The following is a 44,863-nucleotide window of genomic DNA, read 5'->3' as shown; positions in this document are numbered from 1 at the left end:
GGGCCAAACCACCCCCACCCTTGATCCCTCCCCACAAGGGGGAGGGTGGCGCCGGTGCGATCGCCGGCCGGCCTTGCGCCCAACCACCAATCAACCAACAGGAGAATCGCCGATGCGCGACATGATGCAACTCGTCCCTATGGTCGTCGAACAAACCACCCGGGGCGAACGCTCCTTCGACATCTATTCCCGGCTGCTGCGCGAGCGGATCATCTTCGTCAATGGCGAGGTCGAGGACGCCATGGCGTCGCTGGTCTGCGCCCAGTTGCTGTTCCTCGAGGCGGAAAACCCGAAGAAGGAAATCTACCTCTATATCAACTCGCCCGGGGGCGTCGTGACCTCGGCCATGGCCATGTATGATACGATGCAGTTCATCAAGGCGCCGGTGGGCACGCTGTGCATGGGCATGGCCATGTCGGCCGGCTCATTCCTGCTGATGGCGGGCGAGCCGGGCATGCGCATCTGCCTGCCCAATGCCTCGATCATGCTGCACCAGCCCAGTGGCGGCTTCCAGGGCAAGGTCACCGACATCATGCTGCATGCCGAGGAAAGCCTGCGGCTGAAGCGCCGCATGCATAACCTCTACGCCAAGCATTGCGGGCGGACCTATGAAGAGGTCGAAAAGGCGCTCGAGCGCGACAACTTCATGACGCCCGAACAGGCCCGCGACTGGGGCCTGGTCGACCACGTCTATCACGACCGCGGCCAGATCGAGGGGGCGGCGTCTTCACCTCTCCCTTAGGGGAGAAGTCGGCCGAAGGCCGGGTGAGGGGGCCCTTACTGGAGCAGGTGTGCGGGGCAGGCCCCCTCACCCGACCCGAAGAGGGGTCCCCTCTCCCGCAAGGGGAGAGGGGAGAGAGCCTCAGTGCCCCGCGTCGGCTACTGCCACTGTCTCCGACGATGCGCGCGCATACTGCTCGCCCAGCCCGAAAAGGCGACCCTTTTCCGCCACAAGAATGCACACCAGCGCCAGTGCGCCGAATCCCAGGTAGCCGAGCGCCGCCGGCACAGTGGTGCCATCGAACTGCTGGCCGACATAACTGCCCAGCACTGCACCGCCCACCGTCTGGACGAAGCCGAAAACGGAAGCCGCCGTGCCAGCGACCGCCCCGAGCGGCTCCATGGAGAGCGAGTTCATATTGGACGAGCACCAGCCGAAGCTGAACATGATGATCGCCAGCAGGCTGAAGAACAGCCAGAGCGGCAGGAAACCCACCATGGCCAGGATGAGCCAGACGGCGGAAAAGCCGGCAAAGCTCAGGACGGCGCCATGCGACAGCCGGCGCATGCCGATGCGGCGCACGATGCGCGAATTGGTGAAGGACGACACGGCCATCAACCCGGCCATGGCGGCGAAGGCCACCGGGAAATAGACGCCCAGGCCATAGATATCGACATAGATCTGCTGGGACGAACTGATGAAGCCGAACAGCGCGCCAAACAGGAACATGCCGGCCAGGCCATAGGAAAAGGCCACCCGGTTGGTGAAGACGATGAGGAAGCCGTCCACGACTGCCTTGAAGCTGAGCGGACGGCGAGCGGCCACCGGCAGGGTTTCCGGCAGGCGAATGTAGGTCCACAGCCAGAAGACAGCGGCTAGCAGCCCCATGAAAATGAAGATGTTGTGCCACTCACCCATCAGCAGGATAACCTGGCCGATGCCCGGCGCGATGATGGGGATGGCCATGAAAACCATGAAGGTCAGCGACATGACCTCGGCCATTTCGCGGCCCGAATAGCGGTCGCGGACGACGGCGGTGGCGATCACGCGCACGCTGGCGGCGCCCATGCCCTGGATGAAGCGCAGCACCAGCAGCACGGTGAAGCTGGGTGCGAAGATGGCGGCGACGGCGGCCACGATGTAGATGCCCATGCCCACGAGCAGGGGCGCACGACGGCCGAAGCGGTCGGTCAGCGGGCCAAAGCCGAGCACGGCAATGCCCATGCCGAGCATATAGGCGGTAATGACATACTGGCGCTCGTTCTCGCTGGTGACGCCCAGCGCTTCGCCCATATAGGGCAGGGCCGGCAGCATCACGTCGATGGCCAGGGCGTTGATGGCCATCAGGGCGGCCATCAGCGCAATGAATTCAGGGCGCGAGAGAACCCGCGTGAAATGATCGGACATGGAATTGATCTCGGAATAGTCGCCAGAGAATGCCGGCGCCGGAAATATGGCGCGGACCATGAACTTCGGAGCCGGCTTTGGCAAGCATTGATCGGCAGGAAGCGATGCTTCCTGCCGGATGGGAACGGTCAGGCCGGCTTGAGCGCGAAGCTGGGGGCGCTGCGCTCGTTGATCGGGATATGCACCGCCGCCGAAGCCAGGCCCAGCGCGATGCCCATATACCAGACCAGGCTATAGGAGCCGGTCTGGTCATAGACGAAACCGCCCAGCCAGACGCCGACGAATGAGCCGATCTGGTGGCTGAGGAAGGCCACGCCATAGAGCATGCCCATATAGCGGGCGCCGAAGAACAGGCTGACCAGCCCGGCCGTCAGCGGCACGGTGGAGAGCCACAGCAGCCCCATGGCCGCGGCAAAGGCATAGGCCGTCACCTCGCTGACCGGGATCAGCAGGAACAGGCCGATCGCCACGGCGCGCAGGAAGTAAATGGTCGCCAGCAGCATCTGCTTGGGCAGCCGGCCGCCGAGATAGCCGGCCAGGAGCGAACCGACAATGTTGAACAGGCCAATGACGGCGATGGTCCAGGAGCCCACTTCTGGCGACAGCCCGCATTGCACCAGATAGGCCGGCATGTGGACGTTGATGAAGGCGAGGTGGAAGCCGCAGACGAAAAAGCCGATGACCAGCAGGCGATAGGAGCCATGGCCCCAGGCCTTTGCCAAGGCCTCCATGAAGGGCAGGTCGGCGTGGCCCGATGTGTTCTCGGTGCGGCCGCGCAGGGCGTAGCTCAGCGGAATGATCAGCAGCAGGGCCATGGCCAGGTAAAGCAGGGCCGATTGCCAGCCGAAGGCGTTGATGAAGCCCTGGCTGATCGGCGCGAAGGCGAACTGGCCGAAGGACGAGGCGGCGGTGGCGACGCCGAAGATCAGGGAGCGCTTCTCCATAGGCACCGAGCGGCCGAAGGCGGCCATCACCACCGAGAAGGAACAGACGGCAATGCCGACGCCGGTGATGACACCGGCCGTCAGGGTGATCAGCCCCGCATCGGGCGAAAAGGCCATGCCCAGCACGCCCAGCCCATAGAGCGCAGCGCCCGCCGCCACGGTCCGGCCGGTGCCGATACGGTCGGCGAATGCGCCGGCGAAGGGCTGCGCAATGCCCCAGGCCAGGTTCTGGATGGCCATGGCCATGCCCCATTGCTCACGCGTGAGGCCGAGATCGGCCGTCATGGGCAGGGTGAACAGCCCGAAGCTGGTTCGGACGCCATTGCCGATGGCGGCGATAATGCAGCCGGCAATGATCAACACGAGCAGGGGGACTGCGGGGCGAAGCGTGGACGTGTTCATGGGGGAATATCCGCGAGGTGGATATTCTATCTACGCCCGCGATTTCATCACGGAAAGCGATATTGCTGAATGACAGGCATCAAATCCCGTGATGCCTCAGGCCTTCGGCATAGGGGCCTGACAAACAGCAACGCCGGGCACGAGGCCCGGCGAAACACAAGAAATCTGCAAGAAATCAGGCGGTCTGCTTGACCGGGATGCCGGCATTCTGCAGGTGCGACTGCAGTTCGCCGGCCTGGAACATCTCGCGCACGATATCGGCGCCGCCGATGAATTCGCCCTTCACATAGAGCTGCGGGATGGTCGGCCAGTTGGTGTAAGCCTTGATGCCATCACGCAATTCGGCGCTCTCGAGCACATTGGCGCTGCCATATTCGAGGCCCAGGTAGTTCAGGATCTGCACGACCTGCCCGGAGAAGCCACACTGCGGAAAGTCCGGCGACCCCTTCATGAAAAGGAACACGTCGTTGTTCTTCACCTTGTCGTCGATGAACGCATTGATGTCGGTCATGGCAAAAACCTTTCGATAGGCGGGGTCAAGGGCCGCTTGCTGTTGCCCTTAAATAGGACAGGAGTCGGGCGCTGTCGAGGCCACCATCGGCGATAGCCGATCATTCCTGCGTCAGCGGGTGGTCACGCCAGGCGCTCAGCGATCCAGGGATGGTTTGTGCAGTCCTCGACGCTATCGAATTGCACCGCTTCCCAGCCATGACGGCGCGCGCCGTCGACGACCTTGGGCGAGTCATCGAAGAACAGCGGCGGCTCGTCCTGTTTGCCGATGCGGTGCTCGATGAAATCGAAGAATCTGGGGTCCGGCTTCTGTGCACCGATGCGAGCGGCGTAGAAGATATCCTCGAACAGCTCGGACAGGCCCATATGGCTCCAGAGCCTATTGGCCCGGAGATGCTCCTGATTGGTGGCGATAAAGAGCTTGAGATCGCTGCGGCCCTTGAGGCGCCGAATGACGGCGAGCAGGTCCTGGTTGAGCACGCTGTCCTGGGTCAGCCAGTAATGGGCGAAGGCCATGGGCGAACCCCTGTAGCCCAGTGACGGCAGGCGGCGCTCCAAGGCGTCGATCAGTGCCGTCTCGCCGATGATGACCTTTTTCACAAAGATGTCGAAGATGAATTCCTGCCGGAAGCGCTCAGGATCGACGCCGGTATCGGCCAGCAGGTTGGCGTCCCAGGCCCGGACGCGAGCCGGGTTGGCGTGGTAGCCATGCACGAGCACGCCATCGACATCGAAGAATACGGCGCGGGTCATGCGTTTGCGGCCCATGACTGCGTCCGCAGCACCCGGCGGATGCCGACGCCCTCATTCGGCTCGCCCCTGAAGCGGGGAATGACGTGCAGATGGGCATGAAAGTCGTGCTGGCCTGCGACGGCTCCCACATTCCAGCCTAGCGTAAATCCGTCGGGCTTCCTGGCCGCAAAATGTGCCTTGGCTGCCGCCAGGGCATTGCCGAAATCGGCCCATTCGACAGGCGACAGGCCGAACGGGTCGTCGCTGTGCCGCTTGGGGATGAGCATGCCGGCCACCGGCACCATCGGATCAATGCTACCCAGCATATAGAAGTGCTCGGTATCGAGGATGGGCGTGTCCACCAGCAGCGCATTGGCAAGGCAGAAGCGACAGCCGGGTTCCACGTCCATCATCTATTTCCGCCTGGCCGTCATTGCGCCAAGGCCGACAAGCACTTCGCGGGGAATGCTCAGTTCCTGAATCACGTCGTTATGCCTGCGGAAGCCGACCAGTTCGCGCTGTACGAAATATTCCCAGACCACCTTGCGCGCCTCGCTCAGGCGGTCATCCCGATCGTTCTCTGCTGCCGCGAGCGCCGCGACGGCCCTGACCACGCGCTGCTCGGCGGCTCCGAGCGAAGACGCCCGCTCGGCCATGATCTCGTGTTCGAGGGCGGCGGTGCCGGCGTCCGGACGGACCGTGCGGATCAGGTCGAGCGAGTCGCGCAGGGACATCAATCAGTCCGGGGTGACCGTTTGCAGCGCCAGTGCGTGAAGGGCGCCGCCCATGTCGCCCTGCAGGGCGTCATAGACCAGCTTGTGCTGCTGCACGCGGGTCTTGCCGCGGAACTGCTCGGATTTCACCGTGGCGGCCCAGTGGTCGCCGTCCCCGGCAAGGTCGCGAATCTCGATATCGGCATCAGGGATAGCCGCCTTGATCCGGCGCTCGATTTCGCTGGCATCCATGGGCATGAGGCGACTCCTTGCTAAGGCCGGCGAACTGCCGACCACAGCAATGATATGGCATGGGGGTAGGGAGCCTTCAATATCGCAGGCACCCGATCAGGGCGTCACGACCGGCTGGGCGTCCTGCTCGGTGGAGAAATTGGCGATGATGGAATCGACAATCGGCCGGGCCTCGGCCGCCATTTCGGTCGCGTAGAAGCAATCGAGGGTGTAGCCGTTGCCGGCATTGACGGTCTCGGTATGGACGAGCGTGATGGGGCCGCCCTGATCGGAGCCGGTGCTGGTCCCCTCATATTGCAGCGCCGGATTGCTCTGATAGCTGGTGACGCTGCTCGCGCCGAGCGTGAAGCCTGGAAACGTATCGCTCCAACCGGTGGCGACTGCGGCCGCATCGAGCGCCGCCAGGGCGCCTTCGGCGGTCCAGCCGCTGTCGTCGACGGGCACCACGGTCAATACGCATTGCAGCGGCAGAGTCGGGTGGTTGATCGTCAACGGGCCGCCCGGCTCGCCTGACGTGACCATCACGTCCGGATAGAACAGGGTATAGGGCTGGTCAGGGAGTGGAGAGCCGCTGACGCCAGCTTCCTGGGCCAGCACAGCCATGGGCAGCAAGCTGAGTGAAAGGGCCAGTATGCCGACGGTGGCCGGTCCAAGTCTCATGATAGTCTCCACAAAATGACGCCGCCCTTGGGGGCCAGAACACTCCAAAGAGCGGCGATCATAAGGCAGATGGATCGATTATGCAGCCTTGCCGTCCATGTAGTTGGGGAACCAGCCCTCATGGGCGGCCTTGAGTGCGGCCACCGGGATGGCTCGTGCTTCGCCCAGAACCAGGTCGCTGCCGCCGGTGGTGCCGATCCAGGGGGCGAAAATCCCAAGGGCCTCGGCATCGCGCCACAGTGCCGTCAGTTCTTCGCCCTGCGGGTCCAGATTGAGTGTCACCAGGTAACGGCCCTGGTCTTCCCCAAAATATTGCAGGATTGGATCGTGGTCGTTGATGTCGACGACGGTGGCGCCAATGCCCGAGGCAACGGCCATCTCTGCCAGGCCGACGGCGAGGCCCCCATCGGACAGATCGTGGCAGGCGGTAACGACGCCAGAGCGGATCAGCTTGCGCACAAAATCGCCGGTACGCCGCTCATGGGCAAGGTCAACATGGGGGGCCGGACCATCCTTGCGGCCGAAGAGGTCGCGCAGGTAGATCGATTGGCCAAGATGGGTGCCGCGTGCGGGTGGAGCCCCGACCAGCAGGATAACCTGGCCGGCGGCGGCGAAGCCGATACGGGCCATCTGGCTCCAGTCAGGCAGCAGGCCGACGCCGCCAATGGTCGGGGTCGGCAGGATGCCGCGGCCATTGGTTTCGTTGTAGAGCGAGACATTGCCCGAGACGATGGGGAAATCCAGTGCCAGGCAGGCCTCGCCGATGCCCCTGATGGCATGGACGAGTTGGCCCATGATTTCGGGGCGTTCGGGGTTGCCGAAATTGAGGTTGTCGGTGGCGGCCAGTGGTTCGGCACCGGTAGCCGTCAGGTTACGCCAGCATTCCGCCACCGCCTGCTTGCCGCCCTCATAGGGGTCGGCTTCGCAATAGCGTGGCGTGACGTCGGACGAGAAGGCGAGCCCCTTGGTCGGATGCCCTTCGACGCGGATAACGCCGGCATCGCCACCGGGACGCTGCAGCGAATTGCCCTGGATCAGCGTGTCATACTGCTCGTAGACCCAGCGGCGCGACGACACCTGGTGGCCGCCCATGAGCTTGAGCAGGGCATCGGCCACGTCCATCTGCGGTATATCGTCGGCGGCAAGGGGGGTGGGCACTTTCGGCTCGACCCAGGGGCGATCGTATTCGGGCGCTTCGTCCCCGAGTTCCTTGATGGGCAGGTTGGCGACTTCGTCGCCCTGCCAGAGTACGCGGAAGCGCAGGTCGTCAGTCGTCACGCCGACGGTGGCGAAATCGAGTTCCCACTTCTCGAACACGGCGCGAGCGGCGGCTTCCTTTTCGGGATGCAGCACCATGAGCATGCGCTCCTGGCTTTCGCTCAGCATCATCTCATAGGGCGTCATGCGCTCCTCGCGCACCGGCACCTTGTCGAGGTCGAGCTCGATGCCGAGGTCACCCTTGGCGCCCATTTCGACGGCCGAGCAGGTGAGGCCAGCCGCACCCATATCCTGGATGGCGATGACGGCGCCCGTCTGCATCAGCTCGAGGCAGGCCTCGAGCAGGCGCTTCTCGGTGAAGGGGTCGCCGACCTGCACGGTGGGGCGCTTCTCCTCGATATCGTCGCCGAACTCGGCCGAGGCCATGGTGGCGCCGCCCACGCCATCACGGCCGGTCTTGGCGCCGAGATAGACCACGGGAAGACCAACACCTTCGGCCTTGGAGTAGAAAATCTTGTCGGTATCGGCGAGGCCGGCGGCAAAGGCGTTGACCAGGATATTGCCGTTATAGCGCTCGTCGAACTCGACTTCGCCGCCCACGGTGGGCACGCCAAAAGCATTGCCATAGCCGCCGACGCCGGCCACGACGCCGGAGACCAGGTGGCGGGTCTTTTCATGGTCGGGTGAACCGAAGCGCAGCGCATTCATCGCCGCTACCGGCCGCGCGCCCATGGTGAAGACGTCGCGCAGGATGCCGCCGACGCCGGTCGCCGCACCCTGATAGGGTTCGATGAAGCTTGGATGGTTATGCGACTCCATCTTGAAGACCACGGCCTGGCCGTCACCGATATCAACCACGCCGGCATTTTCGCCCGGGCCCTGGATGACCCGCGGTCCCGTTGTGGGCAGGGTCTTGAGCCACTTCTTGGACGACTTGTACGAGCAATGCTCGTTCCACATCGCCGAGAAGATACCCAGCTCGGTATAGGTCGGCTCGCGCCCGATCAAATCGAGAATCTTCTGGTATTCGTCCGGCTTGAGGCCATGGTCGGCAACCAGCTCGGGGGTGATGCGGATGTCGTTGGGGATGGTCATCATATTGTCCGGAATTGGCGGGCCAGCAGCCCGTCGAGCGCGATAACGATGGCGCAGAGAGCACCCAGCCCGGCGGCCATATAGACCGCATTGAGCAGGACTTGCGGATAGCCGAGCTCCACCGCATTGAGGGTGGGATAGGGGTACTGCTGCACCCAGACACCGCGCGCCATGATGTAGATAAAATAGACCAGCGTGGGCAGCAGCATGGCGGGCAGGTCGACCCAGCGCAGGGTGCCGCGCGGCTGGGCCACCAGCCACCACAGCAGATAGAGCGTGGGGCACAGATAGTGCAGGATCGTATCGGCCAGCTGGTTGAGGCCTTCCAGCGCATTGAGATGGCGCAGCACGAAATAGACGTAGAGCGCGACGAGCGCAATATTGGCCACCATCATGCCGCGCACGACCGGGCGCCGGAACAGCGCCAGGCGGGGCGTGGGCAGCACTTCGGAGAGGTAGATCAGCACCAGGATGACGTTGCTGAGGATGGTGTAGAAGGCGAAGAAATGGCCGAGAAAGCCCGGCCAGTCGCGGCCATTGGCAAAGGCCAGCTGCATCGAGAGCCAGAATTGCAGCACGAGTCCGGCGGCGCCGAAGAACAGCCCAAGCCAGGTGAGCAGCTTGCGTGGGTCAACGGGCGCGCGCGCGCTCATCAGGCGGCATTGCCCAGAAGGCCGGTGAACAGCGCCCGCCCGTCATCGCCGCCATGGGCGGCTTCGATCAGGTTTTCGGGATGAGGCATCAGGCCGAGGACGTTTTTCTGCTCGTTGAAGATGCCGGCAATGTCGTTGATCGAGCCGTTGGGATTGGTGCCCTCGGCGTAGCGGAAAGCCACCTGGCCGTTGCCCTCGAGCCGCGCGATGGTCTCGGCATCGGCGAAATAGTTGCCGTCATGATGGGCCACGGGGCAGCGGATGATCTGGCCCTTGCTGTAGCCGCGGGTGAAGTCGGTATCGGCGTTGACGACTTCGAGCTTGACCTCGCGGCAGACGAATTTGAGGCTCATGTTGCGCATCAGCGCGCCGGGCAGCAGGCCTGCCTCGATGAGGATCTGGAAGCCGTTGCAGACACCGAGCACCTTGCCGCCGCGGGCGGCATGGGCGCGGACCTTGTCCATGATCGGCGAACGTGCCGCGATGGCGCCGCAGCGCAGGTAATCGCCATAGGAAAAGCCGCCCGGGATGACGGCGAGATCGACATCGGGCAGGTCGGCATCCTGATGCCAGACGATAGCCGGGGCGGTACCGGAAACCTTGGTCAGCGCCGCGATCATGTCGCGGTCGCGATTGAGTCCGGGGAAGACGATGACTGCGGATTTCATCGGCTGGTCCTCGCTATGGGGGGTGCGAGGCCCTTGTGATGAGTCTTGGCGGAAAAGGCAAGGGCCGGGATTGCATATCCCGGCCCAGGCAAGCGAGTTTCGCGACTATTCGGCCGGCGTTGCGACCGCCCGTGCCGGCGATTTCGCCGTGCCGGGCAGGTGGGCCCAGGCCGGGCGCTCGAACAGGAAGTGGCCAAAGCCGGTGCGCAGCACGATCCAGTAGAGCACCAGCGGCGACATGATGGAGATCGCCATGATGGCAAGGCTGAGCACGGTGGGGTCGTCCACGCCCAGCCTGATCAGCAGCGTGCGGGAAACGCCCATGGGCAGCACGAAAGCCACATAGATGATCAGCGACTTGCTTCCCAGCCAGCGCAGCCAGTTCATGAAGGTCAGGCGGGTGAGCAAGGCGGCGATGACGCAGAGCGCTGCAGTACCTGCCAGCGCCAGGACCAGGTGGATCCCCGGCCAGCCCGCATAGCCCATGACCGGATGGATCGGGTGCATGGCAAAGCCGGGCGAGAAAACCAGGGCCGCGTTGAGTATAGCCCAGATCAGCAGCCCAACCCCTGCCAGCGCGACGTTGTCGCCGGCCCAGTCGGCCAGTCGGAACAGCACCGGCGCCATAATGTAGCCGGCGTAGAAGAACACCAAATACTCGGCAAACTGATCGATCAGGTAGCTGCCGGTGTGAATGGGTGCCATTTGGAGGATGGCGGCGACGCCAAACACTGCCCAGACGGGCGCGCGCAGGCTGTGCAGTAGCTTGGTCACCGTGCCGACCACCGCCAGCATGTAGATGAACCAGAGCACGCCATAGGGCTGGATCACCGCCCAGACGATCTGCTCGAGCGCGCCGACCGGATCGGTCGCCAGCAGGCCGACCTTGAAGGTGATGTGGATCAGCGCCCACAGTACGTAGAAATAGAGATAGTGCACGATGCGGCGATCGGCGTAGGCGCGCCAGGGGCGGTCGATCACCTGCGACAGGAACAGGCCCGAAATCAGGAAGAATTCAGGCATGCGGAAGGGCGTGGCAAAGGCGATGGCCCAGTGCAGGGCGCCCACGCCGCCGGTGTCCTCGCCCACGCTCGAGGCCGCATACATCATGACCACGAGAAAGATGGACAGGCCCTTGGCCATATCCACCCATCCAAGACGCCCGCCCGATCCCACCATGTCCCGCACTCCCAGTTTGGGGCGAGCATACAATGGACGGCGCTGGCGGGTGCCTAACGGGGCCCCGCCGGCGGCGGGAAATTGCCTGAGCGGTAAGTAATTGGATAACGGGCCTGTTCGATCCGGTAGGCAGAGAACTTGCCGTTGTCGATATTGACCTTGTGGGCGAGCAGAGCAGAGGTGAACCCGTGGTCGCCCAGATAGGCCACGATATGGCTGCAGCTCTTGCCGCAGATCAGCCAATAGGGCGTCTCGCGGTCGGCCAGGGCCGGGTCGATGGCGCGGGGCTTGCTCACGCGCCAGTTGATCGGACCGAGCAGGGATCCATCATTGCCGCTGACGAGGGTTATGTCTTCTTTGGCCGCAATCGCGATGCCGGTGAGGTCGGGCCAGGCCACCAGTTGCCGGGCAGGGTCAAAGTCGGCGCCGGCATCGTCTACGATCGCCGCATAGAGGTCCGGCGCACTCCAGACCGGCTTGGACAGGCGCTGCGTGGCGCCGGCAACCCCTATCGCCACCTGCGGCAGCAACAGCACGAACAGTAGCCAGCGCCGTCCCTTGAGGCCCACGACCATGACGGCCATGAAGCAAAGCATGGTCATGAAGGCGGAGTGCCACGGGGCCTTGCCATAGATTGCGGCCGTGGCAATGGAAAATGCCAGCAGCAGCGCGAGCACTGTGCCCAGGATCAGCGGCTCCCGGCGAAAGGCGATGATGATGGCCGTCAGTGTCGCCACGGCGAGCACGGGTCCGCGCAGTGGCCCGATCATGCCGATCCAGGAGAGATTGTGCACGATGCCGACGAACAGGTCGGGGGTGGAGGGACCAATTGTGGTGTTGCCCAGGCCCGACAGCACGGCCGATGCGCCGAAGGCCAGGGCCAGCAGGGACGGGGCCAGCAGCGCCAGCAGGGCAGTGCCCTTGCTGCGCTGATAGACCAGCCAGAAGGCGAACAGCAGGCCCGAGAAGAAATGGAAGCCGCAGGCCAGCGCCAGCAGCCAGGTCGCCGCAACGCCCTTGCCTTCGCGATCAAGCAGCAGGGCGCCCAGAATGCAGGAAAAGACGATGTTATAGGGGCGGAAGTGGTAGCCCCAGAACTGCAGCAGCACGAAACTGGCCAGCATGACGAACAGGATGGTGGCGTCACGGCCGATCAGGCGCCACAGCAGGAAGGCATTGGCGATGGAGATCGCCAGGCCGATCGTGCGGGCCTGGTTGAAGTCGAGGAAGAACGACAGCAGGCGCAGCAGCCAGTACCACAGTGGGGGATGGCCCTCGCTCGGGATGATGAGGAAATCGATGGGGCTCGAGATGGTGGTGGCCCAAAGCCAGGCCTGCCCCTCGTCCAGCCACGGGTCGTGAGCGGCGAACAGCACGATCTGCAGCGCGGTATAGGCCAGCACGACGGCGAGCGATGCCATCGTCTCCGCGCGCATGGTGGTCCCCTCGGCGGGCAGGGCCTCAGGCGACGCGGCGGGGAACAAGGCGCTCTTCGATCTTGTCGACACCAGCTTCGCCGCCTTCGTGATACTCGGCGTCTTCATTGACGGTCCACACGTCGAAGGCGCGTGTCCCAGCGATGATGTTCTTGGCAGTCAGGATGCCGGTCATCATGGCGTGGTCCTGATTGTTATATTTGTGCATGCCGTTGCGGCCGGCGAGGTGGAGGTTCGAGAACTGCTCCTCAAGGCCCTCGGTGATGGTATCGACATTGATCTTGTAGGTGTCGTCATAGACCGGGTAGGCCTTGGGCTGCCGGACGACGGAGCCGTCGATAATGTCTTCGGGCCGGGCCAGGCCCAGCTTGCCGATCTCGAATTTGGCGCGCGCGATCAGGTCGGCGTCGGCCATGTCCCAGGTGTCGTCGCCAGCATTACAGAAATATTCCATGCCGTAGCAGGCCGTGTCGGGGTCAGGCACCATATCGGGCGACCACGACTTGAAATTCTGGATGCGGCCGACTTTGACGCTGGGATCGTGGATGTAGATCCAGTTGTCATCAAAGCTCTCCTTGCCGCGGGTGATCAGCCCGATGATCAGGAAATCGCGATAGCGCAGGCCTGCGGTGGCCGCCGCGACGGCCCGGTCCTTGTCGGCGCCCAGCATGCGCACGAGCTCGTTTATAGCGGCGGTCGAGACCAGGTGGTCGGCGGTGACCTTGGTTTCCCTGCCGTTGGCATCGGTGACGATGGCGATCCACTTGCCGCTCTCAGCATGCTGGCTGATTGCTGTGACGGTGGACCCCATCATCATGGTGCCGCCTTGAGCGACGACCTTGTCGCGGGCGCGCTCCCACATCTGGCCGGGGCCGAGACGGGGATAGCGGAAGCTGTTGATCAGCGTCTTGATGACGCCGCCATCCCTGGGCTTGCTGCCGATGCCGAAGCTCGAGATGATGGCCTGGTAGAGATTGAGACCCTTGATGCGCTGGGCAGCCCAGTCGGCCGAGATCTCCGAGCAATCCATGCCCCACACTTTTTCGGTGTAGGTCTTGAAGAAGATTTCGAACAGCCGGCGACCGAAATTGTTGACCACCCACTGCTCGAAGCTGACGACCTTGCGATAGGGCCGGGCCTGGGCCCAGCCATAGGAGATGACGCAGCGCAGGGCCTCGACTGGGCCGAGCTTGGCCAGTGCGTCGCCGGCGCGAAGCGGGTAATCGAACAGCTTGCCATTGTAGTAGATGCGGCTCGAGCGCGGGCGCTGCAGCATCTCGTCGCCCATGATCTCGGTCCACCAGGCCTCGACCTCGGCGCTCTTGGAAAAGAAGCGGTGGCCGCCAATGTCGAAGCGGTAGCCCTTGTAGTTCACGGTGCGCGAAATGCCGCCGACATAGACGGGATCGCGCTCGACGATGGCGACGCTGCGGCCGGCCTTGGTGAGCTCGTAGGCGGTCGTCAGGCCTGCGGGGCCTGCACCGATGATGAGAGTTTCGACATGCATCAGGGGACCACCGTGCTGCGGCTGGAAAGCCGGGAGAGAAAGCCGCCCGCAAACGACACATGCTTGTGGGCAAGGAACGAATAGACCGTGACGAGGCCCACGGCGCCCAGATGGGCGAGACGTTCGGCCGGCGCATCGATGGGGAGGGCGCCAATCCAGGCCATGAATGGCAGGGCGAACAGCGCCATGAGCGCATAGGCAACGCACAGACGAAGCGCCAGGGTGGTCACCGAAACCAGGACAAAACTGGCGAACTGCCGGTGGGCAGGGCGCATATCGAGCGTGAACACGAAGCGACGGGAGAGCGCGAAGTTGACGCTCATTCCGGCAAAGGCGCCCATGGCGACGGTCAGTGTGAAGAAGACCGGTTGCTGCAGCAGCGCAAACGATAGCAGGGTTTGCACAATAGCCACGTCGACGAATGTGGCCGTTCCGGCGGTCAGCAGGTATCGCGCAAATGAAACCAAGAGAACCGCCGGGAGATTCGAGAAGGAACTGTTCTTCCAGACGAATCTAGCCCGCAACGGCTTAACAAATGGTCATTTTCGATTGTCGGGCGAGCGCGGAAAACCGTGCTGCCGAATGCCAGTTCTAGCTAGACCGGGACCGAGGCATAGGCCGCGAAGAGCAGGCCGAGCGTGGCGAAGAACATGACCGAGAGCGAGATGGTTTTGAGCATGGCAAAATGGTCCTGCGCCAAGGTACGGCGCGATGCAGGTTATAGCCGCAAGGCGTTAATTTGAGATTTCGACCGCGTAGTTTTCGATCACGGTATTGGCCAGCAACTTCTCACACATGCTGGTGAGGGCTGAACGTGCGGTTGCCTCATCGGTTCCGTCCAGGACAAGGTCGAAGACCTTGCCCTGTCGCACGGATGCAACACCGGAAAAACCGAGGCTCTTGAGCGAGCCTTCGATCGCCTGACCCTGGGGATCGAGAACGCCGTTCTTGAGGGTGACGGTGACGCGCGCCTTCATTGTGCCGCTCCTGACAACGCTTACTGGACCAGACGCGGACCGGTGGTCAGCGCATTGTCGGTTTCGACCAGGATGCCAAGCCGCTGTGCGACTTCGCGGTAGTTCTCGATCAGCCCGCCAAGGTTTTCGCGGAAGCGGTCCTTGTCCATCTTGTTGCGGGTCTTGATGTCCCACAGCCGGCAGCTGTCGGGGCTGATTTCGTCGGCCAGCACGATGCGCATCAGGTCGCCTTCATAGAGGCGGCCGCATTCGATCTTGAAATCGACGAGCTGGATGCCGACACCCATGAAGAGGCCGGTCAGGAAGTCGTTGACGCGGATGGCCAGGCTCATGATGTCGTCGAGCTCGGCCGGGGTGGCCCAGCCAAAGGCGGTAATGTGCTCTTCGCTGACCATGGGGTCATGCAGAGCATCGTCCTTGTAGCAGAACTCGATGATCGAGCGCGGCAACTGCGTGCCCGGCTCGAGGCCGAGGCGCTTCACCAGCGAACCGGCTGCGTAGTTGCGCACGATGATCTCGAGCGGGATGATCTCGACTTCCTTGATCAGCTGTTCGCGCATGTTGATGCGGCGAATGAAGTGAGTCGGGATGCCCAGGCCGTTGAGTTTGGTGAACACGAACTCGGAAATCCGGTTGTTCAGCACGCCCTTGCCATCGATGATTTCGTGGCGGGCGCCATCACCGGCGGTGGTGTCGTCCTTGAAATACTGAACCAGAGTGCCCGGCTCAGGACCTTCGAACAGGATCTTGGCCTTGCCCTCGTAGATTTTGCGACGACGGTTCATTGGGAATCCGGGACCGTTGGAAGGAGGGAGAATTTGGCCGCTTCATGCGCCAGAACCGAGCAAAAATGCAAGCTCTTTCGCATGAGCCGGCCCGATGGCGATGCGCTGCGTCGTGCATAAGGTCGCAGCGCGCCTGCGCCCGTTGCTTTGGCGTGGCGAACCGCCTATGTCGATTGGCAAGCGCCGGAGAGGCGGTAAGATAGGAAGCCAAGCGGGAGAGTTGCATGAGCCAGTTCGAGGATCGGCAGAAGGGCCAGGAGGCCAAGTTTGCCTTCGATGCGGAGAAAAAGTTCAAGGCGGAAGCCCGCCGCAACAAGCTCGTGGGCATCTGGGCGGCCGAACTGATGAGCCTGACCGGCGATGAAGCCAAGGCCTATGCCGCCGAGGTTGTGGCCGCCGACTTCGAGGAAGCCGGCGACGAGGACGTCTTCCGCAAGGTTTCCGGCGACCTCAAGGCCAAGGGCCTCAGCATCGGCGACGACGTGATTCGCCAGAAGATGGCGCAGCTGGTGAATGTCGCCAACGAGCAGATCGCCGCCGAGGGCTGATCGCGTCAGTATGGGAATATTGAGGGGCGTCGGCCACAGGCCGGCGCCCTCTACTTTCGCCTGATCAGCCGACCCAGAGCGCCATGCCAATGGAGGCGGGCATGACCGGCTCGAAGCCGAACTTGGCGTAAAGATGCCTGGCATCTCCATCGGCGATGAGGCTGACATAGGCGCTGGCGGGGGCGTTGGTCCGCAGGTGGTCGACCAGCGCAGTCATGATCCGCTTGCCCAGGCCCTGGCCCTGATGCTCGGGTTCCACAGCGATGTCGACGATCTGGAAGGCCGTGCCGCCATCGCCAATGATGCGGCCCATGCCGACAGTGCGTCCCTCGTGCCTGATGGTCACGGCAAACCAGCTGTTGGGCAGGCCGGCTTCTGCTGCGGCCTGTGTCTTTTCGCTGAGGCCGCTCACCTTCCGCAGCCGCCGGTAGTCATCGATGCCGGGCGTGGCTGTTATCAGTTCGTATTCGCTCACCTGAGCCTCTGCATCAGCCGCGTGAACATCAGCAGCCCCTCGGGCCAGGGCCCGTGGCCCGAGGCGGTGTTGATATGGCCGGCTTCACCTGCCTGGTGGAAATCCGAACCCCAACAGGTGGCGTATTCGACGGCGCGGTCGATGGTGCAGAGCGGGTCATTGCTCGATGCCACCAGCATCGAGGGAAAGGGCAGGGGGTCGCGCGGGATCGGCCGAAAGCCGAAGGTCTCCTCGGGCGCCTCAGGGCTCAGTTCGAGGTCCGGCACGGAAACGAGGAAGGCGCCGCGCACATTGTCGGGCAGGCGCGGCGCCGCATGGGCAACGGCAATAGTCGACAGCGAATGCGCGACCAGCACGACCGGCCTGGTGGTCAGACGGCAGGCCTGGTCGATGGTCTGGACCCAGTCATCCAGGTCGGGCTCGTCCCAGTCGGCTTGCTCGACGATGGCGGCGCTGGACATGCGTTCGGCCCAGCGCACCTGCCAGTGGCCGGGACCTGAATTGCCGAGCCCGGGCAGGATCAGGATGTCACATTCGGAAATCTTCACGTGCGATGCGTCCTGTCGCGATAGAAGGCGGCACTGGTCTGGGTCAGGCCGATCTTCTGGTAGAAGCCTTCGGCGCCGGGCAAAGCGAGCAGCGTAATGGTGACGCCGGGCCCCACGACCTCAGCCGCCTTGTCCATCAGCAGGGCGCCGATTCCCTGGCCCTGATGGCTTTCCACCACCGCCATATCGGCGCAGTAGCAGATCCAGCTCCAGTCCGTCATGCCGCGGAACAGGCCGACCAGCGTCCCGCCCGCATCGCGCGCCGTGACGACGATGTTGGAATTGTCGAGATAGGCCTGCACCCGTTCGGTATTGCTCAGCGGCCGGGTGGGGCCGAGCGCCGATTGACCGACGCAGGCGATGTACTCTTCGGCCGTGAGGCCGGTTTCCTGGGCGCAGATAATGCTCATCACGCCTCGCCAAACACGCGCTTGAAGATCGTGTCGACATGTTTGAGGTGATAGGCGTCATCGAACATGGCGTCGATTTGCGCATCGCTCAGAGTCACTTCCGGGTCTTCTTTAAGGTTCCGGGCGAACTGCCCGGCACGGTCGCCGCGCATTTCCCAGACCTTCATGGCGTTGCGCTGCACGGCGGCGTAGCTGTCCTCCCGGGAGTAGCCGGCCTGGGTCAGCGCAAGCAACACGCGCTGCGAATTGTGCAGCCCGCCGAGAAGGTCCAGATTCTTGCGCATGTTCTCGGGATAGACCACCAGCTTGTCGATGACGCCGGTGAGGCGGGCCAGCGCGAAATCGAGCGTCACCGTGGCGTCGGGGCCGATCATGCGCTCCACCGAGGAGTGCGAGATATCGCGCTCGTGCCAGAGGGCGACATTTTCCAGCGCCGGGGTCACCATGCCGCGCACGAGTCGGGCGAGGCCAGTAAGGTTTTCGGTCAGCACCGGATTGCGCTTGTGCGGCATGGCCGAAGAGCCCTTCTGGCCGGGGGAGAAGAACTCCTCGGCTTCGAGCACTTCGGTGCGCTGCAGGTGACGGATTTCGATGGCGACACGCTCGATGGAACTGGCGACCACGCCCAGCGTGGCGAAGAACATGGCGTGGCGATCGCGCGGGATCACCTGGGTCGAAACCGGCTCGACGCTCAGGCCTAGCTTTTCGGCCACGTATTCTTCGACCTGTGGGTCGATATTAGCAAAGCTGCCGATGGCGCCGGAAATGGCGGCCGTGGCGATTTCGGCGCGCGCCGCGACGAGGCGCGCCCGGTTGCGCGTGAACTCGGCATAGGCCTCGGCCAGCTTGACGCCGAACGTGGTTGGCTCGGCATGAATGCCATGGCTGCGGCCGATGGTGATGGTGTGCTTGTGCTCGAAGGCGCGGCGCTTGAGCGCTGCGAGCAGGGCATCGACGTCAGCGATGAGAAGGTCAGCGGCACGGGCCAGCTGCACCGACAGCGTGGTGTCGAGGATGTCCGAGCTGGTCATGCCCTGATGCACGAAGCGGGCGTCGGGGCCGACGATTTCGGAGAGATGGGTCAGGAAGGCGATGACGTCGTGCTTGGTGGTGCGCTCGATCTCGTCGATCCGCGCGACATCGAAGCCGTAGTCACCCTTTTCGGCCTTGCGGGCATTCATGACGTCCCAGATGTTCTGGGCCGACTCCTTGGGCACTACGCCGAGTTCGCCCAACTTGGTGGTGGCATGCGCCTCGATCTCGAACCAGATGGCAAAGCGGGTCTCTGCCGACCAGATGCTGACCATTTCGGGGCGGGAATAGCGCGGAATCATGGGCTTAGGGCTTTCGGGTTCAGAAACTGAGTCAAGCGACGCGGCTGGTCGCCGCGTGGCGGATGGCGGCGATGCGGTCGGCATAGGTGGCACTGTCATTGCCGGCAAAGATCGATGAGCCGGCGACCAGCACATTGGCGCCGGCATCGGCAATGGCGCGGGCATTGTCTGCGGTGACGCCGCCATCGACTTCGAGGTCGATGGACCGGCCGCCGATCAGCGCCTTGGCCTGGCGCAGCTTATTGAGGCTCTCGGGGATGAAGCTCTGCCCGCCAAAGCCGGGATTGACCGACATGACCAGCACCAGGTCGACATCGTCGATGACATGCTGGATGGCCGAAACCGGCGTTGCCGGATTGATCGCCACGCCGGCCTTCTTGCCGAGGGCCCTGATAGCCTGCAGCGAGCGGTGCAGGTGTGGACCGGCCTCGGCATGCACGGTGATGATATCGGCGCCGGCGGCAGCGAAGTCACCGAGATAGGCATCGACGGGCGCGATCATCAGGTGCACGTCGAAGGGCTTGGTGGTCACCGCGCGAATGGCCTTCATGACCACGGCGCCAAAGCTGATATTGGGGACGAAATGCCCGTCCATGACGTCGACATGGATGTAGTCGGCCCCGGCCGCATCGACGGCGGCAACCTCGTCACCCAGCCGTGCAAAATCGGCCGACAGGATGGACGGGGCGATGCGGATGGGTCGCGTGGTCATGAGGGCTGCCTTGCCAGGGGAGGAGCACGCCCCTGCCATATAGTTTGAGGCGGCGCTGGGCAAGGGCAGGGTGGGGGTGACACCGCTGCCACAGGTGCGACAACGCCCCGAGGGCGGCGGACACCCCCTCATCCGCCCTACGGGCACCTTCTCCCGCAAGGGGAGAAGGCGACCACACGAGTCTCAGTCGGGAACCTTCTCCCCTTGCGGGAGAAGGTGGCGCGTAGCACCGGATGAGGGGGTGACCGGACATCACAGCTTGCTGGCGCAGCTACGTACTCCTATCGCGCCAACGCCACATACCTTCACAAACCAGGGATGCGTCAGCGCGGCTCATTGCTTTGCAGCGGCGACGCGGTAGAACAGCGGCGCAACAGGAGCGTCAGCCTCGTGGAATTTTCTCTGCCATTGGTGTTCGGCGCCGGGGTGCTGAGCTTTCTCTCGCCCTGCGTCTTGCCGCTGGTGCCGCCCTATCTCACCTATATGAGTGGCGCGAGCTTCGAGCAGTTGCGGGCTGATGATGTCGGCGCGGCCGCGTTGCAGCGGCGGGTCGCCTTCACGTCGCTGTTTTTCATTCTCGGCTTTTCCGTAGTCTTCATCACGCTGGGCGCCACCGCCACGGCCTTCGGCCAGGCCTTCCGGCAGGCGCTGCCCATCCTCACCCCGATCGCCGGCGTGCTCATTATCGGCATGGGGCTGCATTTCCTGGGCGTCTATCGCATCGGCATTCTCGACCGGCAGTTGCGCCACAATGGGCCCGGCGCCGCCAGCGGGCCGCTGGGCGGCTTCCTGCTCGGCCTCGCCTTTGCCATCGGCTGGACGCCGTGCATCGGGCCGGTGCTGGCTGCGGTGCTGTCGGTCGCGGCCAGCCGCGATACGGCCTGGGAAGGGGCCGGGCTGCTGGGCCTTTATTCGCTGGGGCTGGGTGTGCCCTTCTTCCTTGCCGGTATTGCCCTCGGGCCGTTCCTCGCCTTCTTCCACGGCTTCAAGAAGCACCTGCATACGGTGGAACGCGTCATGGGCGGCCTGCTGGTGGTGACGGGCGTGCTGTTCTTGACCGGCAATTTTACCCGGCTCTCCTACTGGTTCCTCGAGACCTTTCCGGTCCTGGCGAATTTCGGCTGAAGGTAAGCCGGGCTTAACCCTGCGCCAAGTTTCTGGTCGGGCGCCGATTTGCAGCGCCAAAGTTCAGCACTGATTTACTCCGTCGGGGCAGAGTGCAACCCGACACGAGTGGGGCCCATGCTGATAACAAACACAGCCGACGCAGCTCTTGAGCCCGGCGCCCGCAGCGATGCGGCGGCGCCCGTCGCCATGCGCGGCGAGATCGCGGTCGAGGTCGCTGACCGGATCGAGGCTGTCGAGACCGTCTGGCGCGAGCTGACTGCCGGCAATATCGAGTCTCCGGGCCAGAGCTACGATTTCATCCGCCTGTGGGTGGCCGACCGCAAGGTGCCGCAATCGCACCAGCGCTACGTTGTCGGCCGGGTCGATGGGCAGGCAGTGGCGCTGCTGCCGCTGCATCGCAAGCGGGTCCATGGCCTGCCGGTCTTCACCTGGTTTCCCGGCGCCAATGCCGGCTGCTACGCGCCGATTGCCGACTATGACCGCCTGGCCGCGCTGGGCGCGGAAGGCCGCCGCCAGCTCTGGTCGGCGATGACGCAACAGCTCACCGGCGCGGACGCGGTCTATCTGCGATCCATCCCCATGGATGTGGGTGGGCACACCGGACTCTTCGACGAACTGGGGTCCACCCTGGCCGTCGAGACGCTCTACCGCTCTGAATATTCGAGCTGGGAGGAATGCGACCGGCTGCAGCGCAGCAAGTCCCGCCGCAAGCATGACCGGCAGCAGGGCGACCGGCTGGCTGCCATGGGCGAGGTCGGCTTCGAGGACGTCCGCAACGGCGCCGACACGACCCGCGCCATAGAGACCATGTTCACCCAGCGCTCGGCCCGCTTCAAGGCCATGGGCATCCGCGACACTTTCGTGCATGACCGGCTGATCGGCTTCTACCACGAGCTGGCCAAGGCCGGTTCGGGCGTCGACGTGCGGCTGCATGTCCTGCGGCTCAACGGCGACATTGTCGCGGTGCGCTACAATGTCGTCCACAACGAGCGCATGTTCTGCCTCATCTCCTCGATGAGCGATGATCCCGCGATCCAGAACGGTTCGCCCGGCAAGCAGTGCCTGCTGCGCGTGATGCAGACCGTGTTCGACCAGGGCATCCGCATCTTCGACATGGGCAGCGGCTATACCGACGAAAAGCGCCACTGGTGCAATGTGCAGGCGCCACTGCGGCAGCACTATATCGGGCTGACGCCGCAGGGCGGCGTGGTGGTCAAGGCCCACCGGGCATTCCAGGTGGCGCGTGCCGCCATCAAGGCCAATCCGCATCTAAAGGCGGCCGTGCGCGGCGCGCGGCAACTGTTCGACCGCGTGACCGGAGCGAAACCCCCGGTGGCTACCGAAAAATCAGAGTAGCTTGAGGCCGCGCAGCGAGGCGTGGCCCGATTTGCCGATGATGATGTGATCGTGCAGCGTTATGCCCAGCGGCTTGGCGATGTCGGATATTTCTCGCGTCATCCGCACATCGGCCGACGATGGGGCCGGGTCGCCCGAGGGGTGGTTGTGCATCATCCGTTTCATCTTTTTATCTAGTTGATTCACAAGCAGAAAATCAAAAGATTTGCGGAGGTGGGGGCGGCCTCCGGGGGCGTGCGCAAACTCAATTCGTAAGGGTCACGCTTGCTCATCCTACTTCCCGTTGAGTCGATTTGTCGCACGGCACTTAACGGTCTGCTCATTTGCCCATTCGTTGAGGTCGGACACAGGATAGACGATAGACTTCCCAATCTTCACGAAGGCTGGCCCGACGCGCATTGCTCGCCAGTTGGCAAGCGTCCCGGTGGATACGGCGCCTCGAAATCGCTCAGTCACTTCTTCTGGCGTCAGATACAGTGGTTCAGTCATCTTGCACCTCAAACAACCTCGGTAGGGGCGATCGATGCGCGTACCGTGAACACCGAGACGATCCGCTGTGAGGCATCCACAAGGCGATCTTCAGTGAGACCACCTGTCGATACCGACGCCTCACGCACCTCTACGGGAACTTTGCTTTGAGAGAGAAGGGGGCACTAACTACCCTAGAGCCATTTCGGGCTGTCGGCGCGAAAAAGGCCGGGGAGTAGGCGCGCTAGTCAGTCGGATGGGATGCGCCGAAGCCTTCCGAGGACCAAGTCCACACGTTCGAACGTGTCGGGTGCGCCAAATCTCAAGAACCTCCAAACTACGAATCTGGGGGTCAGGAGTTCGAATCTCTTAGGGCGCGCCAATATTTTCAAAGACTTAGCTGGATTTCACCGTTTCAGAATGACGAGCTGAAACGGTTTTTGAAACGGTTTTGCATGATTGGATAGCGTAGCGCGCGCTGGAGCGGTGCGGAGAGAACGCGCGGCCGGGCCTACATTGAGAGTTCGCACACCATGAATATTGTGGGGCGGCCCTGGCTGCTCTAGGGATGCACGGAACGGAGCAAGCCCATTTTCGGCCATTCATCGACCTTGGGCGAATTCTTAAAGGTGGGCGACCACTCGATGTCTAGTGTGGGCTGCTATTGGGGGCGGCGGCCAGTCCGGTATCGAGGTGCTAATGACTGCTTGGCACCAACTGCGGTCATTGCTAATGCCCCGCTATTAACTGGATTGACGCAGACCCCGACGTGACGTTTTGGAGGAACCTCTGTGGACACCACGAGAGCGGTTAGCGAACCCCTACGACGCATCATCGACCACCACAACGCTTTCAACAGGCGAGTCAAACTGCTCTATGGCTCACTTAACAAGGTGATGTCCGATGGCCTAGGCAACGACGTTGCCGTTGCCTTGCCCTACGGTGACGAACCGTGGGGCGAACCAAAGCAGTGGTCTTCGTCGACGGACGGAGATGCGGCCGTGGAGTTGCTTGCGGAGTTGGGTATCGTGCGGGCGGCCTCCGCATTTGAGGACTTTCTGCAGGGTGTCATAGCCGAGCTCGACAGAGCAGGCATCTCAGCGCCCGCCCAGACGAAGGCCGATCTGATCGAACGTGTTCTGGTTCGCTTGTCGATTGCCTCGTCCGACAGGCCATCGCTCGACCTAGTCCGGTTTTTTGACTGCGCTAGAAACTGCATAGTTCACCAGATGGGCCGGGCAAATGCCGAACTGGTAGACCTGAGCGTCGAGAAGGGACTTGCTGATGTATTGGCCAGTTCAACGCCACGGGCAAAGGCGAAATGGAAACCGGCTATCCCAGCGACTTCGCTCGGTAAACCGGTGTCATGGCGGCCGAGACACGCGATCCTCGCATCGGATGCCTACTATAAGGCTGCGGTAGCCATTGATCAAAGGATGCTGAGCGTCCTTGGAGATGGCCGAATTGTCGCCATGGCATCTTACTGGGCCGTGGCTGCTCCTATCCCAGTGGTAGAAGCAAGAAGTTCACACATCGCAACATTGCGAACGGCCCTAAACGACCGCTACCGGGTGAAGGTCAAGGCCACGGAGATTGGCCCACTGTTGAAGTCTGTCGGTCGTTGGGAGAACGCAAAGGTGTCCTTTCACGATAGGAATCCCAAGCGTCCCATCGACTAACTACGAGTTCGGTGGATTTTGCCATCGAACGGCTAGCACATACGACGAGGCCACACCATCGTCGCTGCGCGCCAATGCGGTCAAAGAAGATCGGAAGGCCGAAATGGGGTCGAAAGCGGCCTTCGCCCAAACCCTCGGTTGTCCCGCCGCTGCCCCCTGAACTGTCTAAAGCGGATGGCCTCAATCTGATCATCACCCGGGAAAGGGTCGAAGCCTGCACAGTGTGTACCGCGGACCTATAGTCTTTGTGGCATGCTCAAGTGAAAAGATCGTATGATACCAGCCGCACACTGAGCATCGCGACCGACCCGCCAGATGGTCGCCGCTGGCGATCGAAGGTCCATTCAGCCTTCAGCCCGATGGATAAAGTCCAATAGGCCAGTTTACTCTTCGCCGGGCGGCATAGCCCGCAGCACCTGGGACCGCATTCCCATTTGGTCCTTCGCTGCCCAAAGGGCACCCGGCCGGCTCAGACCCAGTGAGCGGCAGGAAAGGTCCGGCGTTTGAGCGAAGCTCTTGCTTCGTCGGTGCATGTGGTGCTGCCTAGAACCAGCGACAAAGCCAAGCGAACGCTCGCGATGATCCCTTAGTCCCGCCGTATTTCCTAAAGAGTCGATGACATGTCGACTGTGGGAACTTCTTCGACGTGATTGCCTGGAACATGGGCGCCCACTGCCTCTGTCGGCAGTCCGTCAAACCGGGGGTCCGAGGGTCATTTGCGCAGTCGAGCGCTTACTGAGTTACCATTCGGCCATTCCCGCGCGCAATGTAAACAAGATCGAACAGGGGCCCGAGTATCGTCATGACGTCATCGGCGTCCGGCAGCCTAAGGAGCGCCTCGAAGTGCATTGCCGCCTCAACTCGCGTAACGAACGGCTCTAGACACAAGCTGAATTTAGCCAACAGTTCGTCGTCGGAAAGAGGTGAAGTGACGCTGCCGGGAGCGGTGGTGCGAGTGCGCGAAATGGTCACGCCAGCACGGGTGTGAAGCACGACATGAGCGCCTGTAGAGATGCCACTCGGACCTTTCGGTAGGTCGTGCGCCGCCGTTACCTCCACGCGGTTCATCAGGTCTAGCACGTCGGAATTCGTCAGGGCACCCGGCCTGAAAGCGTCCGGTCCAAGTCGTCGATCGATCGCCGCACGGGCGAGGCAGTACGCCATGTTGAATCGTGCTTGGTCGGGCGTCGAAGGAGTGCCCTGCAGCAGGATGGTCGGGACGAAGGCGTCGACGGCACATTCGATCCGCTGGATGGAATCCCCGTCCGCTACGTCGGTAGCGGCGTCGAGTACCGCCGCTACCGCGGCGTGGGTGGCAGTGCACGTTGGATAGGCCTTGACCACGAATCCTGGAGGCGGAAACGCCACCGGTGTCCCGAATGATCGTCCGACCGCACCGTGTACCCCCAGGAATCCTCGGGCACCGCTCAGCGCATCCTCGGGGGCGCTGAAGCCACGCTGCGCCAACTGCACGGCGAGCAAGCCCGATGCGGCCGCCTGGGCGACTTGAAGCGGTTTACCGTCTCCCCCGAAAGCACCACGGACGCCGCTGGCCAAAGAGGCGGCAAGCGCGAAGGCGACCGCCATGCGGTCGGGTGAGAGGTTCGCCAGAGCGCCGCAGGCGGCAGCCGATGCGAATACTCCTAGCGTTGCGCTCGCATGCCAGCCGGCCCTGTACATCCCAGGGTTGGTCAACTCTCCGACCGCCATTGCGACGTCGTAGCCGGCCGCGCATGCCGCGAAAAGGCGCTGGCCGGAAACCGGCCCGATCGCTGCATCACACGATGTGAGGGCGGCAGTCACGAGTGTGACCGACATGTGCGCCATTGCGGTCTCGGTCTCGTCGTCGTCGAAATCCAACGCGTGGGCGGCGAAGGTATTTGCCAGGACGGCGTCCCGAACGGAGACGGCCCGACCATGGCCCCAAAGGCGGGCAGATCCGGCAGCATCCCCGGTCGACGATAGACCGGCGAGGGACAGGGCCGGTCCAGTCAGACTGCCGCCGAGCGTTACCGCCAGAATGTCCGGCACCACCCGCACTAGTTCCGCCGGTGCTGCATAGGGCACCCGTTGGCGTGCGGCGACGATCTCGCAGAGCTGCGGGACAATTCCCCCCTGAGCAGGGGATTGACGAGGTGTCATGGGGCTAAACCTTGAGCTGTAGGACGACTGGGTGTTGGGCGCGGATCCGGCGAATCCAGTTCACGAAGTTCGGAAGGACACGCGAAGTTTGGTCATCTTGGTGCGGTGGTCCTGGCCTTCGGCCGCAGCCGCGATGGTCTGGTCATCGCAAAAGTGTCGAGCGCCTGCTCGACCAATTCGGGCGAAAGACCTGCCCGTTCGTCCAGCAGTTGCCGCATGGTCTTGCCCGTCGACAGTATCTCGTGCGCCAACAGCGCAGATTCCTCGTACCCGAGCAGGGAGGTTAGTGCCGTGGCCAGTGCGGTACTCGACTCCAGGTGGCGCAGGCAGTTCTCCGGATTGGCGGTGATACCGACGATGCACCTGTCGGTGAGGGTATTCACCGCGTTGGCCATGAGCGAGATAGACTGAAGTAGATTGAAGACGATGACCGGCTCCATCGCATTCAGTTGCAACTGGCCCGCTTCGGCCGCGAGCGTCACCACGAGGTCGGACCCGATGACCTGAAAGGCGACCTGGTTGACCATTTCGGGTATAACTGGGTTCACCTTCCCGGGCATGATCGACGATCCCGGCTGCATATGAGGGAGGTTGATCTCGCCGAAGCCACCGCGCGGTCCGCTGGAGAGGAGACGCAGGTCGTTGGAGATCTTGGACAGCTTGACGGCAGTCCTCTTGAGGGTTCCCGAAAAGAGCACGAAGACGCCGGTATCCCAGCAGGCCTCCACCAGATTGGCGGCGCCGACGACCTTCAGGCCAGCCAGTGCACTCAACTCCTCGATCACCGTTGCCGCGTAGGCAGGATCCGCAGTGATGCCTGTTCCTATCGCCGTGCCGCCAAGATTGACTTCCATCAAAAGTGCCGCGGCCTCGTCGAGGCGGGCGACGTCTTCGTGCAAAGTAACCGCAAATGCCATGAACTCTTGCCCGAGAGTCATGGGGACAGCGTCTTGGAGCTGGGTCCGCCCGAGCTTGACGACGCTGGCGAATTCATCAGCTTTCCGTTCGAACGCTCGAGCCAGACGGACCAGAGCGCGGGAGAGTTCGACATAGGCGAAGCGAACCGCAAGGCGGATGGCTGTCGGATACACGTCGTTGGTCGACTGGGAGAGGTTCACGTCGTTGTTCGGGTGGAGGTATTCGTATTCCCCCTTACTCCGGCCCAAGTATTCCAAAGCCCGGTTTGCGATCACCTCGTTCATGTTCATGTTGGTCGACGTCCCAGCCCCACCCTGGAAAACGTCGAGCACGAATTGATCGCTCAAGCCGCCGTTGACGATATCCTGGCAGGCCTGAACGATGGCATCGCACTTGTCTTGGGGCAGGTCGCCGATACGCCGGTTCGCGCGAGCGGCCGCCATTTTGATCATGGCCAGGGATCGGATGAAGACCGGGAAATGGCCGATCGGAATATCGGAAATCCGGAAGTTCTCGAGCGCCCGGGCGGTCTGGGCACCATAGTAAGAGTGCAGTGGCACTTCTACGTCGCCCAACGAGTCGTGCTCTACCCGAGTTGGACGCCGCGGTTCTGTACGGTGTGCCATGGCTAGACTTCCTAGGGACCCAGGTGGTGGTGTCGCCGGCGAGGTCTCTGCCGTGGTGTGGCGACGAGATTCACGCCGGGAGAGCAGGGCGATTAGTTGCCTGTGCGAGGCAAGGCTCCAGCACAGGCAACCTCGATGCGAGACCGCAGTACGGTCGTCAGTAGTCCATCTTCCACATGTAGCGGCGTACCGTCAGCGGATGGCCGCGTGCTTCCGAAAGCGCTACGGCGTAAGTCCGGAGCAAAGGGAGGAAGACGAAGGGAGTGAGATATTCGCGAACACCTTCGTCGATGCCCTCGAAATCGAAGTCCTGGGCGTCCAGCTCAAGAACCTTCTCGCTGAACTTCCCTGCGAAATTGACCGCCCGCTGGTCCATTTGACGACAGTTCCCGAGGCCCTTCAGGACCACGAACGGTATATCGGAGTCAGTGATCTCGAACGGACCGTGGAAATACTCGCCGGAGTGAATGGCTTGTGAGTGAATCCACTGCATCTCCTGCAGGATGCAGCACGCCCAAAGGTAGGCTACCCCATAGTTCGACCCGCTAGCCATCGTGTACATCACCGGCTCCCGCTTGCGCTGCTGAGCCCAATCGAGTGTTGCTTGCCGATGCTTAGCGTGTTCGGCCGCAACGACGCCGGGAAGCTTGGCCAGGCCCTCGTTAAGAGCACTGAGCTTCGGGTTGGCCTCGAAAGCCGCGAGAATGCCGAAGGCAATGCGTAGCACGATCGCCGAAGGGATGTCCGCCGAACCGGCGTCGGGGGTGGCATCGTAATCGACACGTGTATCGACGGCCTGGGCCAAGGGTGAATCGCCCTTGATCGTAAGCCCGATCGTATACGCGCCCTTTTCCTTGGCATGGCGGGCTGCGGCGACGGTCTCGGGCGTGTCCCCTGACTTGGAGCACAACACAACGACGCTTGAGCTTCCGAGGCGAGGCGAGTTGCGTGCGATGAACTCTGCCGAACTGTAGGCGTCAGCAGCGATAGTTTTCGCTTCGCGTTCCATGGCGTACTTGGCGGCGTTCATTTGTGAGAATGAACCGCCCAAAGCAACGAAATACACGTTGGCCGGCTTGCCGCGCGCTTCGATGGCGGCAATTGCAGCTCCGATCGCCGCTTCGATGGTCGAAGTCATAGATGTTTCCCCTAATCTTCCGGACTGTCCGGCCTGAGTTGAACCGGGGCTGTTGGTATACTCCAATGCATAGAGGGTCAACCCGAAATCTTGGTAGGGCCGAAGGCAGTGAACGGTTCCTTGCGGCGCCAGCGGTGCCTTCTGGACGCTCCAAGTCCGGATTAAGGCTCACACTTTGAGCCGTTCCGAACCCGCGTGCCAGAGTCACAAAAGTATGCGACCGGAGGCGCTCGAAGCGTCTCCGGTCTACACCAATGTCCAACGACTCGGTTTGCCGTCCGAAGTTGCCAGCTATATCGCTGTCTTCATTTTCGACAGTTGCAGCTGCAAGACGCGGGCCCCGCGAACCTCAGTCGGCCGTGGTTCCGTTTCGGCGATGCGGAATACGTCGACGATGCGGTCGAGCTCCGTCGCTTGGGCCTCTGTCTGCTCGATCGCCGCGCTGGTCTCTTCAACCAGCGCCACATTGTGCTGGGTCATGAGGTCGAGCTGTCGCACGGCGGCCGAGATTTCATCTATTGCTGACGCCTGGCTGCGGCTGTTCTTGGCAATGCGTTCCATCTGGTCAGAGGTCGATCTGGCACCATCCCGCATCGACGTCAGCTTGCCCGCTGCTTCTAGTACGAGCTTCCCGCCAGTGGCGACGTCCTGCAGGCTTTCGTCGACCAGGTTCTTGACCTCCGCCGAAGCCTGGGCCGCCGATTGTGCCAGGCGGCGAACCTCGACTGCCACCACAGCGAAGCCTTTACCGGCATCACCGGCCCTGGCCGCCTCGACGGAGGCATTCAACGCGAGGAGGTTGGTCTGGAATGCGATGTCGTCGATCATGCCGATAATGTTGGATATGCGGTTGGAGGACGAAGAGATTTTCTCCATGGCCCGCGTCGCCTCTTCCATCACCGCGCCCCCGTCCTCGGCTGTCCGGCTCACCGCTTTGGACATCTCGTTGGCGTCGTGGGCCTGCACCGAATTCTCCTGGACGGTTCTGGCGAGCTGTTCCATTGCAGCGGAGGTTTCTTCGATCGTGCTGGCCTGCTTCACGGTTCGGTCCGACAGGTCGTTGGAGCCTGCAAGGATCTCGCTGGTGGCGATCTTCAGTGATCCTGACGTGCTGCGCAGTCTACCGACGACTTCGGTCAGGCGTTCCGCGACCGCGTTGACGTCGTTCTTGAGTTGGGCGAACGCACCGTCATATTCGCCAGACATGCGCAAGGTCAGGTCGGTGTTCGCAATACCTCCCAGCACTCGACCGATCTCGCTGACACTTCGGTCGAAGGTCGACACAAGACCGTTCACGCTACTTGCCAACCCGTTGAGTTCCGGGTCCGGAAACTCGATCGTCACCTGGCGTTTGAAATTGCCGGCGGCGGCGGCTTCGACCACTTGTCCGAACGCCTTCTGCAGCTCAACCATCATGACCTTGCGATCTTCCTGGTCAGAGATGAGCCTGGCCTCCTCGGCCTGGATCATCTGGCTGACACGCAGACCGTTCTCGCGGAAGACTTCCACGGCCCGTGCCATCTCGCCGACTTCGTTGCCGGTTCGCGTGTATGGGACGTCGATCGCGTAGTCCCCTTTAGCGATCTGGCTCATCGATTTCGCGAGTAGCGGGATCGGTCGGGTTATCAGCCGCGCAAGCATCAGGCCGACTGCGATCAGAACCACGGTCACTCCACCGCCGACAGTCGCGATTGGTACCACGATCCCATTGGCCGAAGCCTCGACGCTCGCAATGGGGGTGCCGACGAAGAGCGCTCCCAACAGCTCTCCGCTCTTCTTCTGTATCGGCTGAAAGGCACCGAAGAAATTTCGTCCGTCGAGATCGACTTCACCTACGAAACGAGTGCCTGCCATCAGCGATGCGAACGGTGCGCTTGTCGGATCGAGCGGGACTTCTGTAAGTCTCGCGCCGGATGACGATGTGAGGCTGGTAGTTTTGCTAACCAGGCTCCCAGTGGCTGCGTCCACGGCGTAGATGGTGGCGTCCTGCCTGGTTACGCGCGTTACGGAATCGATCATCTCGGTGTCTTCGAACGGCGGGAGGTCGGAACTCCAGGTGACAAACGCCTCGAGATCTCCCCCTTCGGTCCAACTCAAGACGGAACCGGTAAGTCGGCGTTCGAGAATCGTCGCAGCTACGCTGAGATTGGTGCCCTGTTGCTGCTTGCCGACCTCGAATGCCTGTCGATGAAGGTTAAGGTAGATGGCCGTTGAAACCGCGGCGATCGAGCCGGTAATGGATAGGATGACCAGCACGACGATCGCGGTGGTCATCTTGATGTTCCGGAGAAGTCCCGCGAACTTGCGCATGTCTGTCCTTCGTAGCAAATGCTGGTTGTTCAGTTACCCGTGTACGACTGTGCCGCGGCCCGACCTGTCGGACGATCAAACCCATTCAAACAGGGGACGTCGCGTCGGCCGGAGACGCGCGGGCGTTGATTTTTCTGGGAACGCCAACTTTGGTCGTCTGGGTCGAAGCCGGCGGGACGACCAGGGAGGTTTGGACGCCCGCCGGCCGACACCTCACTCGTCACAGTGAGGAAGCGGAGCTGATTCCGATAAGGGACGGACACACGCCGGGTCGCGCCTGCCTTCCGGCGCGGCCATTGAATGGACGATCCACTCGTACGCTCGCATGCATCTTCTCCATCGAATAGACATTTTGTCACATACTGGACGGAATGTCTTTCCGATTCAATAATGCCCGCTCGTGGAACGACGGCGCGCAACTGATCGCGCGCCCAAGTGGCGAATTTGGTGCGGAGAGACCAGAGTATGAGGGGCTCTATCTAACGTTCGACGCGACGTGGCGTTGGTGCGTCAGGACTTGTCCGAAGCCTGCGGCGCCGTCTGGAAGTTCACATGGACCGGATGGTTCACGGAACGCACGTATTCGATAGGACGCCGGTTTGCATCCTCGACAATCAGCCTCATCAGCAGCGTCGAAGAGTGCGGAGGCAGCATAAGTGTCGCCTCTTCGAAACTCGTCGGGACGTGTACTGAGATGGTCCTATTGCTCGTCGCCGCGACGATGCCATAGCGCTCACGTAGTATCTCGTACAGTGACTGGCCTGCGATCAGATCCTCGGCGCCGAGACCTGGAACGGTAGCTGCAGGGATGTAACTCGTCTCTATGATGATCGGCACGTCGTCAACGCGCCATAGCCGACGGATGACCAGTATATCGTCGTCGACCGGGATGGCCAGGTTGCTGGCGATCGAGTCCTTTGCCTTCGCGAGCTCGAAATGCAGGAGCTTGCTGCTGGGCTTGCCTCCGTTCAGCTGGATTGCCCGGGTGAGGCTGCCGAAATTTGGGCTGGGCTCGACATGTCGGTTGAGCCGGGGTTCGGGGATCCTGGTTCCGTTGGTGCTGTTCCGCTCAAGCCGGCCATGGGAGACCAGCCGATCGATGGCTTTTCTAACCGTGAGCCTGTTGACGTCGAGCTGATCCGCCAACGCCCGCTCCGATGGAATGTGGTCCCCGGGGCCGTAGTCGGCACCCTCGATCAGATCCTCGATGAAGCGTTGAACCTGTAGATATACGGGTACCTTGGACTGCTTCTCGATCATAGACGGCTCCAGCGAACACTCTCCAGATATACCTTTATCCGACGCTCGCGCAAAAAGATGTTGCAAGGGAAAACGACATTGATATAGCCTTGGAGTAATCCAGTAGTAGACCACGACCGTCCGACATGAGGCGGGACAGTGTTGGGGGTAGTTCATGACCGATGTGAATTCCGGGCCTTATGTTCAGCTGAGCGGCGTAAACAAGTGGTTCGGGTCCCTGCACGTGCTGAACGACGTCAGTGTCAGCGTCTCGGAAGGTGAGAAGATCGTCGTCTGCGGGCCGTCTGGCTCCGGCAAGTCCACGATGATCCGGTGCATCAACCGGCTGGAAAAGCATCAGACGGGCGAGATTCAGGTCAACGGGATCGAGCTCAACGACAACCGGAAAAACATAAGCCGTGTGCGTCAGCAGGTTGGAATGGTCTTCCAGAACTTCAACCTGTATCCCCACCTGACGATCCTCGAGAACTGCACGATCGCGCCGAGGTGGGTGAAGGGCATCGAGCGGAAGGAGGCCGAAGAGCTGGCGATGCGCTACCTCGAGCGGGTTCGCATTCCGGAGAAGGCTAACTTCTATCCGAGCCAGCTTTCCGGCGGTCAGCAGCAGCGCGTGGCGATTGCTCGATCCCTTTGCATGAACCCGAAAGTGATGCTTTTCGACGAGCCGACATCGGCCTTGGATCCGGAGCTCGTGAGAGAGGTTCTCGATACCATGGCCCAGCTCGCGGCCGACGGCATGACAATGATTTGCGTGACCCACGAGATGGGCTTCGCGCGACAGGTGGCAGATCGCGTCGTCTTCATGGACGAAGGCAAGATCGTGGAGATCGCGCCACCTAACAAGTTCTTCGACACACCCGAGGAGGAGCGCACCAGGAAATTCCTTCGGCAGATCCTTCATTGAGGAGCTTCTGCTTAGGACTACCAAGTCGCTGGGCGAAGAAAGGAGCGTCGACGACGACGCATAACAAGGGAATGGGACATGAAACTTACTAAGACTGCATCCGCCTTTTGCGTGATTGCCGCCGCCCTGCTTTCGCAGAGTATTTGGGTCCAGGCCCAAGAGCTCCCGCCGCTGCCACAGGATATCCAGGACGCTGGCGTCCTCCGTATCGGCGTCAAGTGCGACACCCCTCCGTTCGGCTTCTCCGGTCCGGATGGCCAGCCTATCGGCATCGAAGTGGAGATGGCAAAGCAGATCGCCGTCTACGCCTTCGGCTCGCCTGACAAGGCGGAACTGACGTGTGTGACGAGCGAGGCTCGAATCCCCTCACTGGAGGCGGACAAGATCGACCTCGTCCTAGCCACCCTGGGAAAGACCCAGACCCGCGCGGAAGTGGTCGATTTCACCCACAGCTATTACTGGGGTACCAGCAGCATCGTGGTTCCGAAGGACAGTCCGATACAGACTCTTGCAGATCTCGCCGGCAAGACAGTCCTGGGGAACAAGGGCGGCTCCCAGGCGCGGTGGTTTGAAGCGAACATGCCCGATACCGAAGTAATGCAGTTGAACACTACCGCCGACAGCCTGCAGTCGTTGCTGCAAGGCCGCGCTGATGCGTACGCCGGTGACGGTGAGGTGATCGCTACGATCGCTTCCAACAATCCGGAGTTGCGGGTGCTGGAGGAGGGGTTTGACCTGGGTGCCAACGGTATTGGCATTAGCAAGAACCAGCCTGAATTGCTTGCGTTCCTGGACGCAGCCATCGCGAAGATGAAGGCCGACAAGTTCCACGCCGGCGTCGTGCCCAACTTCGTGGACAACCCAGGCCTCATCGAACTGATGATCAAGAATTTCGAAAACGACGCACCGCCGGAAGCCGAGATGCGGAAGTAAGCTAAGTCTTTGGTCGTGTCCCGGCGCAGGGCCGCCGGGACACGATTTCGCTTATGTGTGGAAACAGAAGATATGGACTTTGATTACATACTCCGTGCTTTACCGGACCTGTTAAGGGGCGCACAGACAACCATCGCCGTTAGTACGCTTGCGATTTTTTTCTCGCTGTGCGTGGGCGTGATCGGTTCCACAATCCGCTCCAGCGGCTTTAAGCCGGCATCATATCTGGTGACTGCCTACGTGGAGTTCATCCGTGGCACTCCGTATCTTGTCCAGATCTTCTTCATTTTCTACGGCTTCCCTGCCATCGGCCTAAAGCTTTCCGTGTTTTGGTCAGGGGTGGCAGCGCTCAGCATTTGGGCGAGCGCTTTCCATATAGAGAACATTCGGGCCGGGTTAGCGTCGGTTCCAACCGGGGTCAACGACGCATCGGGGTCACTCGGTCTTGGACGCTTGCATCATGCGCTGTTCGTCGTCCTGCCAATAGCACTGCGCTCCGCACTGCCATCAATGATGAACACCATCGTCAGCACGGTGAAGAATTCGGCATACCTTCAAGCCATCGGCCTCGTCGAGCTGACATTCGTTGCCGTCGAGCGTGTGGCTTATGACTTCCGGGTGATCGAGATGTTTGCTTCAATCTGTGCGATCTACCTGATGTGCGTGTTTACCGTCTCCGGGCTCGGCAGTGTTCTGCAACGTCGGCTCGACCGACCTTACGGGGGGAGGTGAGCAATGCTGCTTCTTGAGTACAGCGGCTTCTTACTGGCCGGGTTTCTGACGACCCTTCGACTTTCCCTAGCCGTCGTATTGGGAGCGACGTTCTGCGCGATCCTGTTCGCCGTCGGACTATCTATCCGATCGCCGCTGGTCAGGCGTCCGTTTCAACTCCTGGTCGAGATACTTCGAGATGTTCCGCTTATCGTGACGGTGTTTCTCATCTATTTCGTGATGCCGAGAACTGGCCTCGCCCTGGATCCCTTCTGGTCCGCAACGCTTGCTGTATCGCTTTGGGGTGGTGCAAACGGCTCCCATGTCATTCGCGCAGGGCTGCTAGCGGTGCCTACAGGACAGTTGGAAGCGGCCAGGGCGTTCGGCTTGAGTGGTTGGAAGGGCCTGCTGCTGATCATCATCCCGCAGGCCATGCCGGTGATCCTTCCACCTTACATCAGCCTTATAACGGCCTGGGTGCAGTCATCGTCGCTCGGGGCGGTCGTGGGCGCCTACGAACTCTTCAGGTCTGGACAGGTAATTATCGAACAGACGACCATCTCGACGGGCAAAAGTCCTGCTTTCCTGGTCTATGGCTTCATACTCCTTGTCTACTTCGTCCTCTGTTGGCTGATTTCACGGGGCGGCAGCTGGGTCGAACGTCACTTCAACAAGCATCGTGCACCTGTGAAGGACGTTACAAGGCCGCTGGCAGGCGTACTTTCCCCTGTGGGCCCGCTCGACGGCCGGACCTGAATTCGGCAGCAAAACCGTTACCCGGAAGCTTCCTTTCGATGCCGTCGCCCTGACCGAGCGCGGTGGCATCGGATTGCACTCGGGGCGCCGTGCCGCCTCCGTAACAAGCCGTCCCCGCTCCCGTTGTCGTTTCAGCCGTCACGCCCAGAGCGAAACGACTTGTCCGGTCGCGGACGCGGGCATTGGCTTAAATCAGGAGACACAATGTTCGTCCGCAAAGCGATCCTAGACGTGACCGACACCATCGCAACGCGCAGTCGAGACAGCCGTCGCGACTATCTCGATCGCCTCGATACCGCGCGCGAAGCGGGCGTCAATCGCTCCGTGCTATCTTGCGGCAACCTCGCCCATGGCTTTGCTGCGTGCTCGCCAACGGAAAAAGCGGCCCTTGCCGGCAACAAGTCGCTGAACCTGGGCATCGTCACGTCGTACAACGACATGCTCTCGGCGCACCAGCCGTACCAGCTCTATCCCGACCTCATTAAAGAAGCGGCCCGCGCCAGCGGTGCGACGGCCCAGGTGGCGGGCGGCGTGCCGGCAATGTGCGATGGTGTCACCCAGGGTCAGCCTGGCATGGACCTGTCGTTGTTCTCTCGCGACGTAATCGCGATGTCTACCGCCATCGCTTTAAGTCACAACATGTTCGATGCTGCGGTCTTCTTGGGGGTTTGCGACAAAATCGTGCCGGGCCTGCTTATCGGGGCACTGAGCTTCGGACATCTCCCGGGCATATTTATCCCGGCTGGTCCGATGACTTCGGGGCTTCCCAATGACGAGAAGAGCCGTGTTCGGCAGCTCTATGCCGAGGGCAAGGTTGGCCGCGCCGAGCTCCTGGAGAGCGAGTCGAAATCCTACCACTCTCCCGGCACCTGCACCTTCTACGGCACGGCCAACTCCAATCAAATGCTGATGGAGATTATGGGGCTCCACCTTCCCGGTTCAAGTTTCGTAAATCCCGGCACGCCGCTGCGGGATGAACTGACCCGCGAGGCAACTAGGCGCGCGCTGCTGCTCACTGCGCAGGGTGACGACTACACGCCGATCGGCCACATCGTCGACGAGAAGGCCATCGTCAACGGGTTGGTCGGTCTCCTCGCAACCGGTGGCTCCACCAACCACACCATGCACCTCGTTGCGATGGCCGCGGCAGCGGGCATCCAGATCACTTGGCAAGACATGTCTGAGCTTTCGGACGTCGTGCCACTCCTAGCCCGCGTCTATCCCAATGGCGCCGCCGACGTGAACCACTTCCATTCCGCCGGCGGTATGGGCTTTCTGATACGGGAGCTGCTGGAGAGTGGTTACCTGCACGAGGACGTCAGGACCGTCTGGGGTAGTGGCCTTTCCAACTACACAGTCGAGGCGAAGCTACTTGACGGCGAGCTCTCTTTCGAACCGGCTCCGGTTCAGTCCGGCAACCCAAAGGTGCTCGCCACAGCTTCGACCGCCTTCTCGCAGAACGGCGGGCTGAAGCTCCTGCGCGGAAATCTGGGCTCGGCTGTCATAAAGGTCTCAGCGGTCAAGCCCGAGAACAGGATAGTCAAGGCACATGCGCGCATCTTCCATTCCCAGCAGGAACTGCAGGATGCGTTCAAGTCCGGCGACCTCAACGGCGACGTCGTGGCAGTGGTTCGCTTCCAAGGCCCTCGGGCGGTCGGTATGCCCGAACTCCACAAGCTGACTCCGCCGCTAGGCGTCTTGCAGGATCGCGGCTTCAAGGTCGCGCTGCTGACAGACGGCCGGATGTCCGGCGCGTCGGGAAAGGTCCCTGCCGTCATCCACGTCACCCCAGAGGCCATAGACGGTGGCGCCATTTCGAAGATCCGCGATGGCGACCTCATCTCGATAGACGCGAACGCCGGTACGCTGATGTTCGTCGGAGACGAACACGAGTTCGAGGCCCGATTGCCGGCTGTCGAGGACCTGCACCGCGAGCGTCAGGGCATGGGGCGCGAACTTTTCGTCGGGTTCCGGGCGCTGGTGGGAAGCGCGGATCGCGGTGCCAGCATCTTTGGGTGAGGTGTCCAATTGGAGATCGAAGGTCTAAGATCTCGACTTCGACGCTTCCTGATCGGGACGGTAACGGAAAAGATGCGGCGGTTCGGACACGGCGACCGACCGCAGGGTGCTGCAACCCGGTTGGGTCGTATCATTCCCTAACGTGGCGCGCCACAAGTTTGGAGATAGCCGGTCCAAACAGCAGAACCATCAGGAATCGAGCCAACTGAAGGCTCATGACAAAAGACATGTCTACCGTCTTCGACGCGGCGGCGATGATGGCCACGGAGTCCAGACCTCCGGGACTAGTGGCGAGGTATGCGGTAAGTGGATCGATGTCGAAGACTTGCACCAGGATCCAGGCGATCGCACCGCAGACGGCCATTAGCGCCAAGATGGATGCAATGATCTGCGGCAGGGTCCGCATCGCCCTGATCAGGATGGGCCGTGTAAAATTGAGTCCGATGGTCCAACCGATGACTGTGTAACTGATGGCGAGCAGCCATTCAGGCAGTTGGAACGAGACGCCTCCGCCGAGATGCAATGCTACGGCCAGTGAGAACGTGCCGAGGAAGAATGGAGCCGGCAGACGAAGGGCTCTTCCGCCCAGGCCTCCGGCGACGACGACGGCGACCGTCGATAAGAAAGGCACCCAGTCGATCGGCGGGAACCACAGTGGCCCATCCACCGGCAGGGCAGGCGCGGCCACCCAGAGCTTGGAGACGATGGTCGCCGCGATAGAGACGAGGATCACCCTCAGGTACTGCATTACGGCGACCAACCTTGCGTCCGCTCCGAAGGCATCGGCCATCAACACCATTGCAGTTGAAGCGCCCGGGGCCGATCCCCACACCCCGGTCGTCCCCGGCATGATCTTCCAGGTGCTGATCAACCATCCAAGCGCGCTTGATGCGATAAGCGTTCCCACGACCGCTGCCAGGAAGATGTACCAATCGTCGAGGAATGCCGAGAAGATGCCGATGGAGATTGATGCAGCGACGAGGACACCGATCACGCCCTGCGCAGCGTTGAAGCTAGCCCCGTGAAGGCGGATGGTCGCTCCGTTCACGCCGACCAGCACGGCGGCGATCATCGGGCCGATCAAGAATTCGGCAGGGAACTTGGCAAGAACGAGCACCGCAGACACAACGGCCGTGACGCCCAGTAAGACGATCCATTGCACTACACGCGGCAGTCGGGCGAGACCGGTTTCCTCGGGCACTTCAGTAGGAGAAGGCATGGCTCGACATCTCGTTTCATTCTGAATTGGTGCGTGGAACCCAGCGGCTGTCTCCGGGAGGAGAGCCGAGGGCTGCCGGCGAACTGGCAAATGATCGTGATGGCGGGAAGTCCGGCGGTAAGAACGATCACCGCTTCGGGTGGGACGCGATGAGTTCGAGGTCCGCCGCGCTCAGTCGGTCCTTTGCCTCGTTGCGTTGATGCCAATACGGATAAAGGAGTGGCGGAAGGCTGGTGTCGTCGAGGAGCTTGCGTTCCTCCGCGGTCAGGACGAGATCGCCGGCAGCCAGGTTGTCGACGAACTGTTCTTCCGTGCGACCACCGATGATGACGGAGGTCACCACCTTCCTACCGATCAGCCAGGCAAGAGCGACTTGGGCTGCGGAAACATTCCGCCTTTCCCCGACCGACAACAGCGCATCGACGATGTTCCATAGCCGGTTCTCGTCTCTGATGGGCGGCTCCGTCCACCCGGCGAACTGTCTCGTTCCCTCCGGAGCAGCCTGATCGCGGCGGTGCTTGCCTGAGAGCAGACCACCCGCGAGCGGGCTCCATATAATCACGCCAAGACCCTGATCAACGCTGATCGGCAGGAGCTCGTATTCGGCTTCGCGGGCCTCGAGCGTGTAGTGGATCTGCTGGCTGACGAACCTCTGTCGCTTGTCTCGGTCGCTGACACCGAGCGCCTTCATTATGTGCCATCCGGAGAAGTTGGAGCACCCCACGTAGCGGACCTTCCCTTGGCGCACGAGGGTGTCCAATGCCTCCATCGTCTCCTCGAGCGGGGTGTGACCATCCCATTCGTGCAATTGATAGAGGTCGATCACATCAGTCTTGAGCCTCCTCAGACTTGCCTCGCAGGCCGCGATGAGGTGCTGGCGGGAAGACCCGGCATCGTTGACACCTTCGCCCATGCGAAATCGAGCCTTCGTGGCAACGAGAACGCCATTCTTGCGCTTGCCGGCGAGAACCTCGCCGATGATTTCCTCGGAAGCGCCATTGGAGTACACGTCTGCCGTGTCTATGAGGTTCACGCCGGCATCGAGACATAGATCGACAACTCTCTTTGCCCCTTGAGCATCGAGTTGTCCGGTCTTCTTTGCCCAACCAACGCCACCGAAGGTCATGGTCCCTATAGAGAGGGTCGAAACTTTCAGGCCCGATCGCCCCAGTTGGCGGTATTCCATCTTATTCTCCAAGTTCTCACGCGATCAGGGTGCTGGCCGACTGAACCGACTACAGCTGCGACACGCCGGCTTCCGATCACTTGAAACTGGCGTAGACGGTGGCCCTCGAGATGCCGATGTGACTGGCGATAATCTCCGGCGCGCGTCGGATCTCGAGGAACCCGCCAGACTTCAGTTCTTGGATGATCGCTCTGCGGTCATCCACGGATAGGGATCTAGGAGTCGTGCCACGGACGGCGGCGAACTCGTCGATCTTCAGGCGGATCGTGTCGGCTCCTCCGGTCTGGATCGTCTCGGATGCGACTATGCCGGTGTCTACGCTCGCGAAGCGCCCGAGCATTGCCTGCAGGTTCTGAAAGAGCGAAAGGTCAAGGTTCAGGCAAAGTGCAGCGACATACTCGCCGTCGGACCCCTTGATGCCGATCGAGGTGCTCTTCAACTGCCTCCCGTCGCTCAGCGAATTGGAGTAGTTGGCGATCACCTGCGGGTAGGCCGGATCGGATATGCGGGCGATGCCGACCTCCGTCGCAGGCGCACCTACCGAGCGCTGGGAGAGGTTGTTATGGATATCGACCACAGAATGCTCCGGGTCCGTAAGGTCATGTACGACAACCTCGCAGAAGGGGGCGAATGTCTCACCCAGGCCCTTGGCGATCTGTTTGACCTGCTGGATCAGCAGTTCCCGCTCTTTGCTTTTGGACTGAGCGTCCGTCTCGTTCTTGGGCATGGCTCTCGCTAACGATTTCTAGGTTGTCTGGATCAGGTCGACCACGGAAGTTGCGGCCTTCAGTCCTGTTCCGCTAAGCATGACTACCGTCTCTTCTTCAACCTTGATTGCTCCGTTTGCGATCAGGCGGGCGAACGCTGCGGAAGCGACCGCGCTGGTCGGCTCGATGAAGAAGCCGCTTTCACAGGACTTGCGAAGGGCGTCGACAATTTCTCCCTCCGTGACCGCGATCGTATCACCATCGGACTCGCGCAGCGCCGCAAGGATATGCTTGAGCCGGATCGGTTGGCGGATGGACGCGCCCTCCGCGATCGTCTTCGACACATGACGCTCGACGACCTGATCCGAGCCCGCTCTGAAGCTGGCGTCGATCGGCGAACAGTTGAGCGGTTGAGCGACGAAGAGCCTTGGTAGCCTGGTGATCTGGCCGGCCTTCATCAGTTCCCTAAAACCGAAGTGGAGCCCCAGGACGCTGCTACCGGCCCCCACCGGAACGACAATGTTGTCGGGAACGCGGAAACCGAAATCCTCCCACAGCTCATATGCAAGGGTCTTGGTTCCCTCGAGAAAGAATGGCTGCCAATTATGGCTGGCGTAGAACGTTCGCTCGGATTGGCGAATTGCTTCTGCCTGCGATTCCTCTCGGGGTCCCTCGACAAGCTGTACCTCGGCGCCATAGGCCCGTGCCTGTGCGATCTTGCCAGGAGAGGTGGAGCTTGGTGTCAGGATCTTGACGCGAACGCCGCCGGCCGCCCCGTATCCCGCGACGGAAGAGCCACCGTTCCCGGAACTGTCCTCAAGGATCGACCGGACTCCGCACTGACGAAGATAGGAAAGCATCACGCTCGTGCCGCGATCCTTGAAGCTGCCGGTCGGGTTCAAGAACTCGAGCTTAAAGAACGGGCGGTAGTCTTCCCACTGCCGCTGCACGAGCGGCGTCATGCCCTCCCCCATCGAGATCGGGTTTGCGATATCGACAGGGAGCGCGGCGCGGTAGCGCCAGAGCGACTTGTCAGAGGTCTCCAGATCGTCCCGGGAAATGCCAGACGACGGAGTGACGAGCAATGGTCGGCCCTCGTTGGAGCACCAACGCGGCTGGTCTATGGGGTATCGCTGTCCGCCGACGGGTTCGATGTAGGATGCATCGCTCATGGAATAAGTGCTCGCGTGTGACAGTCTGTCGGGCTCTCTTGGCAACGGCAGCGGATGGGGCACTAGAAAAGGTCCTCGAACTCGCAGTTAATGATCATTTCGGCCATTGACGCGTTGTTGGGCAGCTCGATCGCCGTTCTGACCATGTGAGCTATCGTGGAGGGATCGGTCATATCATCGGGAAGCATCTGCAGGTTAGGCGCCTTTGCCATGCTTTTCGCGGTCCCGACCCACCCTGGGCATACTGCCGTAGCTCGGACGCCTTTTTCCCAACCATAGGTGCGGGTTGCATGCGTCAGGCCCAACTGAGCGAACTTCGCAACACCATAGCCGACCGTGACGTTTCGAATGCGCTTCGAAGCCAGGGATGCGATGTTCACAACTCGACCACGCCCACTCTTTTCGAGGTGAGGCATGCAAAGCCGTGTCAGTCTCAACGGAGTTTTGACGAACAGTTCCCAAACATCGTCAAGCGCCTGATCGTTATCGTCCATCATGGCAACACGGCCACCGCCGCCGATGGCGTTCACCAGCCCGTCGATCTGGCCAAAGGTCTCGACGGTCTGTGACACCCAGTCGACGGCGCTTTGCTTATCGAAGGCGTCGAACGCGTGGAACGTCTTGTTGGAAGTTTCGGAGCCGAACTTCCCCTCCAACGAGGCCTTGTCGAGACCTCCAAGACTGACACGGTACCCGTGGGTCAACAGGTTCTCAACGATCGCGGATCCGATTCCACCATCGCTGCCTGAGATCAAGATTACGCGTCCACTGCCGACTGCGCTTGAATTGCTCAACTTTTGCCTCGCTTTAGGTAGGATAGAATGGCCGGAGTTCCCGCTCGGTACGGAAGACTTTGGCAATGGGGCGGGGATTGACTCAGGCCTGAGATGCATCGGGCTTCAGGATGCGTCTTCTCGAGGGTGACACGGCACTTCCCGCCCGGCACAACTTGGGGTTGACAGTTTGTCTTGACATAGACGATTTGTCACGTGCAGGCAACGGTGGTTCGCACAGCCTTGCATTCACCCTAAAGTCAGGCGTCAAGCAGTCATGAAATACATCACGGAGGCCGAGTCCTCGGCACTTGTTAGCCACGCCCTCGCGTTCAAAGCGGTCCGCGAGGCGTTGATTGCCGCCTGCTTGCCGGGCGCGAACAGCTTCGCCGTGGTGATTGGCCACGGCAGCGAGCGGGACAATCGTTTCACGGTGAAGTCGGCCTCCAATCCCGAACTTGCCGGACTAAAGATCGGTTCGTATTTCCCCTCTAACGACATCCAAGGCATGCCGAGGCACAGTTCAATCATTCTGCTCTTCGACCAAACTCTTGGCAGGATAGGAACGATTGTGGAGGGGTCCCGCCTCAACGCCTTCCGGACGGCCGCCGCAAATGCCGTAGCGACCGACGCACTGGCGAGACCTGACGCCAGTTCGCTCGCTGTGTTCGGCACCGGACATCAAGCATTTTACGAAGTCGAAGCGCTGTCCCGCGTCCGAAAGCTGAACAGGATTTCAGTCGTGGGCCGAAACGCAGAGAAAACCGAAGCCCTAGTCCGCCGACTTAGGGAGATAGGTCTGCCTGCAACTCCCGAGCGCCCGGAACCAGCGTGCAGGGGCGCTGATCTCGTGGTGACTGCCACCGCATCTCGCGAGCCGTTGTTCGACGCGGACTGGATTGCCCCGGGCACTCACATATCCAGCATGGGCTCCGATGGCGTTGGCAAGCAGGAACTGCCGCCCGAGCTTTTGGCACGAGCAGCGCTATTCTGTGACCTCCCCTCCCAGTCGCGTACTATCGGCGAGTTTCAGCACGTTGCAGTTGACCGCGACATCGTAGCAATCGGGGCGGTGCTCGGCGGGACGCATTTGGGGCGTGCGGATGCAGGTGAAGTCACTGTTTTCGACAGCTCTGGCCTGTCCCTCCAGGACCTGTATTTGGCCCGAGAAATCGTGGCTGCTTCGACCTCGCAAGGAACGGCGGGAGCCACACCTTTTGAGAGCGGCAATGCGCGCCCCCCGCTTGACAGTCGGTGATTGGTCTACTATTGGAATACTCCACTGGACAGCGGCCGCGGGGCGGTTGGATCTCGCGTTTCCGTATCTGCACCACCAACTAAACATGCACCTGCGGCGAGGCTGCAGAGCAAGAAATTCCTAATGTCAGCCAGGAGGAGCCGCAATGAAACTGGACGGTAAGACTGCAGTCATAACGGGGGCCGGACGGGGGATTGGACGGGCGATCGCGTTGGAACTCGCCAGGGAGGGTGCAAACATTGTCCTGGCCGCGCCGGAGTTTGGCGAGATCGAAGCGGTTTCGGCCGAGATTCGGGCGCTGGGTCGCGATGCAC

At 61.8% G+C, this 44,863-nt stretch carries 45 protein-coding genes and 1 pseudogene (1 of these 46 running past the window's edge); 12 read left to right on the top strand and 34 right to left on the bottom strand.

The window, feature by feature from the left end; genetic code table 11:
• Nucleotides 1–112 precede the first annotated feature (112 nt).
• The gene (locus IH615_RS05260; protein ID WP_291360390.1) at nt 113–742 is read left to right on the top strand and encodes an ATP-dependent Clp protease proteolytic subunit; all 630 of its coding nucleotides are present in this window, start codon (nt 113–115) and stop codon (nt 740–742) included.
• Between the two features lie 120 nt (nt 743–862).
• Here IH615_RS05260 and IH615_RS05255 read toward each other — a convergent pair whose 3' ends face one another.
• The 17 genes from IH615_RS05255 to purC all read right to left on the bottom strand — a co-directional run bounded on the left by IH615_RS05255 (nt 863) and on the right by purC (nt 15,859).
• Complete coding sequence (locus IH615_RS05255) at nt 863–2,212, bottom strand: multidrug effflux MFS transporter (protein ID WP_366484797.1); 1,350 nt, start codon at nt 2,210–2,212, stop codon at nt 863–865.
• Nucleotides 2,213–2,256: 44 nt separating this feature from the next.
• Nucleotides 2,257–3,474, bottom strand: a complete 1,218-nt coding sequence (locus tag IH615_RS05250; protein ID WP_291360389.1) for an MFS transporter — start codon at nt 3,472–3,474, stop codon at nt 2,257–2,259.
• Nucleotides 3,475–3,649: 175 nt separating this feature from the next.
• Nucleotides 3,650–3,985, bottom strand: a complete 336-nt coding sequence (gene grxD / locus IH615_RS05245; RefSeq protein ID WP_291360387.1) for a Grx4 family monothiol glutaredoxin — start codon at nt 3,983–3,985, stop codon at nt 3,650–3,652.
• 122 nt (nt 3,986–4,107) lie between these two features.
• A complete protein-coding gene (locus IH615_RS05240) occupies nt 4,108–4,752 on the bottom strand; it encodes an HAD family hydrolase (RefSeq protein WP_291360386.1) in 645 nt (214 codons plus the stop codon).
• The gene (locus tag IH615_RS05235; RefSeq protein WP_291360384.1) at nt 4,734–5,129 is read right to left on the bottom strand and encodes an HIT domain-containing protein; all 396 of its coding nucleotides are present in this window, start codon (nt 5,127–5,129) and stop codon (nt 4,734–4,736) included. Before IH615_RS05235 ends, IH615_RS05240 begins: the two co-directional genes overlap by 19 nt.
• A complete protein-coding gene (locus tag IH615_RS05230) occupies nt 5,130–5,450 on the bottom strand; it encodes a DUF6665 family protein (protein ID WP_291360382.1) in 321 nt (106 codons plus the stop codon). It lies immediately after the preceding gene.
• 3 nt (nt 5,451–5,453) lie between these two features.
• Nucleotides 5,454–5,687, bottom strand: coding sequence for a BolA family protein (locus IH615_RS05225; protein WP_291360381.1), 234 nt, complete (start codon nt 5,685–5,687; stop codon nt 5,454–5,456).
• A gap of 90 nt (nt 5,688–5,777) precedes the next feature.
• On the bottom strand, nt 5,778–6,341 hold the full coding sequence (locus IH615_RS05220) for a hypothetical protein (protein ID WP_291360379.1): 564 nt from the start codon (nt 6,339–6,341) through the stop codon (nt 5,778–5,780).
• A 78-nt stretch (nt 6,342–6,419) separates the two neighbouring features.
• A complete protein-coding gene (gene purL, locus IH615_RS05215; RefSeq protein ID WP_291360377.1) occupies nt 6,420–8,654 on the bottom strand; it encodes a phosphoribosylformylglycinamidine synthase subunit PurL in 2,235 nt (744 codons plus the stop codon).
• Nucleotides 8,654–9,307 carry a Pr6Pr family membrane protein gene (locus IH615_RS05210; protein ID WP_291360376.1) on the bottom strand — a complete coding sequence of 218 codons (654 nt, stop codon included), beginning with the start codon at nt 9,305–9,307 and terminating at the stop codon, nt 8,654–8,656. Before IH615_RS05210 ends, purL begins: the two co-directional genes overlap by 1 nt.
• Complete coding sequence (purQ, locus tag IH615_RS05205) at nt 9,307–9,975, bottom strand: phosphoribosylformylglycinamidine synthase subunit PurQ (RefSeq protein WP_291360374.1); 669 nt, start codon at nt 9,973–9,975, stop codon at nt 9,307–9,309. The genes IH615_RS05210 and purQ overlap by 1 nt, the downstream gene beginning before the upstream one ends.
• Nucleotides 9,976–10,080: 105 nt before the next feature.
• On the bottom strand, nt 10,081–11,118 hold the full coding sequence (locus IH615_RS05200; protein WP_291360372.1) for an acyltransferase family protein: 1,038 nt from the start codon (nt 11,116–11,118) through the stop codon (nt 10,081–10,083).
• Between the two features lie 89 nt (nt 11,119–11,207).
• A complete protein-coding gene (locus tag IH615_RS05195) occupies nt 11,208–12,590 on the bottom strand; it encodes a hypothetical protein (RefSeq protein WP_291360370.1) in 1,383 nt (460 codons plus the stop codon).
• 25 nt (nt 12,591–12,615) lie between these two features.
• Nucleotides 12,616–14,097 (bottom strand): NAD(P)/FAD-dependent oxidoreductase, encoded by a 1,482-nt coding sequence (locus tag IH615_RS05190; protein ID WP_291360369.1) that lies wholly within the window; start codon nt 14,095–14,097, stop codon nt 12,616–12,618.
• Entirely contained in the window at nt 14,097–14,564 is a 468-nt protein-coding gene (locus IH615_RS05185) for a GtrA family protein (protein ID WP_291360368.1), read from the bottom strand. The genes IH615_RS05190 and IH615_RS05185 overlap by 1 nt, the downstream gene beginning before the upstream one ends.
• Nucleotides 14,565–14,831: 267 nt before the next feature.
• Entirely contained in the window at nt 14,832–15,074 is a 243-nt protein-coding gene (gene purS / locus IH615_RS05180) for a phosphoribosylformylglycinamidine synthase subunit PurS (RefSeq protein ID WP_291360366.1), read from the bottom strand.
• 20 nt (nt 15,075–15,094) lie between these two features.
• On the bottom strand, nt 15,095–15,859 hold the full coding sequence (gene purC, locus IH615_RS05175; protein ID WP_201652970.1) for a phosphoribosylaminoimidazolesuccinocarboxamide synthase: 765 nt from the start codon (nt 15,857–15,859) through the stop codon (nt 15,095–15,097).
• Nucleotides 15,860–16,083: 224 nt separating this feature from the next.
• Here purC and IH615_RS05170 point away from each other — a divergent pair, with 224 nt between their 5' ends.
• The gene (locus IH615_RS05170) at nt 16,084–16,407 is read left to right on the top strand and encodes a DUF1476 domain-containing protein (protein WP_291360364.1); all 324 of its coding nucleotides are present in this window, start codon (nt 16,084–16,086) and stop codon (nt 16,405–16,407) included.
• A gap of 64 nt (nt 16,408–16,471) precedes the next feature.
• Here IH615_RS05170 and IH615_RS05165 read toward each other — a convergent pair whose 3' ends face one another.
• The 5 genes from IH615_RS05165 to rpe are packed head-to-tail and all read right to left on the bottom strand — an operon-like array spanning nt 16,472 to nt 19,886.
• The gene (locus IH615_RS05165; protein WP_291360362.1) at nt 16,472–16,882 is read right to left on the bottom strand and encodes a GNAT family N-acetyltransferase; all 411 of its coding nucleotides are present in this window, start codon (nt 16,880–16,882) and stop codon (nt 16,472–16,474) included.
• On the bottom strand, nt 16,879–17,430 hold the full coding sequence (locus IH615_RS05160) for an alpha/beta hydrolase (protein ID WP_291360360.1): 552 nt from the start codon (nt 17,428–17,430) through the stop codon (nt 16,879–16,881). The genes IH615_RS05165 and IH615_RS05160 overlap by 4 nt, the downstream gene beginning before the upstream one ends.
• Nucleotides 17,427–17,840 (bottom strand): GNAT family N-acetyltransferase, encoded by a 414-nt coding sequence (locus tag IH615_RS05155; RefSeq protein WP_291360358.1) that lies wholly within the window; start codon nt 17,838–17,840, stop codon nt 17,427–17,429. Before IH615_RS05155 ends, IH615_RS05160 begins: the two co-directional genes overlap by 4 nt.
• On the bottom strand, nt 17,840–19,174 hold the full coding sequence (gene purB, locus IH615_RS05150) for an adenylosuccinate lyase (protein WP_291360356.1): 1,335 nt from the start codon (nt 19,172–19,174) through the stop codon (nt 17,840–17,842). Before purB ends, IH615_RS05155 begins: the two co-directional genes overlap by 1 nt.
• Before the next feature lie 31 nt (nt 19,175–19,205).
• Entirely contained in the window at nt 19,206–19,886 is a 681-nt protein-coding gene (gene rpe / locus IH615_RS05145; RefSeq protein ID WP_291360354.1) for a ribulose-phosphate 3-epimerase, read from the bottom strand.
• Between the two features lie 390 nt (nt 19,887–20,276).
• On the opposite strand from rpe, the gene IH615_RS05140 reads away from it, so the two are divergent.
• Together IH615_RS05140 and IH615_RS05135 are read left to right on the top strand one after the other, a co-directional pair.
• Entirely contained in the window at nt 20,277–21,011 is a 735-nt protein-coding gene (locus IH615_RS05140) for a cytochrome c biogenesis protein CcdA (RefSeq protein ID WP_291360353.1), read from the top strand.
• Nucleotides 21,012–21,128: 117 nt separating this feature from the next.
• The gene (locus IH615_RS05135; protein WP_291360351.1) at nt 21,129–22,370 is read left to right on the top strand and encodes a GNAT family N-acetyltransferase; all 1,242 of its coding nucleotides are present in this window, start codon (nt 21,129–21,131) and stop codon (nt 22,368–22,370) included.
• Here the strand turns inward: IH615_RS05135 and IH615_RS05130 are convergent.
• Nucleotides 22,362–22,526 (bottom strand): annotated as a pseudogene (locus tag IH615_RS05130) (JAB domain-containing protein); the annotation flags it as partial. The gene IH615_RS05135 and the pseudogene IH615_RS05130 sit on opposite strands and share 9 nt — an antisense overlap.
• A 117-nt stretch (nt 22,527–22,643) precedes the next feature.
• Nucleotides 22,644–22,859: a helix-turn-helix domain-containing protein gene (locus IH615_RS05125; protein WP_291360349.1), complete on the bottom strand. Its 216-nt coding sequence runs from the start codon at nt 22,857–22,859 to the stop codon at nt 22,644–22,646.
• Nucleotides 22,860–23,629: 770 nt separating this feature from the next.
• Between IH615_RS05125 and IH615_RS05120 the strand changes: the two genes are divergently transcribed.
• A complete protein-coding gene (locus tag IH615_RS05120) occupies nt 23,630–24,517 on the top strand; it encodes a hypothetical protein (RefSeq protein ID WP_291360347.1) in 888 nt (295 codons plus the stop codon).
• A 732-nt stretch (nt 24,518–25,249) separates the two neighbouring features.
• On the opposite strand, the gene IH615_RS05115 is transcribed toward IH615_RS05120, so the two are convergent.
• From IH615_RS05115 to IH615_RS05095, 5 genes are all read right to left on the bottom strand, one after another.
• Complete coding sequence (locus tag IH615_RS05115; protein WP_291360345.1) at nt 25,250–26,659, bottom strand: MmgE/PrpD family protein; 1,410 nt, start codon at nt 26,657–26,659, stop codon at nt 25,250–25,252.
• A gap of 92 nt (nt 26,660–26,751) precedes the next feature.
• On the bottom strand, nt 26,752–28,203 hold the full coding sequence (locus tag IH615_RS05110; RefSeq protein WP_291360343.1) for an aspartate ammonia-lyase: 1,452 nt from the start codon (nt 28,201–28,203) through the stop codon (nt 26,752–26,754).
• Nucleotides 28,204–28,360: 157 nt separating this feature from the next.
• Entirely contained in the window at nt 28,361–29,341 is a 981-nt protein-coding gene (locus IH615_RS05105; protein WP_291360341.1) for an SIS domain-containing protein, read from the bottom strand.
• A 291-nt stretch (nt 29,342–29,632) separates the two neighbouring features.
• Nucleotides 29,633–31,615: a methyl-accepting chemotaxis protein gene (locus tag IH615_RS05100; RefSeq protein ID WP_291360339.1), complete on the bottom strand. Its 1,983-nt coding sequence runs from the start codon at nt 31,613–31,615 to the stop codon at nt 29,633–29,635.
• Nucleotides 31,616–32,161: 546 nt separating this feature from the next.
• Nucleotides 32,162–32,911, bottom strand: a complete 750-nt coding sequence (locus IH615_RS05095) for a GntR family transcriptional regulator (RefSeq protein ID WP_291360337.1) — start codon at nt 32,909–32,911, stop codon at nt 32,162–32,164.
• Between the two features lie 154 nt (nt 32,912–33,065).
• Between IH615_RS05095 and IH615_RS05090 the strand changes: the two genes are divergently transcribed.
• The 5 genes from IH615_RS05090 to edd all read left to right on the top strand — a co-directional run bounded on the left by IH615_RS05090 (nt 33,066) and on the right by edd (nt 38,234).
• Nucleotides 33,066–33,815, top strand: a complete 750-nt coding sequence (locus IH615_RS05090) for an amino acid ABC transporter ATP-binding protein (RefSeq protein ID WP_291360335.1) — start codon at nt 33,066–33,068, stop codon at nt 33,813–33,815.
• 78 nt (nt 33,816–33,893) lie between these two features.
• Complete coding sequence (locus IH615_RS05085) at nt 33,894–34,748, top strand: transporter substrate-binding domain-containing protein (RefSeq protein WP_291360334.1); 855 nt, start codon at nt 33,894–33,896, stop codon at nt 34,746–34,748.
• A 72-nt stretch (nt 34,749–34,820) separates the two neighbouring features.
• Nucleotides 34,821–35,480, top strand: coding sequence for an amino acid ABC transporter permease (locus IH615_RS05080; RefSeq protein ID WP_291360332.1), 660 nt, complete (start codon nt 34,821–34,823; stop codon nt 35,478–35,480).
• A gap of 3 nt (nt 35,481–35,483) precedes the next feature.
• A complete protein-coding gene (locus IH615_RS05075) occupies nt 35,484–36,215 on the top strand; it encodes an amino acid ABC transporter permease (RefSeq protein ID WP_291360330.1) in 732 nt (243 codons plus the stop codon).
• A gap of 204 nt (nt 36,216–36,419) precedes the next feature.
• Complete coding sequence (gene edd, locus IH615_RS05070) at nt 36,420–38,234, top strand: phosphogluconate dehydratase (RefSeq protein WP_291360328.1); 1,815 nt, start codon at nt 36,420–36,422, stop codon at nt 38,232–38,234.
• Between the two features lie 130 nt (nt 38,235–38,364).
• On the opposite strand, the gene IH615_RS05065 is transcribed toward edd, so the two are convergent.
• The 5 genes from IH615_RS05065 to IH615_RS05045 form a co-directional block, all read right to left on the bottom strand.
• On the bottom strand, nt 38,365–39,453 hold the full coding sequence (locus IH615_RS05065) for an AbrB family transcriptional regulator (protein WP_291360326.1): 1,089 nt from the start codon (nt 39,451–39,453) through the stop codon (nt 38,365–38,367).
• 127 nt (nt 39,454–39,580) lie between these two features.
• On the bottom strand, nt 39,581–40,639 hold the full coding sequence (locus IH615_RS05060) for an aldo/keto reductase (protein WP_291360325.1): 1,059 nt from the start codon (nt 40,637–40,639) through the stop codon (nt 39,581–39,583).
• Nucleotides 40,640–40,715: 76 nt separating this feature from the next.
• Nucleotides 40,716–41,366, bottom strand: a complete 651-nt coding sequence (locus tag IH615_RS05055; RefSeq protein WP_291360324.1) for a helix-turn-helix transcriptional regulator — start codon at nt 41,364–41,366, stop codon at nt 40,716–40,718.
• An 18-nt stretch (nt 41,367–41,384) separates the two neighbouring features.
• On the bottom strand, nt 41,385–42,518 hold the full coding sequence (locus IH615_RS05050) for a threonine synthase (RefSeq protein ID WP_291360322.1): 1,134 nt from the start codon (nt 42,516–42,518) through the stop codon (nt 41,385–41,387).
• A gap of 62 nt (nt 42,519–42,580) precedes the next feature.
• Nucleotides 42,581–43,273, bottom strand: a complete 693-nt coding sequence (locus tag IH615_RS05045) for an SDR family NAD(P)-dependent oxidoreductase (protein ID WP_291360320.1) — start codon at nt 43,271–43,273, stop codon at nt 42,581–42,583.
• Nucleotides 43,274–43,568: 295 nt separating this feature from the next.
• On the opposite strand from IH615_RS05045, the gene IH615_RS05040 reads away from it, so the two are divergent.
• Together IH615_RS05040 and IH615_RS05035 are read left to right on the top strand one after the other, a co-directional pair.
• Entirely contained in the window at nt 43,569–44,549 is a 981-nt protein-coding gene (locus IH615_RS05040) for an ornithine cyclodeaminase family protein (protein ID WP_291360319.1), read from the top strand.
• A 145-nt stretch (nt 44,550–44,694) separates the two neighbouring features.
• Nucleotides 44,695–44,863 carry the 5' end (the start) of an SDR family NAD(P)-dependent oxidoreductase gene (locus IH615_RS05035; RefSeq protein WP_291360317.1) on the top strand. Its footprint extends 578 nt past the window's final position, so 169 of the gene's 747 nt are visible here — the first part of the coding sequence; the start codon lies at nt 44,695–44,697; its stop codon lies off the right edge, out of view.

It is taken from the genome of Devosia sp. (assembly GCF_014860165.1).
In the GTDB taxonomy this organism is placed as follows: domain Bacteria; phylum Pseudomonadota; class Alphaproteobacteria; order Rhizobiales; family Devosiaceae; genus Devosia.
The sequence above is the reverse complement of the archived record's forward strand: the minus strand, read 5'-3'. Positions and strand labels throughout refer to the sequence as shown.

Excerpts from the sequence above, each read along its gene's own strand:
- IH615_RS05155 (WP_291360358.1), bottom strand. The coding sequence starts at position 17,840 with ATGAGCATTATCTGCGCCCAGGAAACCGGCCTCACGGCCGAAGAGTAC.
- IH615_RS05100 (WP_291360339.1), bottom strand. The coding sequence starts at position 31,615 with ATGACCACCGCGATCGTCGTGCTGGTCATCCTATCCATTACCGGCTCG.
- IH615_RS05065 (WP_291360326.1), bottom strand. The coding sequence starts at position 39,453 with ATGCCTTCTCCTACTGAAGTGCCCGAGGAAACCGGTCTCGCCCGACTG.
- IH615_RS05225 (WP_291360381.1), bottom strand. The coding sequence starts at position 5,687 with ATGCCCATGGATGCCAGCGAAATCGAGCGCCGGATCAAGGCGGCTATC.
- IH615_RS05075 (WP_291360330.1), top strand. The coding sequence starts at position 35,484 with ATGCTGCTTCTTGAGTACAGCGGCTTCTTACTGGCCGGGTTTCTGACG.
- IH615_RS05085 (WP_291360334.1), top strand. The coding sequence starts at position 33,894 with ATGAAACTTACTAAGACTGCATCCGCCTTTTGCGTGATTGCCGCCGCC.
- IH615_RS05135 (WP_291360351.1), top strand. The coding sequence starts at position 21,129 with ATGCTGATAACAAACACAGCCGACGCAGCTCTTGAGCCCGGCGCCCGC.
- IH615_RS05240 (WP_291360386.1), bottom strand. The coding sequence starts at position 4,752 with ATGGGCCGCAAACGCATGACCCGCGCCGTATTCTTCGATGTCGATGGC.
- IH615_RS05055 (WP_291360324.1), bottom strand. The coding sequence starts at position 41,366 with ATGCCCAAGAACGAGACGGACGCTCAGTCCAAAAGCAAAGAGCGGGAA.
- IH615_RS05170 (WP_291360364.1), top strand. The coding sequence starts at position 16,084 with ATGAGCCAGTTCGAGGATCGGCAGAAGGGCCAGGAGGCCAAGTTTGCC.
- IH615_RS05095 (WP_291360337.1), bottom strand. The coding sequence starts at position 32,911 with ATGATCGAGAAGCAGTCCAAGGTACCCGTATATCTACAGGTTCAACGC.
- IH615_RS05220 (WP_291360379.1), bottom strand. The coding sequence starts at position 6,341 with ATGAGACTTGGACCGGCCACCGTCGGCATACTGGCCCTTTCACTCAGC.
- purQ (WP_291360374.1), bottom strand. The coding sequence starts at position 9,975 with ATGAAATCCGCAGTCATCGTCTTCCCCGGACTCAATCGCGACCGCGAC.
- IH615_RS05050 (WP_291360322.1), bottom strand. The coding sequence starts at position 42,518 with ATGAGCGATGCATCCTACATCGAACCCGTCGGCGGACAGCGATACCCC.
- IH615_RS05235 (WP_291360384.1), bottom strand. The coding sequence starts at position 5,129 with ATGATGGACGTGGAACCCGGCTGTCGCTTCTGCCTTGCCAATGCGCTG.
- grxD (WP_291360387.1), bottom strand. The coding sequence starts at position 3,985 with ATGACCGACATCAATGCGTTCATCGACGACAAGGTGAAGAACAACGAC.
- IH615_RS05080 (WP_291360332.1), top strand. The coding sequence starts at position 34,821 with ATGGACTTTGATTACATACTCCGTGCTTTACCGGACCTGTTAAGGGGC.
- purB (WP_291360356.1), bottom strand. The coding sequence starts at position 19,174 with ATGATTCCGCGCTATTCCCGCCCCGAAATGGTCAGCATCTGGTCGGCA.
- IH615_RS05060 (WP_291360325.1), bottom strand. The coding sequence starts at position 40,639 with ATGGAATACCGCCAACTGGGGCGATCGGGCCTGAAAGTTTCGACCCTC.
- IH615_RS05195 (WP_291360370.1), bottom strand. The coding sequence starts at position 12,590 with ATGCGCGCGGAGACGATGGCATCGCTCGCCGTCGTGCTGGCCTATACC.
- IH615_RS05040 (WP_291360319.1), top strand. The coding sequence starts at position 43,569 with ATGAAATACATCACGGAGGCCGAGTCCTCGGCACTTGTTAGCCACGCC.
- IH615_RS05125 (WP_291360349.1), bottom strand. The coding sequence starts at position 22,859 with ATGACTGAACCACTGTATCTGACGCCAGAAGAAGTGACTGAGCGATTT.
- IH615_RS05230 (WP_291360382.1), bottom strand. The coding sequence starts at position 5,450 with ATGTCCCTGCGCGACTCGCTCGACCTGATCCGCACGGTCCGTCCGGAC.
- purC (WP_201652970.1), bottom strand. The coding sequence starts at position 15,859 with ATGAACCGTCGTCGCAAAATCTACGAGGGCAAGGCCAAGATCCTGTTC.
- IH615_RS05190 (WP_291360369.1), bottom strand. The coding sequence starts at position 14,097 with ATGCATGTCGAAACTCTCATCATCGGTGCAGGCCCCGCAGGCCTGACG.
- IH615_RS05110 (WP_291360343.1), bottom strand. The coding sequence starts at position 28,203 with ATGGCACACCGTACAGAACCGCGGCGTCCAACTCGGGTAGAGCACGAC.
- edd (WP_291360328.1), top strand. The coding sequence starts at position 36,420 with ATGTTCGTCCGCAAAGCGATCCTAGACGTGACCGACACCATCGCAACG.
- purL (WP_291360377.1), bottom strand. The coding sequence starts at position 8,654 with ATGACCATCCCCAACGACATCCGCATCACCCCCGAGCTGGTTGCCGAC.
- IH615_RS05090 (WP_291360335.1), top strand. The coding sequence starts at position 33,066 with ATGACCGATGTGAATTCCGGGCCTTATGTTCAGCTGAGCGGCGTAAAC.
- rpe (WP_291360354.1), bottom strand. The coding sequence starts at position 19,886 with ATGACCACGCGACCCATCCGCATCGCCCCGTCCATCCTGTCGGCCGAT.
- IH615_RS05105 (WP_291360341.1), bottom strand. The coding sequence starts at position 29,341 with ATGACTTCGACCATCGAAGCGGCGATCGGAGCTGCAATTGCCGCCATC.
- IH615_RS05260 (WP_291360390.1), top strand. The coding sequence starts at position 113 with ATGCGCGACATGATGCAACTCGTCCCTATGGTCGTCGAACAAACCACC.
- purS (WP_291360366.1), bottom strand. The coding sequence starts at position 15,074 with ATGAAGGCGCGCGTCACCGTCACCCTCAAGAACGGCGTTCTCGATCCC.
- IH615_RS05200 (WP_291360372.1), bottom strand. The coding sequence starts at position 11,118 with ATGGCCAAGGGCCTGTCCATCTTTCTCGTGGTCATGATGTATGCGGCC.
- IH615_RS05210 (WP_291360376.1), bottom strand. The coding sequence starts at position 9,307 with ATGAGCGCGCGCGCGCCCGTTGACCCACGCAAGCTGCTCACCTGGCTT.
- IH615_RS05115 (WP_291360345.1), bottom strand. The coding sequence starts at position 26,659 with ATGACACCTCGTCAATCCCCTGCTCAGGGGGGAATTGTCCCGCAGCTC.
- IH615_RS05250 (WP_291360389.1), bottom strand. The coding sequence starts at position 3,474 with ATGAACACGTCCACGCTTCGCCCCGCAGTCCCCCTGCTCGTGTTGATC.